This is a genomic window from Qipengyuania flava, assembly GCF_011762005.1.
Classification (GTDB): Bacteria; Pseudomonadota; Alphaproteobacteria; order Sphingomonadales; family Sphingomonadaceae; genus Qipengyuania; species Qipengyuania flava.
The window spans coordinates 393,256-449,781 of the sequence record NZ_JAASQU010000001.1 but is presented as its reverse complement, the minus strand read 5'-3'; the positions used below and the strand labels follow the sequence as shown (position 1 = coordinate 449,781).

Genomic DNA, 56,526 nt, shown 5'->3' with positions numbered 1-56,526 from the left:
GCGAAATAAGGGACAGCGCCGATATGGTCCTCATGAGCATGCGTCAGCACGATGGCCTCGAGTTGATCGCTGCGCTCCTCGATGAATTCGAGATCGGCAAACACCAGGTCGACGCCGGGATATTGGTCGCCCGAGAAGGTCATCCCGAGATCGACCATCAGCCAGCGTCCCTGACACCCGTACAGATTGACGTTCATGCCGATCTCGCCCGATCCACCCAGGGCGAGGAACAGCAATTCGTCTTCGGGGGTCATGTCCTTCTTCACGCCGAACGCCCCGCCAGTATGCCGAGACCGTTCAGCGTCAGATCGGAGTCCACCTGATCGAACAGGTCGGTATGTTCATCGAACAGGACGGCGAGGCCGCCGGTGGCGACTACCGTGGCGGGACGTCCGATTTCCTTTTTCATTCGTGCAATCAATCCTTCGATCAGCGAAACGTAGCCCCAGAACACGCCGATCAGCATCTGGTCTTCGGTGTTGCGGCCGATCACGCTGTCGCTACCGGGCTTCTCGATCGCGATGCGCGGTAGCTTCGCCGTGTTGCCTACCAGCGCATCGAGCGAAAGATTGATCCCGGGCGCGATGATCCCGCCCTTGTAAGCCCCGTTGAAATCGACCACGTCGAATGTCGTTGCGGTGCCGAAATCGATCACGATGAGGTCGCCCTCATATTTCTCGTGTGCCGCGATGGTGTTGAGCGCGCGATCCGCACCAAGCGAGCTGGGTTGTTCGATATCGAGTTCGAAACCCCATTCCGCAGCGCCCTGCCCCGCAATCAGCGGAGTGATGCCGAGATATTTTTCCGACAGGACGGTGAGATTGTGGATCGCGCGCGGTACCACCGAACCGATGATGACCTGATCGATGTCCCCGCTGTCGAACCCCTGGAACTCGGCGAGTTGCAGCAGCCAAACGGCATATTCGTCGCCCGTCCGGCGCGGATCCGAGGCAATCCGCCAGCGGGCCTTTATCTCGCCCTGGTCGATCAGCGCGAAGACGACATTGGTATTTCCGACATCGGCGGCCAGCAGCATGGCTTAGCTCTCCTGGTTCACGAGCATCACATCGCCCGCATGGATGGCACGTGTCGATCCATCCGCCAAGCGTAGCGAGAGCGCCCCGTCGGCACCCAGCCCGTCGAAAGTGCCCTCGATCCGGTCTTCGCCTGGCGGCTGCACCGTCAGCGGCGTGCCGAACGCGTGGGCAACGCTTTCCCAGCGCCGCACCAAGGGTTCAAGCCCGAAGGTCCGCCAGCGTTCGACTTCCCGGTCGAAACACCCGGCGAGAGACCGCGCAAAAGTGTCGCGATCGGGCGTGACACCAATCTCCGCAAGCGCAACCGTCCGTCGATCGGGCAATCGGGGTGCAGCGGCGAGATTCACCCCGATCCCGACGATGATCGCATCACGCTCCCGTTCGAGCAGGATGCCTGCAAGCTTGGCGCCTTCAAGCATCAGGTCGTTAGGCCATTTAAGCCGTAAACGGTGCGGTTCGGCGATGATCGACGAGACCGCCTCATAGACCGCCACCCCAGAAACAAGCGCCAGCGTTGCCGGGGTCGGATCACGCGGGCTGATGCGAACGATCGTCGACCCCATGAAATTTCCGCTGCCATCGAACCAATCGCGACCCTGCCGCCCGCGTCCAGCAAGCTGACGATCGGCGACCAACCAGTGACCTTCGGCCACCGCCTCGCCCGCGCGCAATTGCGCCGCGAGATCGGAATTTGTGGAGCCGGTTTCGGTAACGAAGCGGATCACATTGCCGCGACGAAAGACGCCGCTGCCTGCGCGGTCCATTCACCCAGCGGAACCGTAAGCAGGTAACCGAGCGGCGACATGATCGCGACGCAAATGCCCAGCACGACCCAGTGGCTCACCGGGCTCGTCGCTTCGACTTCACGCGTCGGCTCGTCGAAGAACATCACCTTGATGAACTTGAGATAGTAGAATGCACCGATCACACTGGCGGCGATCCCGATTGCGGCAAGCGCGACCAGATCGGCCTGAACCGCGGCCTGGAAGACCACGAACTTGCCCCAGAAACCGAACAGTGGCGGAATGCCGGCCAGGCTGAACATCAGCGCGAGAAGCGACCAGGCCAGCGCCGGACGCTTGGTCGAAAGGCCCGATATGTCGGCAAAGGTCTCGAGGTTGGTGCCGTCGGGCGCACGCAGCATGAGCAGCGCGGTGAAGCTGCCGATCGTCATCGCGACGTAGATCGCGAGATAGGTCAGTGCACCGGCCACGCCTCCTGGCGTCGCCGCGGCAAGCCCGATCATGATGAACCCGACGTTGTTGATCGACGAATAGGCCAGCAGGCGCTTGAGGTTCTGCTGTCCGATCGCACCCAGCGCCCCGACCACGATCGAGGCAAGCGCAGCAAAGATGACAATCTGCCGCCAGGCATCGGCCTCGCCGCCGAACGGATCCATCGCCATGCGCAGCAGCATGCCCATCGCCGCGACCTTGGGCGCGCTGGCGAAGAAGGCAGTGACTGGAGTGGGCGCGCCTTCATAAACGTCGGGCGTCCACATGTGGAACGGAACCGCGCTGATCTTGAACGCCAGACCGGCGAGCACGAAGACCACGCCGAACAGCGCACCGGTCGAGAAAGAGGCCTCGAATGCCGCGCGAATACCCGCGTAATTCGTCGAACCGGTGAATCCGTAGACGAGGCTGACACCGTAGAGAATGATACCCGATGCCAGCGCGCCGAGGACGAAATACTTCAGGCCCGCCTCGCTGGAGCGTTCGTCATTGCGCAGGAAGCTGGCGAGCACGTAGCTCGACAGGCTCGACATCTCGAGTCCGATGTAGAGCGTCATCAGGTCGGTGGCGGAGACCATCATCCCCATGCCCACCGCGTTGAACAGCATCAGCACGGGATATTCGGCACGATAAGCGTCGATCCGCTCGAAGAAACGCGGCGTGACGATCAGCACGGCCGCTGCCGCAACATAGATGAGCACCTTGGCAAAGCTGCCGAATGCATCGGCACGATAGAGATCGCCGAATGCACGGCCCGCAACCTCGCCCGTGGCGCGATCGAACAGGCCGATGCTGAAGATGGCAGCACCGAACAATGCTGCGACGCTGATGATAGTGACCATCCGCGCCGACTTGTTGCCCTGCCAGCCCGCGACGAGCAGCAAGGCGAGGCCGCACAGCGAAAGGCCGATCTCGGTCGCGGTGAAATAGAAGGAAGTCGCGTAATCCATCATTGCGCTCCTTCTATGCCGTGGGCTTCGCCATGCGCGCCCTCGACATAATTCGCATTATGCTCGCGCGGAGTTCCGACCACATTGTCGGCGTCGAAATCGGGAGCGGCACGCGCAACGCGGGCCTCGAGTGCGGCAATATCCTGACGCATGGGTGCAAGGAAGCTTTCGGGATAGACGCCCATCCACAGCACGGCGGCCGCGATCGGGGCGAGAATGGCCCATTCACGGGCATTGAGATCGGGCATGCGCGCAGCATCTTCGTTGAGCTGTTCGCCGAACGCCACGCGGCGGTAGAGATAGAGCATATAGGCTGCCCCGAGGATGATGCCGGTGGTGCAAACCAGCGTCACCAGCGTCGAAACCTTGTAGATCCCTGCCAGCGCGAGGAATTCGCCCACGAAGTTGCTCGTTCCCGGCAATCCGATCGACGCCATGGTGAACAGCAGGAAAAACAGTGCGTATTTGGGCATGTTGATGCTCAATCCGCCATAACGCGCGATCTCACGGGTATGCAGCCGGTCGTAGATCACCCCGACACACAGGAACAGCGCGCCCGATACGAGGCCATGGCCGAGCATGACCATCATCGCGCCCTCGATACCCTGCACGTTGAAGGCGAAGATGCCGACGGTGACGATCGCCATATGCGCAACCGAGGAATAGGCGATCAGCTTCTTCATGTCGTTCTGCACAAGGGCGACGAGCGAGGTGTAGATCACCGCGACCATCGACAACACGAAAACGAGCCATGCGAATTGCGCGCTTGCCTCGGGAAACATCGGCAGGCTGAAGCGGATGAATCCGTAACCGCCGAGCTTGAGCAGCACGCCTGCAAGGATCACCGAACCAGCAGTGGGCGCCTGCACGTGCGCATCGGGTAGCCAGGTGTGTACCGGCCACATCGGCATCTTCACTGCGAAGCTGGCGAAAAAGGCCAACCACAGCCACGTCTGCGCCGACGGGTCGAAATCGTAGTTGAGGAGCGTCGGGATGTCGGTGGTGCCCGCTTCGTTCACCATCCACATCATTGCGATCAGCATCAGGACCGAGCCGAGCAGCGTGTAGAGGAAGAATTTGTACGAGGCGTAGATCCGGTTGTCGCCGCCCCACACGCCGATGATGAGATACATCGGGATGAGGCCGGCTTCGAAGAAGATGTAGAACAGGAACAAGTCCTGCGCGGCGAACACGCCGATCATCAGCACTTCCATCAGCAGGAAGGCGCTCATGTATTCGCCGACGCGCTTGCTGATCGCTTCCCAGCTCGCGAGGATGCAGATTGGCATCAGGAAAACGCTGAGCATGATCAGCATCAGGGCAATCCCGTCGATCCCCAGTGCATAGCTGAAACCGGCGAAGATTTCGGCGCGCTCGGTAAACTGCCACTGCGCGCCGCCGATGTCGTAATTGACCCACAGGAGGATGCCCAGCACGAGGTCGACCAGCGTGGCGACCAGCGCGACCATGCGCGCACTCTGCGCCCCGAGGAACAGGCAGGCAATGGCACCTGCCAGCGGCACGGCAAGCATCAGCGAGAGGATGGGGAATTCCATCAGAACAGCACCCAGGTGATCGCGGCGACGAGCCCGAGGAGCATCACCAACGCATAGCTATAGAGATAACCGGTCTGGAACTTGCGGGCACCCACGGAGCCCTTCTCGACTACCCAGGCAATGCCATTGGGGCCGAAGCGGTCGATCGTACCGACGTCGCCGATTTTCCAGAACTGGCGGCCGAGCCAGAAGGCCGGCACCACGAAAAGATAGTGATAGAGTTCGTCGAAATACCACTTGTTGTAGAGGAAGCGGTAGATCGGGCCGAGCTGCTCCGCCGTCTTGGCGGGGATGCTGGTGTCTTTGATATAGGCGTACCACGCCACCACCAGGCCGATCACCATCACGATCAGCGCCGCATACTTCACCAGATATGGCACGTTGTGCATCGCGTGGATCAGCGGCTCGTTGTAGAAGATCGAGCTGCCCCAGAATGCCGCATCATCGAGGAAGGTCGGTGCGAAGACCTGCCCGGCCAGAACCGCGCCGATCGACAGGACGCCGAGCGGGATGAGCATGGTCAGCGGGCTCTCATGCGGGTGGTAGCCACCCGTCGTGTCTTCGCCGGCTTCCTCGGGTGTCTTGTGGACCGAGTGCTGGATGTGCTCGCTTTCGATCCAGCGCGGCTTGCCCCAGAAAGTCAGGAACATCAGACGCCAGCTGTAGAAGCTCGTGAGCAGCGCGGCGAAGGTGCCCATCCAGAACGCGAAGTTGCCCAGCTCGGTCCCGCGGCCATAGGCCACTTCGAGGATCGCGTCCTTCGACCAGAAGCCGGCAAAGCCTGCGCCGAGGTGGTAGATGCCCACGCCGGTGATCGCCAGCGTACCCGCCATCATGGCCCAGAAGGTCAGCGGGATGTGTTTCCGCAGTTCGCCGTAATAGCGCATGTCCTGTTCGTGGTGCATCGCGTGGATGACCGACCCCGCACCGAGGAACAGCAGCGCCTTGAAAAAGGCGTGCGTGAAGAGGTGGAACATCGCCGCGCCATAAGCGCCGACGCCCGCAGCGAAGAACATGTAACCGAGCTGCGAACAGGTCGAATAGGCGATGACGCGTTTGATATCCCACTGCGTCGTGCCGACGGTAGCGGCGAAAATGCAGGTGGCCGCACCGATGAAGGTGACGAGGCCCAGCGCAACAGGCGCGGTCTCGAACATCGGCGACAATCGGCAAACCATGAACACGCCCGCGGTGACCATGGTCGCGGCGTGGATGAGCGCCGACACCGGGGTCGGCCCTTCCATCGCGTCGGGCAGCCAGGTGTGCAGGCCTAGCTGCGCGGACTTACCCATGGCGCCGATGAACAGCAGCACACACAGCACGTCCATCGTGTAGACATTGTAACCGAGGAAACCGATGGTCGCCCCGCTCATGCCGGGTGCGGCGGCGAGGATCTCGGTGATGGAGACGGTGTCAAACACCAGATAGGTGCCGAAGATGCCCAGCATGAAGCCGAGGTCACCCACGCGGTTGACCACGAACGCCTTGATCGCAGCGGCGCTTGCCGAAGGCTTGCGGAACCAGAAACCGATCAGCAGGTAGGATGCGAGGCCGACGCCTTCCCAACCGAAGAACATCTGCACGAGGTTGTCCGCCGTCACCAGCATCAGCATGGCAAAAGTGAACAGCGACAGATAGGCGAAGAAGCGCGGCTGGTCCGGGTCCTCGTCCATGTACCCCCAGCTGTAGAGGTGCACGAGCGCGGAGACGGTGTTGATCACCACCAGCATGATCGCGGTCAGCGTGTCGACGCGCAGCGCCCAGTCGAATGCCAGCGAGCCCGACTGGACCCATTTCAGGACCGGCACGACCGTCGGTTCGTAAGTGCCCGCAACGAAGCCGAGGAAAATGGGCCAGCTCAGCGCAGCGCTGACGAACAGCGCGCCCGTGGTGATCGCCTTGGCGAACACGCTGGGAGCAGCCTTGTTGGTCAGGCCGGCAACGAGCGCCGCAAGCAGCGGCAGGAAGACGATAAGGAGTATCGGATGCACCGGAACTTATCCCTTCAGCCGGTCGACGTCGTCGACCGCGATGGTACCGCGGCCGCGGAAATAGATGACGAGAATGGCGAGCCCGACAGCGGCTTCGCCCGCTGCCACGGTCAGCACGAACATCGCGAAAACCTGGCCTACGAGATCGCCGAGAAATGCGCTGAATGCGACCAGTTGCAAGTTCACGCTGAGCAGGATCAGCTCGATCGCCATGAGAATGACGATGATGTTCTTGCGGTTGAGGAAAATGCCCAGCACGCCGAGCACGAACAGGATCGCGCTGACAACGATGTAATGCTCGATCCCGATCACAGGTCGACCCCCCGGCCCACTTCGGGCTGCTTCATGACGGTTGCCTCATCGGGATTGCGGCGCACCTGCCGCGAAATGTCCTGCTGACCGCGCGCGTTTTCGGTGCGACGGTGCGTCAACACGATGGCGCCGACCATCGCGACCAGCAGGATGATACCCGCAGCCTCGAACAGGAAGACGTAATCGCGATAGAGCACCGCACCGATGCTGGCTGTGTTCGACGCGTCGAGCGCCGGCGCCGCAACACCGCTGGCCACGCCCAGTTCGAGCTGCCCGGCCTGGTAGGCGCCGATGCCGAAGATCAGTTCAGCGGCGAGCACCAGCGCGATCGCGATGCCGAGCGGGAAGTTCTTGACGAAACCGGCACGCAGTTCGGCGAAGTCGATGTCGAGCATCATCACCACGAACAGGAACAGCACCGCGACCGCGCCGACGTAAACGATCAACAGCAGCGCAGCGATGAATTCCGCGCCGACGAGAACCATCAGGCCCGCGGCGTTGAAGAAGGCGAGGATCAGCCACAGCACCGAATGCACCGGGTTGCGCGCCATGATGACCATGACGGCGCTGGCGATAACGAGCGCAGCGAAGAGGTAGAAGGCAAGCGTCTGGATCATCGTCGCGGGCCCCTATCGATAGGGCGCATCGGCTTCAAGGTTCGCGGCAATCGCACGCTCCCACTTGTCCCCGTTCGCCAACAGTTTCGCCTTGTCGTAGAGCAGTTCCTCACGCGTTTCCGTGGCGTATTCGAAGTTCGGCCCTTCAACCACCGCATCGACCGGGCAGGCTTCCTGGCAGAAACCGCAATAGATGCATTTGGTCATGTCGATGTCGTAACGCGTGGTGCGGCGGCTGCCGTCCTCGCGTGGTTCGCTCTCGATCGTGATCGCCTGCGCCGGGCACACGGCTTCGCACAGCTTGCACGCGATGCAGCGTTCCTCGCCGTTGGGATAGCGGCGCAGCGCATGCTCGCCGCGGAAGCGGGGCGAGATCGGGTTCTTCTCGAACGGATAGTTGATCGTCACCTTGGGCTTGAAGAAATACTTCAGCGTGAGGGCATGCGCCTTCACGAATTCCCACAGGGTAAACGCCTTGATGGTTTGCGCGATACTCATCCGAAATGTCCCGTGGCCATCAGATAGCCCGAAATGACGACAACGAAGCCAAGGCTGATGGGAAGGAAGACCTTCCAGCCAAGGCGCATCAGCTGGTCGTAGCGATAGCGCGGTACGGTCGCCATGACCCAGCTGAACATGAAGAAGAAGAAGAAGGTCTTGAGCAGCAGCCAGACGATCCCGGGTACGTAATACAGCGGCGCCCAGTCGATCGGCGGCAGCCAGCCACCCCAGAACAGCAGCGCGTTGAGAATGCACATCAGCAGGATGTTGGCATATTCGCCCAGCCAGAAGAGCGCGAAGCTCATTGAGCTGTATTCGGTCTGGTAACCCGCGACGAGTTCGCTCTCCGCCTCGGTGAGGTCGAAGGGCACGCGCTGCGTTTCCGCCAGGCAGGAGATGAAGAACATCACCCACATCGGGAACAGCAGCGGATGAATGCCATAGGCATTGATCACCCCGAGACCGAAGCCTTCCTGGGCACGCACGATGTCGTTCAGGTTGAACGTGCCTGCGAACAGCACGACGCACACCAGGATGAAGCCGATCGAGACTTCGTAGCTGATCATCTGCGCAGCAGCGCGCATGGCGGAGAAGAACGGGTATTTCGAGTTACTCGCCCACCCGCTCATCACCACGCCATAGACCGACAGCGAACTGATCGCGAGAATGTAGAGCAGGCCGATGTTGATGTCCGCCAGCACGGCAGTGGCGCTGAACGGCACCACCGCCCAAGCGGCGAGCGCGACGGTGAAGGTCACGATCGGCGCAAGAATGAAGATGCCCTTGTTGGCAGCGGAGGGAATGATGGTTTCCTGGAGGAAAACCTTCAGACCGTCGGCGAAGCTCTGGAGCAGGCCGAAAGGGCCCACCACATTGGGGCCGCGCCGCAGATTGATCGCGGCCCAGACCTTGCGGTCGACGTAGATCACCATCGCCACGCTCAGCATCAGCGGCAGTGCGATCAGCAGGATGCCCGCGATGGTCGCGAGCCCCCAGGCCCATTCGTAGGTCAGGCCGAGAGACTGGAAGAATTCGGTCATTCCGCGGCCTCCGCAAGCTCGCCGCCGCCGAGCAGTTCGCTCGAGCACTGCTGCATCACCGCGCTGGCGCGGGCGATCGGATTGGTAAGGTAGAAGTCCTTGATCGGATAGGCCGCGATCCGGCCTTCGGCCTTCGCGGCGCTGCCGCCCTTGGGCAGCGCGCCATAGGCAGCGAGACCTTCTTCGCCCAGCGCGGGGACTTCGCGGATCATCGCAGCCTGCAATTCGGCAAAGCTGTCGAAGCCGACCTCGACCTTGAGCGCATCGGCCAGCGCGCGCAGGATCGTCCAGTCCTCGCGTGCGTCACCGGGCGCGAACACGGCTTTTTCGGCGAATTGCACTCGACCTTCGGTGTTGACGTAGGTCCCGTCCTTTTCGGCGAAGCTGGCGGCCGGCAGGATGATGTCCGCAGCATGCGCGCCGCGATCGCCGTGATGGCCGATATAAACCTTGAGCGCATCGGCGAAGGGTTCGAAATCCATTTCGTCGGCACCGAGGCTGAAGACCACCCTGGGCTTGGCAGCAACGATGTCTTTCAGACCGCCCTTCTGCGCGAAACCGAGCATCAGGCCGCCCATGCGAGCCGCGCTGAAATGGAGGACGTTGAAGCCGTTCCAGCCATCCTTCACGAGGCCGTAGCTTTCGGCGAAAGCAAGTCCGGCGCCGAGAGCGCCCTTCGCAAGCGCTGCACCGCCCATGATGATGGCCGGACGTTCCGCGTCCTTGAAGGCTTCGACCACGTGCTTGGGCAGTTCACCCAGCACCGACAGATCGTCGCCGAGGAATTCGGCCGGATAGGTGGTGTCCCACTGAGGACCGACCACGAAGACCCTGGCACCGCGCTTGACCGCCTTGCGAATGCGTACATTCACCAGCGCCGCTTCCCAGCGGATGTGGCTGCCCACGATCATGATCGCATCTGCGGTCTCGATCCCGCCGAAGGTCGAATTGAAATTGACCGCGGCGAGGTTGGACACGTCGTAGTCCATGCCCGTCTGGCGCCCCTCGACCAAGGTCGAGCCGCAGGCCTTGAGCAGCGCCTTGGCCGCGAACATGGTTTCGCAATCAACCATATCGCCGGCGATGGCCGCGATGTCCTTGCCCGGCTTGGCCTTGGCGATGGCCTTGAACGCCTCATCCCAGCTTGCCGGTTGCAGCTTGCCGCGCTTGCGCATGAAGACCTTGTCGAGACGGCGCTTGCTCAGGCCATCGACCTGGTAGCGCGCCTTGTCCGAGATCCATTCCTCGTTGACGTCGTCATTGATGCGCGGAAGCGCGCGCATCACTTCGCGACCGCGGCTGTCGAGGCGGATGTTCGAACCAACCGCATCGGAAACGTCGATGCTGAGCGTCTTCTTCAGCTCCCACGGACGCGCTTCGAAAGCGTAGGGACGCGAGGTGAGAGCACCGACGGGGCACAGATCGATCACATTGGCGGACAGTTCGTGTTCGGCTGCCTGCTCGAGATAGGTGGTGATCTGCATGTCTTCGCCGCGATAGAGCGCGCCGATCTCGTCCACGCCGGCGATCTCTTCCGAGAAGCGCACGCAGCGGGTGCAGTGGATGCAACGGGTCATGACCGTCTTGATCAGCGGCCCCATGTATTTCTCGGTCACCGCGCGCTTGTTCTCTTCATAGCGCGTCGCACCGCGGCCATAGGCGACCGACTGGTCCTGCAAATCGCATTCGCCGCCCTGATCGCAGATCGGGCAGTCAAGCGGGTGGTTGATCAGCAGGAATTCCATCACGCCTTCGCGCGCGGTCTTTACCATCTCGCTGTCGGTCCGGATTTCCTGGCCCTCGGTGGCCGGCAGCGCACAGCTCGCCTGCGGCTTGGGCGGCCCGGGCTTCACTTCGACCAGGCACATGCGGCAATTGCCGGCGATCGACAGCCGCTCGTGATAGCAGAAACGCGGAATTTCCTTGCCCGCCAGCTCGCAGGCCTGCAGGACGGTCGCGCCGTCCGGAACCTCGATTTCCTGTCCGTCTACGGTGACTTTAGGCATCTTTTTCTGCCTTCAATTCCTTTGAATTTTCGACTTCTTTCGCCAAAGCGGCGGTCGAAGTCAGCACTTCGCGCAAAGACGCCCTGGTCAGATTAAGCGACGCACCTTGGTCAACGCAGGAAGGCAATTTCTGCGCCAGTTGCGCGATCGAGGCCTCTTCAGCTGCGCTCCCCGGCACTGTTTCGACGAAACCTGCGATCAGCTCTGGACTGCTGAGTACCAAACAGTCAGCCAGCATCTGCATCATCGTGACGTTCAGTTCTTCGCCGTCCGGTCGAGTAGCCTTCCAGGCATCGAACAACACCTTGCGGAAGGTCTCGGGCGTGAAAGAGATCATGCCCTTGAAGTGATCGTCACATTCCTCGTTCCACGCGAGCGTTTTCAATTGCTCTGTGTACTCGAGCGAGAACTGAGAAAGCGAAAGAAACGCAGAAGCTTCGTTACGCCACTTCGGATGGCCAACGGTGCAGGCAGCCAGACCTTCTAATGATGCAGCGCCCTTGCCCTGAGCCAGTACGGGTGAGGCACAGACTAGATGTCCGGCCACGAATGCAGCCATTGAAAAGGAGGCAAGTCGATTCATTCCGCTGCCTCCGCAAACTTGGCGTTGTGTTCTTCGATCCGGCGCTCGAGCTCGGGGCGGAAATGGCGGATCAGGCCCTGGATCGGCCAGGCCGCCGCGTCGCCCAATGCGCAGATGGTGTGGCCTTCGACCTGCTTGGTGACCTGTTGCAGCATGTCGATTTCCTCGATCGCCGCATCGCCGGTGCGCAGGCGTTCCATCATGCGCCACATCCAGCCCGTGCCTTCGCGGCACGGTGTGCACTGGCCGCAGCTTTCGTGCTTGTAGAAATAGCTTAGGCGACTGATCGCGCGGACGATGTCGGTCGACTTGTCCATCACGATGACGCCCGCCGTGCCGAGGCCCGAGCCCAATTCCTTGAGCCCGTCGAAATCCATCGGCGCGTCCCAGATTTGCGCAGCGGGAACCAGCGGGACCGACGAACCGCCCGGGATCACGGCGAGGAGGTTGTCCTTGCCGCCGATGATGCCGCCGCAATGCTTCTCGATCAGCTCGCTGAACGGGATACTGAGCGCTTCCTCGACCACGCAGGGCTTGTTCACATGGCCACTGATCTGGAACAGCTTGGTGCCCTTGTTGTTCTCGCGTCCGAAGGAGCTGAACCATGAGGCACCACGCCGCAGGATGGTCGGGACGACAGCAATCGATTCCACATTATTGACCGTGGTCGGGCAGCCATAAAGGCCCGCGCCCGCCGGAAACGGCGGCTTGAGGCGTGGCTGGCCCTTCTTGCCCTCGAGGCTTTCGATCATCGCGGTTTCTTCGCCGCAGATGTAGGCGCCGGCCCCGCGGTGCAGGAAGACGTCGAAATCGTAGCCCGACTTGCTGGCGTTCTTGCCGATCAGCCCGGCGTCATAAGCCTCGTCGATCGCCGCCTGCAGCGTCTCGGCCTCGCGAATGTATTCACCGCGGATGTAGATATAGGCGGCGCGCGCGCGCATAGCGTAACCCGCAACCAGCGCGCCTTCGACGAGCTTGTGCGGGTCGTGGCGGATGATCTCGCGGTCCTTGCACGATCCCGGTTCGGATTCGTCGGCATTGATGACGAGGAAGCTCGGACGACCGTCCTTCGATTCCTTCGGCATGAACGACCATTTCAGTCCGGTGGGGAAGCCCGCCCCGCCCCGCCCGCGCAAGCCCGACGCCTTCACTTCCTCGATGATGGCATCATGGCCGCGCGCGATCAGCGACTTGGTATCGTCCCAGTCGCCGCGCTGCTGCGCCGCCTTTAGGCCCCAGTCCTGGAAGCCATAGAGATTGGTAAAGATGCGATCCTTGTCGGCAAGCATCAGAATGCGCCCCCTTGCGAGAGGAAGTAGATTGCGGCGACCGCGATGATCGCGAGCGCGCCGAATTTCACGAGGCCGACCAGCACCTTCCAGGCGACGAAGCCCAGCACCAGTGCAACCAGGATGGTGGCGATGCTCATCACCAATCCTTCCGGTAATCGTGATTAGCGTCGACCATTTCGGGCAGCGAACTCAGTGCATTGGCGGGTTCACTGGTGTGACGTCCCGGCTCCTGCGTGCCCGTCTTGGGTTGCTCGCCCTTGGCCAGCGCATCGAGCACCGCATCGAGCCGCTCGGGCGTGAGGTCCTCGTAATTGTCGTCGTTGATCTGGACCATGGGTGCAGTGGCGCAATTGCCCATGCATTCGACTTCGGTCAGCGTCCACAGCCCGTCCTCGGAGACATGGCCCTTCTTCATGCCACGCTTCTTGCAGGTCTCGAACAGACCGTCCGAACCGCGCAGCATGCAGGGCGTCGTGCCGCAGACCTGCACGTGGTACTTACCCACCGGCTTCATGTTGTACATGAAATAGAAGGTCGCGACCTCGAGCACGCGTATTACCGGCATGTCGAGATAATCGGCGACATATTCGATGACCGGCAGCGGGAGCCAGCCCTGCGTATCGGTCTCTTCACCCACCTGGCGCTGTGCAAGGTCGAGCAGCGGCATCACCGCGGAGCGCTGCCGCCCCTCGGGATAGCGCGCGATGGCCTTGTCCGCGCGGGCGCGGTAGCTTTCGTTGAACTCGAAGCCACCCCAGCGCTCGCGCAGCTCGGGGGTATCGGGTGCGGGAGAACGGTCGGCCATTAGCGGTCACACTCCCCGAATACGACGTCGATAGCGCCGAGAATGGCGGTGGCATCAGGCAGCATGTGGCCCTTCGACATGAAATCCATTGCTTGCAGGTGGCTGAAGGCGGTCGGACGGATCTTGCAGCGATAGGGTTTGTTCGACCCGTCGCTGACCAGATAGACGCCAAATTCGCCCTTGGGGCTTTCGGTCGCCACGTACACTTCCCCTGCGGGCACGTGGAAGCCCTCGGTATAGAGCTTGAAGTGGTGGATCAGCGCTTCCATCGACTGCTTCATCTCGGCACGCTTGGGCGGCGAGACTTTGCGATCATCCGAGCAGATCGGGCCGGACGGCATCTGCGCCAGGCACTGCTTGATGATCTTCGCGCTTTCGTAGACTTCCTTCACGCGCACGACGAAGCGGTCGTAACAATCCGAATTGGTGCCGACGGGAATGTCGAATTCCATCCGCTCGTAGACGTCGTAGGGCTGCGACTTGCGCAAGTCCCACGGGATGCCCGCAGCGCGGATCATCGGGCCGGAGAACCCCCATGCAACCGCATCGTCCTTGCTGACCACGGCGATGTCGACATTGCGCTGCTTGAAAATGCGATTGTCGAGCACGAGGCTCATCGCGTCGCCGAACAGTTCCTGGAGCCGGCCATCAACCCAGTTGCCGATATCGACCAGCAGCTTCTCGGGCACGTCCTGGTGGACGCCGCCGGGGCGGAACCAGGCGCTGTGCATGCGCGCACCCGAAGCCCGTTCGAAGAAGTTCATGCAGTCTTCGCGCAGTTCGAACACCCACAGGTTCGGCGTCATCGCGCCGACGTCCATGACGTGAGCACCGATATTGAGCATGTGGTTGCAGATGCGCGTCAGCTCCGCGAACAGCACGCGCAGATACTGCGCCCGCTCGGGCACTTCGACGTTGAGCAGCTTTTCGATCGCGAGGACATAGCTGTATTCCTGCGCCAGCGGCGAACAGTAGTCGAGCCGGTCGAAATAAGGCAGCGCCTGCAGATAGGTCTTGTGCTCGATCAGCTTTTCGGTGCCGCGGTGGAGCAGCCCGACATGCGGATCGATGCGCTCGATGATCTCTCCGTCGAGTTCCATCACCATGCGCAGCACGCCGTGTGCCGCGGGGTGCTGGGGCCCGAAGTTGATCGTGTAATTGGTGATCACTTCGTCGCCGGTCGTCGGCGACTCTTCCAGATGCATGGCGTGGCTCATGAGCAGATCCAGTTGCCGCTGTAGCTTTGCGTTTTGCCGGCGGCGTCGGTCACGGTGACGTTGGCAGGCCGGCGCTGCGCGTCGCCCGCTGCAGGAGCGACCGAGACGGTAAACCCTTCACCCGCGAAGCTGGTGCCGTTGCGAATGGCATCGAGCCCGCCCGCGGCCGCATCGGCCAGCGTCAGGCTGTCGCCCACGCGGACCACCGCCTTACCCGGGATGGCAGCGTCATTCATCGCCCCGGCGATGATGATTTCATTCTTGCCAACCATCAGCGTGCACCCGCCGTCGCGCGGTCCGAAATCGACACCGCCGATATCGCCGAGCTTCTGCAATTGCGTGAGATCGGCATTGGCGGGCGGCGCCTTGGCAACGGTATTGGGCTTGTCCGGGTCGACCCCGGCGCCAGCGGTCGGTTCGCCATCCTGACCAATGCGGCTGGCGAAATCCTCGGCGCTCTCCTGCGGGGCCTGCTCTGACGAGCACGCTGCAAGCGCCAGCGGTATTGCGAGGAGCAGGAGGCGGTTCATCACTTGGCGTCCTTCGCGGCATCGGCGTCGTCATCCGACGGATCGGGTTCGGTCGCGGCAGCGGTGTCGGTGGTCTTGCCCTCGCGTTCGGGGCGCGCGGGCTGGTCTTCGGTCGGTTCCGGCGCAGGCGCGTCTTCGCCACTGTCCTCCTCGGCAGGCGCTCCGGCGCTCACTTTGTCGGCAGCGTGTTCGTCGGTTTTCTTGCCCGCACCCGTATCCCCGGTCTTCTCGGTGGTCTTGGGCTCGTCGACTGGAGGCGTATCCGCTTTTTCATCACCCGGCAGGACGTAGTCCGCGCCTTCCCACGGGCTCATGAAATCGAACTGGCGCAGGTCCTGCGCAAGCTCGACCGGTTCGTAGACCACGCGCTTCTCGTCTTCCGAATAGCGCAGCTCGTGATAACCGGTGAGCGGGAAATCCTTACGGAAGGGGTGCCCTTCGAAGCCGTAGTCGGTCAGGATCCGGCGCAAGTCGGTATTACCTGCGAACAGCACGCCATACATGTCGAACACTTCGCGCTCGAGCCAGCCCGCATTGGGCCATAGCGTCGTCACGGTGGGAACCGGCGTGTCCTCGCTCGCGGAGCATTTCACCATGATGCGGTTGTTCGTGGTGAGCGACAGCAGCATGTAGACCACTTCGAAACGCTCGGGGCGGCTCGGATAGTCGACCCCGGCGATCTCCATCAGCTGCTGATAGCCGTGATCGTCACGCAGGATGCGCAGGGCATCCTCAATGCTGTCGCGCTTCACGGTGAACAGCAGTTCGCCATGCTCTTCATGCGCCTCGACCAGATGCGCACCCAGCGCCTTGCCGAGCACGTCGCGAAGCCCGTCGATCAGCGTGAACCGGGGGGCGGAATGCAACACTGCCATCGCGCCTTACCTTTCGATCGTACCGGCGCGGCGGATCTTCCGCTGCAATTGCATCACGCCGTAAAGCAGCGCCTCGGCTGTCGGCGGACAGCCCGGCACGTAAATGTCGACCGGCACGATGCGGTCGCAACCGCGAACCACCGAATAGCTGTAGTGATAATAGCCACCGCCATTGGCACAGCTGCCCATCGAGATGACGTATTTGGGCTCCGACATCTGGTCGTAGACCTTACGCAGCGCGGGGGCCATCTTGTTGCACAGCGTACCCGCGACGATCATCACGTCGCTCTGCCGCGGCGAAGCGCGCGGCGCGACACCGAAACGCTCCATGTCGTAGCGCGGCATGTTGACGTGAATCATCTCGACCGCGCAGCAAGCGAGGCCGAAAGTCATCCACCACAGCGAGCCGGTACGCGCCCACTGGAACAGTTCTTCGGTGCTGGTGACGAGGAAACCCTTGTCGTTCACCTCGGTCTGCAGCGCGTTGAAATAATCCGCATCTGGCTGACGCGTCTCGCCGCCTTGTGCGGCGGGCACGCTCTGCGGCGGAGTGATGATGGTTGAAGTGCTCATGCTATTGCCAGTCCAGTGCGCCCATCTTCCATTCGTAAGCCAGGCCGACGGCCAGGATGCCAAGGAAGATCACCATGGCCGACCATCCGGTCCAGCCCGTGTATTCGAGGCTGACTGCCCACGGAAACAGGAAGGACGCCTCGAGGTCGAACAGCAGGAAGCTGATCGCGACGAGATAGAACTTCACGTCGAACTGGCTGCGCGGGTCTTCGAACGCGGGGAAGCCGCATTCATATTCGCTCAGTTTCTCGGCGTCGGGCTTGTGCGCGCCGGTCAGCCGCGAAACGCCCATCGGCAGGAAAACGAAGAGCGCCGACAGCGCGGCAGCCACAAACAGGAAGATCAGGATAGGCAGGTATTGTTCGAGGTCGACCACGAATGATTCCTAGGCGTCGGGCTTGGTTTCGCGCCCGCCTCTAGGCCCCTCACCCAGATGGTGCAAGGGTGCAGAAATGCGAACAATTCGCAACAAATCCGCACCTTGCACCATACCCTTGCGGGCGTGGGTTACTTCATCATGGTTTTGACCGCTTTTTCGGTGGCCGGGCCGTAGGGAGGCTTGAACCCGCCGAGCTTGGCCACGTCGATCTTGGGCTGTGTATAGATGCTGCGCGCGTGGCTGAATTCGCGGAAGCCTTCAACGCCGTGATAGCTGCCCATCCCGCTGGGACCGACACCGCCGAAGGGCAGGTCCTCCATCGAAACGTGGAAGATCACGTCGTTGACGGTCACGCCGCCGCTGATCGTCTTGGTCAGCACCTTCTCGCGCTCGTCCGCATTCTGGCCGAAATAATAGAGCCCGAGCGGACGATCGTGCCCGTTCACGTATTCGATCGCCTCGTCGATATGGCCATAGGTCTTCACCGGCAGGATCGGACCGAAGATCTCCTCCTGCATCGCCTTCATGTCGTCGGTGACGTTCTTGAGAATGGTCAGCGGCATCTTGCGGGCGTTGGTGTTGGAAAAATCCTCATTGCCCGGATTGACCTCGATCACCTCGGCGCCCTTGTCGCGCGCATCGGCGACCAGATCCTGCAAGCGATCGAAATGGCGATCGGTGACGACGCTGGCGTAGTCCTCGTTGTCGAGCAGCGTTGGATACATGTTGGCGGTGCCCTGCCACACCCCATGGATCGCCTCGTCCTGCTTGCTTTCGGGGACATAGAGGTAATCGGGCGCGAGGCAGATCTGGCCCGCATTCAGCATCTTGCCCAGCGCGATACGTTCGCCCGCCTTGGCGAAATCGGCGCTCTCGCCGAGGAACACCGGGCTTTTGCCGCCCAGCTCTAGCGTGACGGGGACGAGGTTCTTCGAAGCCGATTCCATCACCTTGCGCCCGGTGGCGGTCGAGCCGGTGAAGATCAGATGGTCGAAAGGCAGTTCACTGAACGCCGCCGCGACTTCGGGGCCGCCGGTGAAAACGGCGCATTCGTCGGGGGTGAAGTATTCCTCGACCAGTTCCTTGGTCAGCAGGCTGGTCTTCTCGGTGAATTCGCTCGGCTTGATCATCGCGCGATTGCCCGCGGCGAAAATCTGCATAAGCGGGCCGAAGCTGAGATTGACGGGGAAGTTCCACGGGCTGAGGATACCGACCACGCCCTTGGGTTCGTAGCGCACTTCGGCCTTCGCGCCGAGCAGCCCCAGCGGGAACTGGACATGGCGCTTTTCGGGGCGCGACCACTTGTCCATGTGTTTGAGACAATATTTGCCGAAATTCACCGTGCCCGCGATGTCGGTGATCATCGACTGGTGCGGAGAACGATTGCCGAAATCGGCGGCCATCACCTTGCACAGATCGTCGGCATGATCGGTGAGCAGCTTTATCGCGCGCTGGATGCGGTCTTTGCGCAGTGCCATCGGCTCGGGGCGCATCTGGTGGTGTGCGGCGCGCTGCTTGCGCAAAACGGCTTCCATTTCGCTTGTCCGGTCGTCCGCCATTGCTCTCTCCGTTTGATATTGCTGCATCGCAGCACTAGGTTGTGGGCCACCAGATAGGTCGCCATTGGCAACCGATATTCCAGAACCGAAGGACATACACAAGCATGACCCAGTTCAGCGCATCCGATCCCGTCGTCATCCTGTCTTACGCCCGCACTCCGATGGGCGGCATGCAGGGCGCGCTCGCCGATGTCTCGGCCACCGATCTCGGGGCCACGGCAGTGAAGGCCGCGGTCGAGCGCTCGGGCGTGCCGGTAGACAGTTTCGATCGCACCTACATGGGCTGCGTGCTGCCGGCGGGTCTGGGCCAGGCGCCGGCGCGTCAGGCGTCGATCAAGGCGGGTCTGCCGAAATCCGTGCAGGCGACTACGGTCAACAAGGTTTGCGGCAGCGGCATGCAGACGGTCATCATGGGCGCCGAGGCGCTCGCCAGCGGAACGGTGGACTACGTCGTCGCGGGCGGGATGGAGAGCATGACCAACGCGCCATATCTTCTCAAGAAGCACCGCAGCGGCGCGCGGCTTGGGCACGACACCACCTATGACCACATGTTCCTCGATGGGCTGGAGGATGCCTACGAAGAAGGCCGCGCGATGGGCACCTTCGCGCAGGACACCGCCAATGAGTACCAGCTCACCCGCGAGCAGATGGATGAATACTCAATCGAATCGCTGCGCCGCGCGAATGCCGCGATCGAGAGCGGTGCCTTTGCCGACGAAGTCGTCCCGGTCACCGTCTCGACCCGCAAGGGCGACATGACGGTCGAACATGACGAGCAACCCGGCAAGGGGCGGCCCGACAAGATCCCGCAGCTGCGCCCGGCCTTCGCCAAGGACGGCACGATCACCGCAGCGACCTCCTCCTCCATATCGGACGGTGCGGCGGCCGTCGTGCTGAGCCGCGAAAGCGTTGCCAAGGCGAACGGCCAGCAGCCGGTTGCCAAGATCGTCGCCATGGCAGCACATGCACAGGAACCCGCGCAATTCACCGTGGCACCGATCGGCGCGATCGAGAAGGTCCTCGACAAGGCCGGCTGGAGCGCGGACGAAGTCGAACTGTGGGAAGTCAATGAGGCCTTCGCCTGCGTCGCCATGTTCGCCATGCGCGACCTCGGCATTCCGCACGACAAGATCAACGTGAACGGCGGCGGGACCGCGCTGGGCCACCCCATCGGCGCCAGCGGAACGCGTATCATCGTCACGCTGCTCAACGCATTGAAGCAGCAGGGCAAGACACGCGGCGTCGCCTCACTCTGCATCGGCGGCGGCGAAGCCACTGCCGTGGCCGTCGAACTCGTCTAGACTTGAGATGAAAATGCGGACACTTCCTTGCCACAAACGGATGGAAGTTCAGGAGGCAGGGAAGTGTCCATGAAGAAATTCGTCATCTTCGCAACCTGCGTTGCCCTCGCCGGCTGCGGTTCGAGCGAGGTCGAGGCGCCCGAAGCAGAAGCCGAGAATGCCGAAGCGCAGGAGTTCACGCTCGACAGTACCGCAATGGGCAACATTGCGGGAACCTATGAGGTCAAGCTCGCCGACGGCAGCGTGACCCTGCAGACGATCAACCCCGACGGTACCTATGTCGACACGACAGCCGACGGGACCCGCACGGGTGGCGGAACATGGCGTGCCACCGCAGAAGGTGCGATGTGCTTCGACCCCGAGGGCGACGAAGGCGAGGAGTGCTTCGCTGGCGGCGCGCCCGGCGAGGACGGAGCCTTCGAATTGCAGGGCGAAGACGGGACGGTGCAGTCCAGCGTCCGCAAGGTCGATCCACAAGAGGATGAGGCCGAGACAGGGACTGAAACCGCCACGGCGCAAGTTACGGATGGCGGGTAACCGGACACTCCATTCCCCTGATCCGCCGCTGATCTCAGGGCTCCCCCACACCCCACAGCCGTGTTTCCGCGACATACCCATAGCGCTTGCCGACCACGAATTCGCACCAGCCCGCGTCGCAATCGCCAAGCATGCCTACCACGCCCGGCTCGAGCCGCCATTTGAGCGTGTCGTCGGCGCTGTCGCCCGCGCGCATGTCAGCCAACCCTTCGCCGATGACCATGGCCCCGCGCTCGGGGCTCAACAGGCGCGCGACCACCCATCCGCGCGCGCCGTCGGGATCCTCGATCAACCGCCAGCCTTCCATCACCCGCACCACCTTCACCGGCAGACCGGGACGGCGGTAGACCCAGTCGATCTTGTAATCCGCGCTCGGCCCGACGCGCATGTTGAGCACTGTCGCGCGGATGCTGGCCCAATAGGGTGTCTCGCGTTCTTGCGCGCGCGCCGGAACGGCAGCTGTGGCAAGCATCAGGAAGGGAATGAAAAGTCGTGCGAACATTGATGCCGATTCGGCCATTGAGGACGAACAGTCAACGTCCTTGAAGCAGGCTCCCACGCCGAATCCTTGACCACGCCCCCGCCCGCGTCCTAGCGCTGCAGACGAAATGCAAAGCGCCGATATCCGCCCCGCCAAGCGCCTGGAGCGCACCCCGCGTGTCTTCGTGACTCGCCACCTGATGCCCTCGGTCGAAGACCGGATGCGCGAGCTGTTCGACGTTTGTCTCAATCAAAGCGACACCCCCCTGACCCGCGCGCAATTGATCGCGGCGATGCAGGATTGCGACGTGCTGGTTCCCACGGTAACCGACCGGATAGACGCCGAGATGATCGCGCAAGCTGGCGAAAATCTGGGTCTGATCGCCAATTTCGGTGCCGGGACGGAGCATCTCGATCTCGATGCCGCCGCCGCGCGCCACATCCTCGTCACCAATACGCCGGGTGTCTTCACCGATGATACGGCTGACCTTGCAATGGCGGGGATCATCGGGGTGCCGCGGCGAATTCGCGAAGGCGTCGAATTGATCCGGAGCCGCCAATGGACAGGCTGGACCCCGACAGCGCTGCTCGGAACCAAGCTGGCGGGCAAGGTGCTGGGGATCGTCGGCATGGGCCGTATAGGCCAGGCCGTGGCACACCGCGCGCGCGCCTTCGGTCTCGAAATCGCCTATCACAACCGCAAGCGGCTGCCCGAGGCGGTCGAACGAATGTTTCAGGCTCGCTGGGTCGAAACTCTCGACGATCTGATGGGCGAAGCCGACATCCTTAGTCTGCACTGCCCCGCGGGACCCGGCACACACCACATGATCGATGCGCGGCGGATCGGCCTGATGAAGGACGGGGCCAGCCTCATCAACACCGCGCGCGGCGATCTGGTCGAGCAGGAGGCGCTCGTCGCCGCGCTCGAGAGCGGCAAGCTCGCTGGCGCGGGCCTCGACGTTTATCCCGACGAGCCCAATGTCGATCCACGATTGATCCGCCATCCCAATGTGATGACCCTGCCACACATCGGCAGTGCAACGCGCGAGGGCCGCGAAGAGAGCGGGCTCAAGGTCATCGCCAACATCCGCATGTGGGTCGACGGGCATCGACCGCCCGACCAGGTCCTCACCGGTCTTTGAGCGCCTCCATCTCTGCTAGCCGCGCGGCGCGTGCCGACGCCTATAGATTGTCCTGCTGCGGCATGCCGAGAACGTGGAACCCGCCATCGACACGCAGCACTTCGCCCGTGGTGCAAGCGCCTGCGTCGGAGCAAAGATAGACGGCCGTACCGCCGACGGCCTCGAGGGTAGCATTGGCGCGCAGCGGCGCGTTGCTCTCGGTATGCTTGTAAGTCCGGCGCGCGCCACCGATGGCCGAACCGGCGAGCGTCTTCATCGGGCCGGGGCTGATCGCATTGACGCGGATACCCTCGGGACCGAGGTCGTTGGCAAGATAACGCACCGCCGCTTCGAGCGCGGCCTTGGCGACCCCCATCACATTGTAGTTCGGAGTGACGCGGGTCGAACCCATGTAGCTCAGCGTCAGCAAGGTTCCGCCATGCTCGACCATCATCGGATGCGCACGACGCGCGACTTCGATGAAGCTGTAGGCGGAGATATCCATCGAGTTCTTGAAGTTCTCGCGCGAGGTATTGAGAATTCGCCCGGTCAGCTCGGACTTGTCCGAATAGGCAATCGCGTGGACGAGGAAGTCGATCCGGCCCCAGCGTTCCTGCAGGGTGGCAAAGGCGGCGTCGAGCGAGGCATCGTCGGTAACATCGACATCGACCATAAGATCGGAACCCACGCTCTGCGCGAGCGGCTCGAGTCGCTTGCCGAAGGCGTCGCCCTGATAGGTGAAGGCGAGTTCGGCCCCCGCCTCCGCACACGCCTTGGCGATGCCCCACGCGATCGAGCGTTCGTTAGCCACGCCCATCACGAGCCCGCGCTTTCCTGCCAGCACACCCATCGTCACATCACCTTACCCATGGGCGCGCCGAGACGCGCCGCGCCTTATCCGTGAAACTTCGACAGCACCATCGACCCATTGGTCCCGCCGAACCCGAAGGAATTGGTCATCACCGAATCGAGACCGGCATTCTCGACCAGCTCGGTGGCGATTTCGTCCGGCTTGAGTGCAGGATCCAGCGTCTCGACATTGATCGACGGGATGATGAAATCATGCTCCAGCGCGAGCAGGCAGTAGACCGCCTCCTGCGCACCGGTGGCTCCCTGGCTGTGCCCGGTCATCGACTTGGTCGAGCTGACCGGCGGCGTGCTGCCTTCGCCGAAGACCCGGCGCACCGCCTCAATCTCGCCCACGTCGCCTACCGGCGTCGAAGTGCCATGCGCATTGATGTAGCTGACCTTGCGATCGGCACCCAGCGTGCGCAGCGCGCCGCGCATGGCGCGTTCGCCGCCCTCGCCCGACGGTGCGACCATGTCGGCACCGTCCGAAGTCGCGCTGAAACCGGTGACCTCGGCATAGATCTTCGCACCGCGCGCCTGCGCATGTTCGAGGCTCTCGAGCACCAGGATGGCACCGCCACCGCCGATAACGAAGCCGTCGCGATCGGCATCGAACGCGCGCGAGGCACGCTCAGGCGTGTCGTTATACTTGCTCGACATCGCGCCCATGGCGTCGAACAGGCAGGACAGCGTCCAGTCGAGTTCTTCGCCGCCACCGCCGAACATCACGTCCTGGTTCCCCAGTGCGATCTGCTGCGCGGCCATACCGATGCAATGCAGCGAGGTCGAGCAGGCCGAGGTGATGGAAAAGTTCATGCCCTTGATCTGATAGGCCGTCGCGAGATTGGCGCTGACCGTGGAGGACATCGTCTTGGGCACGGCGAAAGGCCCGATACGCTTGGTGTTGCCGGTCTTGAGCACGGTCTGGTGCGCTGCCAGCATGGCCGAAGTCGAGGGGCCGCCCGAACCGGCGATGACCCCGGTCATCGGGTTGATGACGTCTTTTTCTTCGAGCCCGGCGTCGGCGATCGCCTGCGCCATCGCAATATGCGCATAGGCGGCGCCCGGTCCCATGAAGCGCAAGGTGCGCTTGTCGACATGGTCCGCGACGTTCAGGTCTACCGCGCCTGCGATCTGCGAGCGGAAGCCGTGTTCGGCCATGTCTTCGTTGAAAGTGATGCCCGACTTGCCCGCTTTGAGCGAGGCCAGAACTTCGGCTGCATTGTTGCCGATCGAGGAGACGACCCCCAATCCTGTTACGACGACGCGACGCATGGCTATCCTCTCACGCCTCTGACAAGGCGACTTTCATATCTTTGACTTGGTAGATGACTTCGCCATCGGCTTCGACACGACCGTCGGCTACGCCCATGGTTAGCCGACGGGTCTGCACCGCTTTGGTGAAGTCCACGTAATAGGTCAGCATCTTGCGGTCGGGCCGTACCATGCCGGTCAGCTTGACCTCGCCGACGCCGAGCGCATAGCCGCGCCCCTGCCACCCGCGCCAACCGAGATTGAACCCGGTAAGCTGCCACAGCCCGTCGAGGCCCAGACAGCCTGGCATGATCGGATTACCGGGGAAATGACAGTCGAAGAACCACAGGTCGGGCTTGATGTCGAACTCGGCGACGACATGGCCCTTGCCATGCTCCCCGCCATCACCAGAAATATCGGTGATCCGATCCATCATCAGCATGGGCGGTTCGGGCAATTGGGCATTGCCGGGGCCGAACAATTCACCGCGCGCGCATTTCAGCAGGTCTTCGCGGTCGAAACGGGTTGGGAAGTCAGTCATCCCCGGCGGCACTCCTCAGTTCTTATGGCCTTGTACTTGCCGCAGCGCCTAGCATCCTGGACTGGTAAGGAAAAGGGCCGATGGCCATCGGGAGTGAAACTGCCGCAGGCTCAAGAACCGCCAATATAACAATAACTTATATCATAAATTTGCTTCAGCGGCGAATGTTCCGACCGCAATAGCTACAGACCGACCCGTCAAATGTTGGGGCAAGCCTCGATGGCAGCGGGTTCTGCCCGCGCTCCGCCACGCTCGAACCGCGCGAAATAGCCGCGAAAGTCGGGCCGCTCGACGAACTCGACGAGTTTGAGCCCGACCTGGTCGAACTCGCAGAACAACAGCTTGGGCGGGATGCCATGGCGGTCGGTCGGCCGATCGACATCGACCACAATGACCTGCCCGTCTTCGCGCAGCGACGGCCACATCCGCCACAGGAACTCGTAGGGGCTTTCGATCTCGTGATACATATGGACCATGAAGATCCGGTCGAAGCTGCCGTCGGGGAGCTTGGGATTCGCCATTTCGCCAAGCCGGATCGAAACGTTCTCGAGCCGCTGACGTTCGATGCGTCGCCCAAGCCGGCTGAGCGCTTCGCGATCGATATCCTGTGCCAACACGCGGCCGTCGTCGCCCACGCGTTCGGCAAGACGCACGGTGTAATATCCATTACCAGCACCAATATCGGCAACCGTCATGCCGGGCTCGATATCGGCGAGATCCATGACCGTCTGCGCCTCGCCGCGGCTGTCTCGCTGATCTTCGGTCGAGTACTGGTTGGAGCCGATCTGCGACACCGGCCGATCGGGCGCGGGGAAACCCGCCTCGGTCGCAGCGGGCTCATCGCAGGCAATCACCGCAAGCGCGAGCAGGCCGATGGCAGCAATCCGTGTCATGATGCGCCTATGCCGATCCGTCAGGGGATGGGCAATGCCCGCATGCCGCCGATAAACACGTCGAAGGGAAGATCGCCCTGACGCCAGGGCGACTGGCGTCCCGATGTGCGCTCGTTCACCGCGACGGCAGTCTTGCGGAAAGTCTCGTCCAGCGACTGGCGGCGGCGGATCTCGCGAGCAAATTCGATCGCGAACGGACTGCCCTTGCCCGCCGTCGCCCCGTCTTCGGCAACATTGCCCGGTTCGGTCGAGAAGAACACCACCGCCGAAAGCCCGCGCAGGCTGCCGACCTGCGCCAGCCCGCGGTTCGAAAACACGATATCGTCGAGCGTCACCGTATCGAGCGCGCGCTGCGCCCCTTCGACCGCCACGATCTCCATTTCGGTGGAGCGATCCGCCTCGATCAGCGGATTGTTGCGGCATGCGTCAACGACGAACACCACACCGCGCGCTTCGCCGGTCAACCGCCGCAGCATTGCGTCGAGCCCGATCAGCGAATGCCCATCGGCAGCAAGCAGGTAATTCGCCCCGTCGATCTGGAACCCGTGCCCCGCGAAATAGACGAAGGCTATGTCGTCGCCGCTGAGCGAGGCCGCGAAATCCTCGAAAGCGGTTCCCCAGCGCGCCGCATCGGGCTCCTCGACCAGCTCGATCTCGTCGACCGTGGTCCGGCGCAGCGCGGCTGCGATCATACGCCCGTCGGCGACCGGGCTGTCCAATTGCAACCGGCTGTCGGCCGCCTCGGCATAATCGGTCGCAAGCAGCAGTGCTTTCACGTCGGCGCGGGCCGGTGTGACGGCCGCAAGCAGCGCACAGGCCAATAGCGCGATGCGCGAAAGCAGAGCAGAAATCCGCCTCATGTCCACCTCACAATCTGAGCGACACGCCGAGGTTCACCCCGTGGTTTACCCGCGAATCGCCGAAATCGAAATCGCCCGACAGCGGGAAGAACATGATCGCGCGATAGCGGATGTCAGTGCGATGCTGTCGGTGAGGATGAACTGCGCGCCGACCGCGAAATCGGGACCGATACTGGTTTCGGCTGCATCACGGCGCTCTTCCACGCCCAGGGTTTCCTCGTCGAACCCAAGGAAGCGCGTCTCGAAGGTGCTCGCGGGTTGGTGGCTGGCGTGGACCATGCCGTTGAAGAATGCGACGGCATGCGCGTTGAAGGGGAGGAAGGCGGCAACCCCTGCCCGGCCGCTGAACGTCTCGAGCGAACGTTCGGTTGCGATCCGATCCGGACGCCCGAGTGCATCGATGTTCCGGGTCGGCGCATCCTCGCCGAGAACATCCGCGACGAACTGGCGGACTTCGTCGTTCTGCTGGATAACCAGCGTCCCCGTACCGGTCACTGCGAGACGTTCGTAGCGTGCGCCTGCAGGAATCGCGAAGTTCTCGCTGACCCGTCTTTGCCAGGTCAGCTCCAAATCGAGCCGGTCGACTTCCTCGGCGGTCACGGTCTGAATTATCGACAGTTCGGTGAATTGCACGTCGGCGACCGACAGCGTTACATAGCGCGAAGAGACCAGCTCGGTGCCCGCTTCGCCCGATCCATACATGGCAGTGACCGTAAAGCGGTCGCGGTCCCCGCCGAAATTGACCATTTCGCCGACCATGGCGAAGCCGACCTGGTCCGAATTGGAAGCCGAGCCATTGTCCTGCACTTCAACGGTCAGATCGTCGAACCCGCTTGCCTCGCGCAACTGGCCGGTGAGGTCCGCATCGATCACCTGCAGGGCGTCACGCAGCCCGTCGAGATCCGAAGCGCGCAAGTTGGAATTGTCGAAATAATAGGACACGCTGGGACCGATGACGACATCGGCTTGCGCCGGCGTGGCAAGCGCTGTCGCCAACACGGCCCCGGCCATCACATAACTGCGTTGCAAACCAGTTTCTCCCCCGTGCGACCCGGGTCGACGGGAGCTGTAGGCCAGCACCCCGTCGGGCGCAATTAGCGAGCGGGACCGTCTCCTTCGTCGTCAGAGGCGCAACGACAGACCCAGATTGACACCGTGATTGACCCGCGCGTCGCTGAAGCTCTCCGCCTCCGACAGCGGGAAGAACAGCACCGCGCGATACCGCAGGTCGAGCGCCAGATTCTGCGAAAGGATGAACTGCGCCCCAACCGAGACGTCGGGACCGAAGCTCAATTCACCCTCGTCGCGGCTGGCGACGCGATCGCTGAACACTCCGGCGGGGTCGATGACCTGCGTGACAACGTCGTAGTCGGGTCGGTAGCTGGCTTGGAGCATGCCGTTGAAAAATGCCACCGCACTGTCGCCGACGGGGACGAAGGCGGTGACCCCGCCCCTCGCACTGAACGTTTCGATCGTTCCGTCCTGTTGCACTCCGGCGGTCACCGGAGGTATCGAGGGCACGCCTGCCGGTGGCGGGTCGCCCGCAGCGGCCGCACGCGCCAAAGCAATAACGTTAGGAATCGCGGCGGATTGGACGATCCGCAGATCGCCCGTGAAACTGCTCTCGAGCCGTTCATACCGCAGACCGGCGAGCAGAGCGAAACTTTCGCTCTGCCTTCGCTGCCATGTCAATTCGACATCCAGCCTGTCGGTATTGCTTACCGCCTTGGCATCGAAATTGAGCAGGTCGACGAACTGGCTATCCCCAAGCGTCAACGTTCGCGACACCGCGGCGGATAACGCCACATCACCCTCGCCACTGCCATACATGGCGGTCAGCGTGAACCGATCGCGATCGTCACCGAAATTGACCATCGCGCCGACCATCGGATAACCGATCTGGTCGGCGAGCACGCCTTCGCTTTCACCGATCGAAGCCAGTTCGGGTTCCACCCCGAAGGCCGTTCGCAGGACTGCGATATCGGCGGGCGCGAGCGCGTCACCTTCTTCGAGACCCGCATCGATCCCGGTCGTACGCAAATTCGAATTGTCGAAATAATAGGACACGCGCGGACCGATGACCACATCGGCGCGGGCCGGAGTTGCAGCTGCCGCGGCCAGTACCGCGAGACTGGCCAGGGCAAGCTGTTTGCGCATCCTATTCGGTATCCTCCACCTCGACCTTTTCGCCGGTCACGCGTTGCGCCAGCGCGGCCGAGATGAACGGATCAAGCGCGCCGTCGAGCACGTCGTCGGGTGTAGGCGACTGCACGCCGGTGCGCAAATCCTTCACCATCTGGTACGGCTGGAGCACGTAGGAACGGATCTGGTGGCCCCAGCCAATCTCGCTTTTTTCCTGATACTCGCCGCTCGCAGCCGCTTCGCGCTCGGCCATTTCGCGTTCGAACAGCCGCGCCTTGAGCATGTTCATCGCGGTTGCGCGGTTCTTGTGCTGACTGCGATCGTTCTGGCTGGCGACGACGATGCCGGTGGGCTGGTGAGTGATGCGTACCGCGGAGTCGGTAGTGTTGACGTGCTGGCCGCCCGCGCCGCTGGCGCGATAGGTGTCTATCTTGAGGTCTGACGGATTGATCTCGATGTCGATATCGTCGTCGATAACCGGATAGACCCAGACCGAGCTGAAACTGGTGTGGCGGCGCGCCGAACTGTCGTAGGGACTGATCCGTACGAGCCGATGCACGCCGCTTTCGGTCTTGGCATAACCGTAGGCGTTTTCGCCCTTGATCAGAAGGGTGGCGCTCTTGATGCCCGCTTGGTCGCCCGCGGCATATTCGACCGTTTCGACCTTGTAGCCGCGGCGTTCGGCCCAGCGTGCATACATGCGCAACAGCATGTCGGCCCAGTCCTGGCTTTCGGTGCCACCCGCACCGGCATTGATCTGCAGATAGGTATCGTACCCATCGGCCTCGCCCGACAGGAGCGCCTGCACCTTGTCGCGATCCGCGCGATCGGCAAGTCCCGCGAGAGTATCGAGGCCCTCGCGCTCGACATCGGCATCGCCCTCGGCCTCGCCCATCTCGACGAACTCCACCGCATCGGCCATCTCGCTTTCGATTTCGCGCACGGTGTTGATCGCGGTTTCGAGACGCTTCTGTTCCTGCGTGATCGCCTGCGCCTGCTTCGGATCGTCCCACAGCGTGGGGTCTTGGACGCGCGCGTCGAGCTCGTCGAGCCGACGCAGCGCCTGTTCCCAGTCGAGCGACTGGCGCACCAGCGCAAGTGCGGCTTCGATACGGTCGATATGGGCCTGCCCTTCGGCACGCATAGGAAATTCCTTCGGATTTGCTTGGCTTCGCCCCTAATATCTGCAGGGCGATTGTAAAGGGTCGCACCGCGGGCACGAACTCGAGGGAAGCGCCCGCCAGGCGCGCGCGTCAGTAAATGCCGCCCTGGTCCTCGACGAAGTCGTTTGGCTGGTCGCCACGATCGCTGTCCTGCGCCGCCTGTGCGCCCGCCCGGCCGCGACGGATCAGTTCGAGAATCTCGTTCCGCTTGGCCGCGATCTCGTCCGAGCGTGTCGCACGCGGCGGTTCGGTATCAGGCTTGAAGGCCTCCCAAATGATCGTGGCGGTCGGCTCGTCCGAAGGCGTACCCTCAAACACACGCTTGCCGCTGCGGCGGTCGATCTTGACCATCCGTACGCCGGGCGGAGCGACGAAGTCTTCCGCTTCCCAGCGATCCTTTGTCGCGTCGATGAAGCGCTTCATGATCGTCGCGGCGGTGTTGCCGCCCTGCACCCACCCGCCGAGATTGCGCGGCTGGTCGAAGCCGACATACATGCCGGCGATGATCTCGGGCGAACCACCGACGAACCATGCATTGGTCGGACCGTTGGTCGTCCCGGTCTTGCCGAACAGCGGCAGGTCGAGGCTGCGCAAGCGGGTAGCCGTGCCGCGTGTGACCACGCCCTGAAGCATGTGGACCATCTGGAACGCCGTGCGCGGATCGATCACCTGACGGCCGGACACGTCGAACCGCGGCATCGGCTGCCCGTCCCATTCGGGCATGTTGCAACTCGAACAGTCGCGCGTGTCGGTGCGGAAGATCACCTTGCCGTCGCGGTCCTGGACGTAATCGATCACCGAGCCGGGATTCTGACGCCCCCAGTTCGCCAGCGCTGCATAGGCATTGACCATCCGCGCGACGGTGGTCTCGCCCGCACCCAGCGCGAAGGCATAATACGGTTCGTAGGACCCGATGCCGACGCGCTCGATCGTCTTGGTCACATTGTCCATGCCGGCATCGTCGGCAATGTGGACGGTCATCAGGTTGCGGCTCTGCTCAAGCCCCCAGCGCAGCGTGTGCACGCCGCCGCCGCCGCCGCCGAAGTTGCGGAAGCATTTCTCACCCAGGCTGGCGCCCTGCCAGACGCAGAAAGTCTGGTCGGGCACTTGCGAAGCGGGCGTCATGCCCTGCTCTAGCGCGGCAGCATAGACGAAGGGTTTGATTGTCGATCCGGGCTGGCGCATCGCCTGCGTGGCCCGATTGAAACTGCCGAGCCGGCTGTCGAATCCCCCTTGCATGGCAAGGATCCGGCCGGTCTGCGGCGCCTCGGCGAGGAAGGCGCCCGAGACTTCCGGCACACCGCGAATGGCGTAACCCTGACCCGACCGCGCGGCGGCGACGACATCGCCCGGCGCGAGCGAGGCGGGCCCGCCCGAAAGCGCGAATTCCTCGCCGTCGGAGAAACCGATACGACCTGGCGCGGTGACGACGCCGATGCGCCAGTCGCGATAGCTGATCGACAGATTCGACGAGGCGAGCTGCGAAGTCAGATCGCCATTGTCGGGATTGAGCGTGGCAAGCGGGCCGGTGAAGCCGCGATTGCCGTGGTAGCTGATCAGTTGCGCTCGCAAGGCATCGCGCGCAGCTTCCTGCAGTTCTATGTCGAGCGAGGTGCGCACCCAAAGGCCGCCGGAATAGACGCTGTTGCGTCCATCGTCGGCCGTCTCGCCGAACTTGTCGATAAGCTGGCGGCGCACCTCCTCGAGAAAGTATCCGGCATCGGCGGAGCGTGTGCTGCGCTGTTCGACCAGGCCGAGGTCCATCGCCTTCGCGGCTTCGCCCTCGGTTGCCGTGATAAAATCGTTGGCGACCATCTGGTCGAGCACGAAATTGCGCCTCGCAATGGCGAGGTCGTGGTAGCGCTCACGGCCATAGCGCTCGGGCGCCTTCGGCAAGATCGCAAGGAAGGCCATTTCGTGCAGGTCGAGGTCGCCCACATCCTTGTCGAAATAGGCCCGCGATGCCGCCTGGACGCCGAAACTGCGGCGGCCCAGCGGGATTTCGTTGAGATAGAGCTCGAGAATTTCCTGCTTGGTCAGCACGCTTTCGATGCGCGTGGCGAGGATCATTTCTTTGAGCTTGCGCGTGACCGAATATTCGTCCCCCAGCAGCAGGTTCTTGGCAACCTGCTGCGTGATCGTCGAGCCGCCGACCGCTCGCTCGCCCGACGCGAACTTGGTTGCATAATCGATCACCGCATTGGCGGTGCCGGTGATGTCGACCCCGCCGTGACTGAAGAAGGTCTTGTCTTCGGCCGAGAGGAAGGACTCGATCAGTCGCTCGGGAAAATCGACATATTGCAGCTGGATACGCCGTTCGCGCGCATAGGTGCTAACGATTTCGCCGTCGATACCGCGCACCACCGTCGGCAACGGTGTCTCATATTCGAGCAGCGATTCGGCATCGGGCAGATTGCGACCCAGCGTCGCCCATGCGAGCAGCAGCATGACCAACGCGAACCCGCCGAAATAGCTGGCGATGCGAAGGCCGCGACTGTGCGACCAATTGTCGCTGAACCACGCGATCAGCCGCTTGGGATCGCGGCTGATGCGGTAGCGGAAATACTGGAGGGCGGGCTGGTCGGACATGATCTTGTCAGCGCCTCTAGCACGGCCATTCTGCAATTCGCCAGAACGAACAGCGCGCTTGCCTCAGCTTTCTTGCTGGCGGGCAAAATAGACACGGATTGCGCGCGCCATCACCTCGGCGAAGCGCGCCTGGCCTTCGGCGGATGCAAGCCGGGCCGCATCGTCTTCATTGGTGATGAAACCGCTCTCGAAAAGGACCGAGGGAACATCGGGCGCTCGCAGCACCTTCAAGGCGGCTGAACGGCGCGGCTGTGGATGGAAGCGGATTGCCCCCTCCCCCTCGCGCCGGATCAGCCGCGCGAAGGCATCCGACTGGTCCTGCGTGCGCCGCTGCGACAACTCCACCAGAATGGTGCTCACCGCATCGCTCTGCCCGCCGACATCCACGCCGTTCAGTCGGTCGCTCGCGTTCTCGCGTTCGGCAAAGCGTGCCGCGGCCTCGCTCGAAGCCTGGTTCGACAGCGTATAAATGCTCGCCCCGGTCACCTCTGCCGCGTCGCCGGCACTATCGGCATGGATCGACAGGAACAGGTCGGCATCTAGGCGGCGCGCGATATCGACTCGTTCGGCATGGACGAGATAGCGATCGTCGTCGCGGGTCAGTGCAACACGCACCTGGCCATCATCTTCGAGCCGGTCGCGCAGTGCGCGCGCCAGTGCAAGAACGATCGCCTTTTCCTGGTAGCCCTGGCCCGAAGCACCCGGATCATGGCCGCCGTGGCCCGGGTCGATTACCACCAGCGGCAATCCCTCGCGCCCAGCGATCTCGGGCAATGCAGATGGCGCATCGACCTCGGGCAATTCGACGCGCAGCACGTATCCCCTGCCCAATTCGGGCACGGGGATACGCTGCGCAAACACCACCAGCAGCGCGACCAGCACAAGCGGTGCGAGCACCAGCAGCAGAATATGAGTGCGGATCGACATTGTCCGTATGGTTACGGCTTTGTTGTCGCGTGACGCAATATGGTTGCCGTGCGAAACCCACGGTGCTAGCGATCGTTCATCGGTTTCCGGTGCCTCCGATCGGCGCGAACATTCCGCGACGAAGAGGGTCATCGAGAATTTCCGTTATTTATCCGGTCGTTGCGGCATATCCGTTGCGACCCAAGGCAATACAGGTTGATGCCGGACATGGCCCGTTACTCCCCGACAATCGCAGCACAGGCACCTGCCTGTGTCGCCATGTCGGGTCGGACAGCGCAGAAACAGCGCGCGGCCGCTCCCGCAGTCACGAATACCCGGCCTGCTGCAGACGCAGGACTAGGCCGGTTCGCAAAAACCGCGATGCCCGCACAGGGCCGCGGACTTTCCAACATCATATGCCGCGCGCCTGCAGGTTCACCCCTGCCCCGTCGCGGCTGGAGACATATACATGGCAACGCGCATGCTAATCGATGCGCGCCACCAGGAAGAAACCCGGGTGGCGGTGCTCAAGGGCAACCGGATTGAGGAATTCGATTTCGAATCTGCCGATCACAAGCAGATCAAGGGCAATATCTATCTCGCTAAAGTAACCCGCGTCGAACCGTCGCTGCAGGCGGCCTTCGTAGATTTCGGCGGCAATCGGCACGGTTTCCTCGCCTTCAGCGAGATCCATCCCGATTATTACCAGATTCCCAAGGAAGACCGCGAAGCGTTGCTCGAGGCGGAAGCCGAAGCCGCCGAGGAAGAAGCGCGGTTGCGCGACGAGGAAGAAGACCGCGGCGAGATGCCCGGCGACGAATACGATGCGGACGACGAGAGTTCGGAGGCGCTGGCCGAGGATCTCGCCGAAGATGGCCTCGAGGAAGTCGACACGTCCGACAAGGACGATGTCGCCACGATCGAGGAAGGCCAGCTCGATCGCGACGACGATGACGATGACGATTCCGAGGACGACGCCGAAAACGGCGACGGCGACGAGAAATCGCGCGGTCGTGGCCGGGGCAAGCGCGGTCGTGGCCGCCGCCAGGGCACGGGCCGCGCGCGGACCAAGGAAGTCGACGAAGCGCGCGCCAAGCGCATGGCTCTGCGTCGCCGCTACAAGATCCAGGACGTCATCCAGCGCCGACAGGTATTGCTGGTTCAGGTCGTCAAGGAAGAGCGCGGCAACAAGGGCGCCGCGCTGACCACCTATCTCAGCCTCGCCGGGCGCTACACCGTGCTGATGCCCAATTCGAGCCACGGCGGCGGCATCTCGCGCAAGATTTCCAGCGCCTCGGACCGCAAGCGTCTCAAGCAGGTCGTCAGCGACCTCAGCCTGCCGCGGACCATGGGCCTCATCGTGCGCACGGCGGGCCTTTCGCGCACCAAACCCGAGATCAAGCGCGATTTCGATTATCTTGCCCGCCTGTGGGACGAAATCCGCGAACGCACGCTGTCCTCCAGCGCGCCCGCACTGATCCATTCGGACAGCGACCTCATCAAACGCGCGATCCGCGACATCTACAATCGCGAGATCGAGGAAGTCGTGGTCGAGGGCGAGGACGGCTACAAGTCGGCCAAGCAGTTCATGAAGCTGCTGATGCCCAGCCACGCGCGGCGGGTTAAGCAGTATTCGGACCCGGTGCCGCTGTTCCAGCGCTATGGCGCGGAAGACCAGCTCAAGGCGATGTACGATCCCGTGGTCCAGCTCAAATCGGGTGGCTATCTGGTGATCAACCCGACCGAGGCCCTGGTCTCGATCGACATTAACTCGGGGCGCTCCACCAAGGAGCACAATATCGAGCAAACCGCGCTGCACACCAATCTCGAAGCCGCGCGCGAGATCGCCCGCCAGTTGCGCCTGCGCGACATGGCCGGTCTCGTGGTGATCGACTTCATCGACCAGGAGCACCACTCCAACACGCGCAAGGTCGAGAAGGCGATGAAGGAAGCGCTCAAGAACGATCGTGCGCGCATCCAGGTCGGTCGTATCTCCAGCTTCGGCCTGATGGAAATGAGCCGGCAGCGACTGCGCACTGGCGTGCTCGAGGCCACGACGCGCGAATGCCCGCATTGCGACGGCACCGGACTGGTGCGCACCGCGTCGAGCGCAGGTCTCTCGGCGCTCCGCCTGATCGAGGACGAAGCGGCCAAGGGCAAGGGTTCGGTAATCCGCCTTGCAGCGAGCACAGAAGCGGCGGTTTATCTGCTCAACGAAAAGCGTGCCGAGCTGATGGAAATCGAGCAGCGCTACCATGTGACCGTCGAAGTCGTCCCCGAAGGCGAGGACGAAGGCGCAAAGATGACGGTGTCGAGCCACGGGCCGAAGCCCAAGGACGCGCCGCGCTTCGACCCGATCGTCGATGACGAGATCGAAGACGAAGTGGTCGATGAGAGCGACGACGAGGACAGCGACGACGGGGACGATGATCGCCCGCGCAAGAAGCGCCGCCGCCGTCGTGGTGGTCGCGGACGCAACAAGTCGCGTGATCGCAACGACGAACTGGACGGCGACGACAGCGACGATTCGGACGATAACGCGGAAGCGGATCAGGGTGAGAGCGGCGAAGGCGACGAAGATGACGATCGTTCGAAGAAGCGCCGTCGTCGCGGCGGCCGCCGCCGCGGCGGTCGCGGACGCGGTCGCCGTTCGGACGAGGTGAACGCCGAGGACGCCGAACAGCTCGAACAGGTTTCCGAAGCGGTGGTCGAGGATATGGCGGTTGTCGCCGGCCCGGAGGATTCGCCCGAAACCGCCGAAGCGGCGGCTGACAGCGAAGAAAAGCCCAAGCCGAAGAAGCGCGCTCCGCGTAAGAAGAAAGCCGTGGCTGACGGTGAAGCTGCTACGGATATCCCGGCAGACGGCGAGACCGAAGAAAAGCCCAAACCAAAGAAGCGTGCGCCTCGCAAGAAGAAGAGCGAAGCGGAATCGGGCGGTGACAGCGATGCGCCCAGTGTAGACGCAGAGGCCGAAGCCAAGCCCGCTCCCAAGAAACGCGCGCCTCGCAAGAAGAAAGCCGATGCCGAAACGGTAAGCGACAGTCCTGCGGAACCGAAAGCTGCGCCGGAAGCTCCGGAAGAAACGCCGGTTGCCGCAGGACCCGCCCCCGCACCTGCGGTGGAAGAGAGCGCGGAAACGCCTGCCGAAGCGCCCAAGCCAAAGCGCGGCTGGTGGCAGCGCACTTTCGGCGACGAATAGGCGAAACTACAGCGAGGGTCGGCTGGTCCATCGGGGCCGGCCGACCCTCAGGCCTTGCGGGCCGCGCCCCATTCCATCCAGCCCATAATCTTGGGAGCCTGTCTGAGATAGGCCTGCCCCAGCGGTTCGACAGCGAAGCCCGCCGCGCGCAGAGCGGCGCCGACGGGTCGGGTCAGATGGCAACCGCCCGCCAGCGGCTTCCACACCGGTTCGATCCTTTCCTGCCAGCGGGCGACTGCCTGATCGGGTGCGCGGCCATGTTCGAGAAACAGCAGGCGCCCACCCGGGGCCAGCACGCGGCGGACCTCGGCAAGCACGCGTTCGGGATCCTCGACGGAACACAGCGTGTAAGTGCAGACCACCGTGTCGAACGATCCCGTGGCGAACGGCAGATCTTCGGCCACCCCTGCCCTTATGTCCACGTCCCATCCATGCGCCGATGCGCGCGCGCGGGCGCCTTCGAGCAGTTTCTCATGCGGGTCGATCCCGGCGAAAGCGCTAATCCGTCCAGCTTCGTAGAATTGCTGGTTGAGCCCACCGCCGCAACCAAGTTCGAGCACCCTTCCCCTTGCCAGCGGTACGATTTCGCGGCGGCGACGCTCGATCCCTTCCTGGCCGCAAGCGCAAGTAATCAGTCGCGGCATCACATGCGCATCATACCAGCGCTTCAATCCCATCGCGAACTCCCTCGCGGTCGCAGATTATGCCGAGGCTATCGCTTTTCGCCCCCACGGCAAGCACAAATTCCGTGACCGGAATACAGACCGGGCGTAAGGGCGCGCGCATGAGCGAAACCATCGATCTGTTCACGATTCCCGAGACCGATAAGGCGCGGCTGAACATTCTGTTTTTGGCCAAACATGCCGCTGCAGGCGGAGCGTTGCACGGCGAAGACGGCAATCATGCGGTCTATCACCACGAAGTGCTGACCACACTGCGCGAGATCGGTCTCAACGTCACCCCGCAAAGCGACTTCAGCGCGCTCTACGACAAGACCGATTTCGACTTCGTCTTCACCCTGCTCAACCGCGCAGGCTTCCCGATGAGCGAAATGCTCGGCCCCTTGCTCGCACAGCGGATCGGTCTGCCCGCCCTGGGTGCCTCACCGATCCTGCGCGGCCTGTCGGACGACAAGCATCTGATGAAGACCGTTGCGGTGGCGCGGGGCGTGCCCGTGGCGCCGTGGCTGATCGCGCGGCGCGGCTGCCTCTACATTCCCTATCCCGATTTCGCCTTCGAACGGCTGGTGGTCAAACCCAACGCTTCCTCGGCCAGCTGGGGCGTGACCATGCCGACCGACTGGGACCAGGCGCTGCGCGACATCGCGAAGCTGCATGCCGAAGGCCACGACGTCATCGTCGAACGCTACGAGGGCGCCTATGACGTTGTCGTGCCCGTACTCGGTGGAGACGACCCGATCCTGCTGTCGACCATGCGCTTCGAAATGCCCGGCGACGAGGGCAATTTCCGTTCTTACGAGGAAAAGCGCGGGCTGAGCGAAGGACCCAAAGAGCGACTGGTCGCGATGCGCAATCCGGTGATGACGCGCAAGATCCGCGAATTCACGCGCGCCATGCTGCCCGAGTTGTGGCCGTTCGATTATGGCCGGTTCGAATTCCGCTATACGCCCACGACCGGCGAAGTCCTGTTCATGGAAGTGAACCTGTCGTGCAACCTGTGGTCCAAGAAGACCGTCTCGGGCGCCGCGCAACTTGCCGGACTGACGCATCAGCAATTGCTCGAACATATCGCCGCTTACAGCATGGACCGGCAGGGCGTCATCAAGGCCGAGCGAACGCCATTCGCACCGACCGTCATGCCGGAAGAAGTCGGCGGCGAGATGATCGAGGTCTGATACCGCGTTGCACTCCGCCGAGTTCGCCTATTACGCCAAGAAGGCGTTCGCGCTGTTCCCCGGAGGGGCCGACGCAACAAGCGCCCCGGTTTTCGCTGCCCATTACGCGCGCCGCCGTCGCAACCGCTCGCTGGCGCGAGAAGCGCTCGACCGGGTCATCGCGCGCGCTTTCTTCGCATGGCTACCCTCGAGGACCCGTGCTGTCGCGCGAAAGTACGGCATGGACGCGCAGTGGGAACGGCAAGCGTTGGCAATCGCGCGGGCACGCTTTGTCGATCCCAATGACATCGCGCTGTTCCGGATCGAGCGGGCCGAAGAGCTTGATCACTATATCCGGCGGTTCGAAGATGCCGGGTTCAACAAGATTATCAACCAGAAAGGGTGGAGCCGTGCCTGCGCGCTGGTCGACAAGGCAGCGTTCTATCGCCGCTGCGCCACGCATGGATTGCCCCACCCGGAAGTGCACGCGGTTTACAACCGCGATGTACATGATTTCCGCCCTGCCCGGCGACATCCGCTGATTGCCAAGCCCACCCATGGCGAAGGCGGCCGAGGTGTCGCGCTGCTCCCGCCTGCCGTGTCCGAAATCGCCGACCAGGCCGCCTTTGCCCAAGCGATCGCGCCCTATGTCGATAAGCGGCAGGTGTGGGTGATCCAGCACGCACTGCGCAACCACGCAGCGCTGACGGACTATGCAATGGACGCTCTGGCGACTGCACGGCTCACCACCATGCGGAATGAGACTGGCGAGCCCGAACTGGTCAGCAGCGTGCTGCGCGTGCCTTCGCTGCGCGGCCCGGTGATCGACAACATGAAGGCTGGCGGGCTGATCATGCCGGTCGATCTGGAAACCGGGCGCGCGGATATCGCCTGCAAGGGCTATGGCGGCGGCGATTACCACTGCCACCCGGTCAGCTGTGCGGCTTTCAGCGATCTGCAACTGCCCGACTGGAAGGCTGCCGTCGCGCTTGCTTGCCGCGCGCACAGCACAGCGTTCCCCGAATACACGCTTATCGGTTGGGATATCGGCTTCACGCCCGACGGGCCAATGGTGGTCGAGGGCAATGCCAAGCCGGGGGTGCTGATGCCACAGCGCAGTGGACGCAAAGGTCTGGCAGGCCAGCGCTATGGCGAACTGCTCGCTTTCAATCTTGAGCGCGCCGAACGCGAACAGACGGACGAGCCGGCCCGCTAGGCGGGAACGGCCTCGCCTTTCCAGTCGAACACGCCGCCGCTGTCCGCCACCGCCAGTCCCTCGATGACGTTCAGCAGGTTGTCGGCGGCATCGGCGGGACGGGTCAGTTGCCCCGCGGGCAGATTGGCTTGGAAGGGTTCAGAGAGCGCCGAATCCACCGTGCCCGGATGCAGGCCTGCGACGATCGCCTGCCTGTGCGTCCGCCCCAGCTCGATCGCGAAGTTCTTGAGCAGCATGTTGAGGGCGGTCTTGCTGGCGCGATAGCTGTGCCAGCCACCGAGGCGGTTGTCGGTTATCGAGCCGACGCGCGCCGACAGCGCCGCGAAGACGCAACGCCGGTCGCGCGGCAGAAGCGGGAGCATGTGCTTCGCCACCAGAGCAGGACCAATCGTGTTCAGCCGGAAGGCGTCTTCCATCGCGTCCGCATCGATTTGCCGGTAACTGCGTTCGGGCCCGGTCCCATCCGCCAGTGTCAGCACACCGCTGGCGACGATGACGAGATCGGGAGGCGTATCGGCCATGGCCGCCGCCGCTGCCGCGATCGTGTCCTCGCGCGCCAGATCGAAGGCAAACGCGTGACAGCGCGGATCGGGAGACAGGCCTGCGCGGCTGCCCGCCCATACTTCGACATCGCGATCGGCGAGCGCCGAGCACAGCGCGGCCCCGATTCCGCCGCTGGAACCGAACAGCGCGGCACGCCGAAAACTGTTTCCGCTATCCATCTTGCCTCATTAGACCCGCGAAGGCACTCGCAGGTTCCCCGGCATTTCCTTCGGTTTGCGAAGGTTTCGCAGCGGGACAGGTTTTCGTGCTGGCGTGGCTCGGCTGTGTTCCATCCCGTCGCAACGGCATTGCAGGATTTGCGTCACACTCGGCCTTGCGCGCATCGCGCGAGCCGCTAGATGGGTTTCGCAAAGCAACAGGACCGATAGCGTAATGGCGACCTTCACCCTTCCCAAGAATTCGAAGATCACCGGCAAGAGCCGTACCCACAAGGCCGAGGGCGGTTCGCGCATCCGCAAATTCAAGATCTATCGCTACGATCCCGATAGCGGCGAGAACCCGCGTTACGATACGTTCGAGCTCGATCTCGACGATTGCGGCCCGATGGTCCTGGATGCACTGTTCAAAATCAAGAACGAAATCGATCCCACGCTCACCTTCCGCCGTTCGTGCCGCGAAGGGATCTGCGGTTCGTGCTCGATGAATCTCAACGGCAAGAACGGTCTCGCCTGCACCACCGCAATCGAGGATCTCAAGGGTGAAATCCGCATCACTCCGCTGCCGAGCATGGACGTGATCAAGGACCTCGTGCCCGACTTCACGCATTTCTATGCGCAATACGCCAGCATCCGTCCCTGGTTGCAGACCGTCTCGACCACGCCGAGCGGCAAGGAACGGCTGCAGTCGCCCGAACAGCGCGAGCAACTCGACGGCCTCTACGAATGTATCCTGTGCGCCTGCTGCTCGACCGCCTGCCCCAGCTATTGGTGGAATTCGGACAAGTTCCTGGGCCCCGCGATCCTGCTGCAGGCCTATCGCTGGCTGGCCGACAGCCGCGACGAAATGACCGGTGAACGGCTCGACCAGTTGGAAGACCCCTTCCGCCTCTATCGCTGCCACACCATCATGAACTGTGCGAATGTCTGCCCGAAGGGCCTCAGCCCAGCCAAGGCAATCGCCGAAACCAAGAAGATGATCGCCGAACGCGCGATCTAAAGACCTGTCTAGTGGCGCTGCGCGACGACGTTTTCGACCATGGCCCCGACCCGGATAATCCGGGCTGGCGCCATTGGAATCTCAAGGACGAAACGCTGTTCAACGGCGCGGTGATGGGCAAGCTCATCACCCGCGTCGACGATGACGGGAAGGCGCGGCTGCGCATGTTCCCCGAACGGCGCCACCAGAACCTGCAGGGCATCATCCACGGCGCGGTGACGCTGTCGCTGATCGACATTTCGCTGTTCACCACCATGCACAATATCGGCAGCGGCAATGCCGGCCCGTCGGTGACGGTCGAACTGTCGACGCAGTTCGTGGGCGGCGGCAAGCCCGACATGCCGCTCGACGCGGTATGCGAGATCGTCCGCGAAACGGGTAGTATGGTGTTCGTGCGCGGCACGGTGGTTCAGGAAGACCATGCGGTCGCCAGCTTCTCGGGCATCGTCAAGAAGATCAAGCCCCGCGCCGCCGCGTGACCGGAATGCTCGCCCGCTACGAGCGGCTCGTCTCGGCGGGCGAATTGCAGGCCGATCCCGACCAGCGCCGTGCCGCCCAGCGGCTCGACCGGCTGCAGAAGGACCTCGAGGCGGATAGCTCGGGCGGGCTTTTGGCGCAGCTGTTTAAGCCGAAGAAGGCACGGCCCGAAGGCGTCTACATGTGGGGCGGCGTCGGGCGCGGCAAGTCGATGCTGATGGACCTGTTCGTCGAGACGCTGGGGATCGCCGAGAAACGCCGCGCGCATTTCCACGAGTTCATGCTCGAGGTCGACCGGCGGATGCGCGAGCGGCGGGAAAGCGATCCCGGCGATCCCACCGGCAAGGTCGCGCGCGATATCGCAGCCGATGTGCGCTGCCTCGCCTTCGACGAGATGGTGGTGAACAACACCGCCGACGCGGCGATCATGGCGCGGCTGTTCACTGCGCTGATTCGTGATGAGGGCGTGACCGTGGTCACCACCAGCAACCGCCCACCGCATGATCTCTACAAGGACGGGCTCAACCGATCTCTGTTCCTCCCGTTCATCGATCTCGTCGAAGCCGAGATGGACGTGCTGCCGCTCAATGGCCCGACCGATTATCGGCTCGACCGGCTGGGCGATATCGCGACCTGGCACGCCCCGTTGGGCGACAGGGCAACCGCGCAGGTGCGCGAGGCGTTCTTCCGCCTCACCGATTACGCGCCCGAGGATGCGGCGCATGTTCCCAGCGCCGAACTGGAACTGGGCGGCGGGCGAACGATCCACGTGCCCAAGAGTCTCAAGGGCGTGGGCGTGTTCAGCTTCAAGCGGCTGTGTGGCGAAAACCGTGGTGCAGCGGATTATCTCGCGATCGCGCATGCCTATCACACGGTGATCGTGGTCGGCGTCCCCGCCATGTCGCCCGACAACCGCAACGAGGCGATCCGCTTCACCAAGCTCATCGACGCACTCTACGAGAACGGCGTCAAGCTGTTCGTCACCGCGGCGGCCGAACCCGAGGACCTCTACACCGCCGGCGACGGCGCGTTCGAGTTCGAGCGGACGGTCAGCCGCCTCAAGGAAATGCAGAGCGCCGATTACATGGCGCGGGGTCACGGCGCCGCCTAGCTGGGCCGCAGGGCAGTCACATCGGTGTTTCTTGACGGGCTTGGAGCCGCCCCCACATCGCCTGAATACCGGCGTCAACACCCCGCCGATGTGAGAATGGACCATGATCGATATCCGACCCTTCGCCACGCTTGGCCATGCCGACCACGGCTGGCTCGACGCGCGGCACCACTTCAGCTTCGCCAATTACCACGACCCCGAGCGAATGGGCTGGGGCAGCATCCGCGTGTGGAACGACGACACCATCGCGGCGCAGAGCGGTTTCCCGCCGCACCCGCACCGCGACATGGAAATCGTCACCTTCGTGCGCAGCGGCGCGATCAGCCACCGCGACAGCCTCGGCAACGAGGGCCGGACCGTGGCGGGCGACGTGCAGGTGATGAGCGCGGGCACGGGAATCACCCATGCCGAATACAATCTCGAGGACGAGCAGACCACGCTGTTCCAGATCTGGATCATTCCTGACCGGACGGGCGACAAACCCGGATGGGGGCAGCGCGCCTTTCCCAAGGCCACGCGCGAAGGCGGTTTCGAAGTGCTCGCTAGCGGCACGCCTGATGTCGACGACGCACTGCCTATCCGCACCGACGCCAAGGTCGCGGCAACCACGCTCTCGACCGGTCAGACGGCGGTCTGGACCACTTCGCCCGACCGTCACCAATATCTCGTCGCGCCGACGGGCCGCGTCCGCGTGAACGGGGTCGAGGCACGGCCGCGCGACGGGATCGCGGTGACCGGCGAAAGCGAGATCTCGGTCGAAGCTCTCGACGATGCCGAGGTCGTGCTGGTCGACGCGCGCTAGGCGCTCGGCTTCAGCTGTCGCAGCGAACGATCGAGCATCAGCAGCTGCCAAAGCACACGTCCGTGATCGCTGCGACCGGAAATGTGGTCGTCCGCAAGGCGCCTCAGGACCTTGCGGGCGAACCATCCGCTACCCACCAGCACCTCGCTTGCGGCGACAGCGCGGGCTTCGGAAGCAAGCGGTCCGCGCAGCCATTGCGACACGGGCGTCACGAAACCCTGCTTCGAACGATAGAGGATGTCGTCGGGCAGGTATCGCTGCATCGTATGCTTGACCAGCCATTTGCCCGTGGTCCCGCGCAGGCGTTGGCGATGCGAAAGCCGTGCTCCGAATTCGACGAGCCGATGGTCGAGCAACGGCTCGCGCGCCTCCAGACCAACCGCCATGCTGGTACGGTCGGTCTTGGTCAGGATGTCTCCGGGTAGCCAGAACTTCAGATCGGCATATTGCGCCCGGTCCAAGCCGCTACGCGCGGGGGCATCGCGCATAAGTTTCTCGAACGGTTGCTCTGCCCGGTAGTCGCCCCGTTCGCGCAGCAGCGTCGCACCATAGAGCCGCTGGCGCTGCTCGGGGGAGAGGATCGACAGCGCCCGCGCATAGCCCGCCTCGCCATTCTCGGCGAGCGACAGCAAGGTGGATTTCGCACGCAGCGGGCGCGGTGCCCAGTCGGCCTTCGGCCAGATTCGCCCAAGCGCGCCGAACACCGGCTGGCGCAGCGCCGCGGGCAGCACCGAACGGGCCTGTTCCTCGCGCGCATGGAACAGTTGGCGGCGATATCCGGCAAAAGCCTCGTCGGCGCCGTCGCCCGACAGCGCCACGGTCACATGCTCGCGCGCAAGTTCGCATACCCGCAGCGTCGGCAAGGCGCTGGCATCGGCAAAGGGCTCGTCGAAGATTGCCGCAATACGGTCTATCTCGCCGAACTGGTCGGCCGAGACGATACGTTCGTGATGGTCGGTGTCGAACTGCCCGGCAACCTGCCGCGCGTATTGCGTTTCATCGACGCTCGCGACATCGAAACCGATCGAGCAACTGGTCACCGGCACTGTGCTGGCCTCGCTCATCAGCGCAACGACCGAGGAACTGTCGACGCCGCCCGAGAGAAAGGCACCGAGCGGCACGTCGGCGACCATCCTGCTGGTCACGCCTTCGCGCATCAGGTGCAGGAGCTGCGCGGAAAGATCCTGCGTGCTCCCCTTCTCGCGCCGCTCGAAGCTGATGTCCCACCATTGCTGTGGCGGACCCGGTTGGCGTCCGTGTTCGAGCAGCATGAAATGCCCGGCGGGGAGTTTATCGACGCCCTGCAGGATCGAACGATGATCGGGAACATATCCCCATGTCATGTAGTCTTCGATCGCGAGTGGATCGATTGTCCGGCGTAGCAGGGGATTGGCGAGCAGGCCTTTCAGTTCGCTGGCGAAGGCCAGTGCACCGCCCTCGATCCGCGCGAGGTAGAGTGGTTTCACGCCGAACCGGTCGCGCGCGAGGAAAAGCCTGCGTGCCGCGCAGTCGTAGAGCGCAAAGGCGAACATGCCGTCGAACCGGCGCAGGCAGTCGGGGCCCCATTTCTGCCAGGCTGCAAGGATGACCTCTGTATCCCCATCGGTGCGGAAAACCGCCCCGCCCTGCTCGAGCTCGCGCCGCAATTCGCGATAGTTGTAGATCTCGCCGTTGAAGACGATGACCGCGCGTTCGTCGGCAGAGTGCATCGGCTGCGGCGAACCCGCCAGATCGATGATCGACAGCCGCCGGTGCCCCAACCCGATACCCGGGGCGGTCCAGACGCCGCTGCCGTCAGGCCCGCGATGCGCGATGGCATCGGTCATCCGTTCGACCCGCTTCGGGTCGACCGGCTTCACCGTCTCGTAATGGAAAATCCCGGCGATCCCGCACATGAGCCGTTGCCTAGACCAACTGCGCAAACACGGCAAAGAAACCCGCAGCCAGCAGCGTCGCAATCCCGATAATTACCGGGGCAGGTGCACGTCCTTCCCATTGTTGCACCCAGCGCATTGCCGCAATCTCATCTGCGCTCCAGCCGGCCTCCTCGGGCTCGCGCTCGAACCACCGCCAGGCCACCCCCAGAACCAGTGCCAGCACCAGCGCGAAGAAGAACCAGCCATAGACGATATGGTCGAACCCGCCCGCGGCTTCGGCGCCGACATATTGGGCGATGAAGATCGTCGCCCAGGCGCGGATACCATTGGCGATGACCGGAACAACGACGCAGGCGAAGAGAAACCACGCCCGGCGATGCCAACTCGAAAAACAGGTATGCGCGACGAGGATGCCGAGCGCGACCATGGCGATCAGGAATTTCACTCCCGAGCATTCCTCCGCAACGATGAACAGTCCTGCGGGTGTATCGATAAGGATACCGTCGGCGACCATCTCGATACCGCTCCACCGGGTCATCGCGGTGGCAATTTCGGCAGTGATCATCTGCAGCGGGGGAATGATCTCGTCGCCGAACGGAACGAGCACGAGGCCATAGGCAAGCGGAAACGCCAAGACGATCCCCGCGCGTAGGCCCAGCAAAGCGAGCACGGCGCCTTGCAGCGCGACCACCGCCCCGCCCTGCGCGATGGTATTGATCTCCAGCGCCCGCCCCAGTGCCCAGCATGACAGGCCGAGCAATGTCCAAACCACACCGGGCCACCAGCCGCGCAGCCCCGCACGCGCGATTTCCTCTCGCCGGATCCATGCGACCCAACCGATGATCGGTGGGACCAGCAGGATATGGCTGTAGGTGTCGATATTCCACCACTGGTGCGCCATCGCGCGCCATTCGGCAAATGTCAGCGCGAACAGCGCAATCGCGGCCACGCCCAGCCACATCAGGGACGCAGGACGTCGTTCTACCGGGTTCTCAGGCGGCATCGCAGGCGTCCCGTGGCTGGTCGAGCACGGCGCCGAGTTGATCGGCGACAGCCTCCCAACCCATATGCTCGACCACGAAACGGCGCGCGGCCGCACCCATGGTTTCGGCCATGACAGGGTCGGCGACCAGAGCATCGATCCGTGCGACAATTGCTTCGGGATCGGCCGGGGCGATAGCGAAGTGGTTGCCGTCCTCGGCGTCGATGCCGGTAGCCGCGCCGGAGGTGAGGACCACGGGGCGGGCCATCGCCATTGCTTCGAGAACCTTGTTCTGCACGCCGCGCGCGATCAGCAACGGCGCGACCACGATGTCAGCGGACTTTAGGAACGGTCGCACATCGGGCACCTCGCCCCATATCCGCGCGCCATGGTCACCGTGCTTCTCTCTCAGGCCGCGGCTTGGCGACCGTCCCACGACATGGAACCGCGCCCGCGCATGCGCACGGCGCAAGCGCGGCATGATTTCCTCGATCATCCAGAGCGCCGCCGCGATATTCGGCGCGTAATCCATCTGCCCGGTGAACACGATCTGGGGGCCATCGCCCTCCTCCAGATCGGCCTGCCTTGCCACAAGCGCAGGATCGAAAAAGTCCGCATCGATGCCATTGCCAAGGGCTCGCAGCCGCGCAGAGCCGGAATGGCGGAGGCGTGACGCAAAAAGCTGCGCTTCCGCTTCGCTGATCAACAGCGTTGTGTCCGCCCGCGCGGCGAGGCGTTCCTCTTCCAGTGCGAGCAGCCGCGCCTCGCGCCGGTTGAGCCATCTGCGGTTCCCGGCATCGGCATAGGCATCGAACTTGGCGCTATCGACGTCGCACAAATCGACGATCACCCTCCCCACGAAATTCGGGGGTACATATTGGCCCATCTGGCCCGAAAACACGAAGATCGTATCGATCGGGTGGTTGCCGAGCGTTTTTGCTACATAGCGGTGCATGGCGGCGTGATCGAACGCGCTGAGGCTGACCGGGCGGCGTTGCCATAGCGCTTCGAGCCCGGCGAGCGGGAGCGGCTTGCTCCGCCGGACAAGCGCATGCGTGCGCGCCAATTCGGCCAGTGCGGGCTTCTGCGCCATGTCCGCCGCGCTCTCGGCAAAAGTGCCGACATGGACCGGCCCCCGCCGGGCCAGAGCCCTGAGCAGGTGGTGCGAGCGGATCTTGTCGCCGCGATCGGGCGGAAAGGGCACGCGGTGCCCGAGGAACAATGTCTCGCCCATCAAGCCAGTCCGCGTGCGATCCACGGTCCCAGCCCATTGGCTACCGGCATCGGCAGCCGCTTCCACAAGGCGATTTTTGCCGAATAGCTTTCGTCGGTCGGATCGATGTTGCGTCCCCGCCGCGCGTCCGCAGACCAGGTGTAATAGGTCAGCGGTTCGGGCTCGAAGCCCCAGTTCTTCTTGAAAGCGAACGGGCCGCTACCGGTTTTCGAGCGACCGAAATCGAACCGCGTGCATCCTTTGCGTCGCGCGTGACCCATGAGTTCGTAATACATCCGTTCATTGGCACGCAACGCTCTTGCACCCCAGGTGCCGCCGCCCCAGAACGGCATGACCGCGCCCGCGTGATAGAGCGAGAGGACGCTCGATACCGGTGTATCGCCCTCCCACACGGTAAGGATGTCGGCAGCTTCGCCGAACAGGTCGAGCACCGCATCGAACAGGCTGCGCGGAAATACCGGCGTTCCGAGATTGCGGACGCTTTCGGCATAGACCGCGTAATGCGCCATCCGGTCACGCTCCGCCGCGCCCACAGTGGTCGCGAGGTCGTTCTTCAGCCCCTTGCGCACCTCGGCCCTCGCCTTGCGCGGGATGGCGAGCAATTGCGCCTCGTCATCGTCGGCTAGCGGTCCCGCGAAATTGGCGTGCTTACCTGTAACCACATTCCAGTCGTGTGGTGCGGCACCACCGCGCAATTCGATATCGGGGATCGAGAGCCGCTGCGCCAATTCCTCCGCGGCATGGCACAACCGTTCGCCATCGCGTGCATCGGCGGCCAGCGCTCCGCCGCCAATGCCGAAACCACTCGATACCAGCGCACGCCCGAACAGTGGAGAATGCACTCCAGTCAACGGCAGCCAGCCGCACAGGCTCGTCCCGCGCTCGAGCACGAGACCGAGCGCATCGTTGCCCGTGCCACGCGCGATGGCCTGCAGCCACAGCGGACGGTGGAAGACGCTGCCGTCCAGCTCTTCGACGAATGCCTCGACCCGCGCAATGTCCCGCGGGTCGTCGAAATCAACCTGCCTGACAGTGTCGGCGTGGCGCAGCGGCGCGTTCATGCCGCCCAATCCAGGCTCCGCGGCTTCTCGCGCGCCGCCAGCGCATCCATCCGGCCCCAGGCGAAGTCGCCGAGCAGGTCGGACAGTTTACCCGCCATGCGCGAAAGATTGGTGTAATGCCGCAATCTGGAACGCAGCGGCGCGCCCGCAACCCGGGGCTGGCCGGGGTCGACTTCCCATGGGTGGAAATAGAACACCGACGGGCGTCCCTCGGCGTTGACCTGCCTGATCGCCCAGCGGCTGAACCCGTAAGGCAGCACGCGGAAGAACCCGCCGCCGCCAGCCGCCAGCCGCTTGCCGCGTAGGATCGCGGTGGTCACGGGGATCTCGACCAGCTCGCTACCCGGGACCGGGTCGAAGGCGAAACGCGGTGCATCGCGCCAGCCGTAATGGTCGTGAACGATGGGAGCGACCGAGGACGAATAGGCATAGCCATGCTCGGCCAATACTTCATGTGCCCAGCGGTTGCGGGCATCGATCGAGAAGCTCGGCGCACGATAACCGGTTATCGCCTGGCCCGCGGCGTCTTCGAGGATCGCGCGCGATTTTGCGAGATCTTCGGCAAACTCCGTCTGCGACAGCGTGAAGACACGCGCATGGTCGTAACCGTGGCTGGCGAGCTCATGCCCGCGATCTACGATCGCCCGCATCGCGGCACGATTGCGCTCGGCAATCCAGCCCAGCGTGAAAAAGGTCGCCTTCACCCCGGCTTCGTCGAACAGGTCGAGGATCCGCGCGACATTGTCGCCTACGCGCAATTCGAGACCGTCCCAGTCCTCGCGTGCGATCGTGTGCTCGAACGCGCCGACCTGGAACCAGTCTTCGACATCGACCGAGAGGCCGTTGACGATCGTCATGCCGTGCAACGCTCCCTTCCTGCGATCACGCCGCTTCGCGCGACCCCTGCGATTCGAAATAGTCGATCATCATGCCCAGCGCATTGCGGAGCGAGCTTTCCTGCTCGTCGAGCCGGGATTCGATCGCCGCGAGGCGCGCTCCGATGTCTTCGGGGATATCGGCCGTGGCGCGCTGCTTGCCCAGTCGGTCGATCTCGCTACGCATCGCCATCAGGTGCTTGTCACGCTCGGCAAATGCCGCCTCGATCGCCTCGATCTGGTGATCGAGCAGGCCCTTGTCGCGCACGTCCGCCGCCACGGCAGGGTTGGCAGTGGCCTGCGTCGCCAGCGTGGCATCCGCCTGTCGCGCTTCGTCCTTGGCCCGCGCGATGGCGTCGACTGCTGGACCTTCGCGGTCGGGGCGAACCTTGCTGGTCGCTTCTTCGACCGGGGCGGCGTCGCCCGACATTTCCTCGATCACTGCTTCGAGCATGTCCGTTTCGAGCACTGCCTGCTCCTCAACCGCGCCGAGCAGCAAAAGCCGTGTCATCACCTGGTTGATCTTGCGCGGAATGCCGCCGGTGGCCTTGTGCAGCTTGACCCAGATGCCCGAATCGATTTCCGGATTGCCGTTCCAGCCCACGTGGTTGAGCCGGTGCATGACATAGGGTTCGATCTCGCCCGGTTGCATCGGTTCGAGATGATGCGCCGCGATTACGCGCTGGCGAAGCTGTTCGAGCTCGTCCGAATGCGCGAGCAATTGCTTGAACTCGGGCTGGCCGAGCAGCAGCGTCTGCAACAGCGGATGCGAACCGAGCTGGAAGTTGGACAGCATGCGCAGCTCTTCGAGCGCGCCGATCGAGAGGTTCTGAGCCTCGTCGACGATCAGCAACGTGCGACGGCCGTTGCGCGCTTCCTCGTGCAGGAACAGTTCGATCGCCGCGAGATCGGCGGCCTTGTCCCCACCCGCGACATCGAGCCCGAAGCTGCGCGCGGCAACGTGGATCATCTCTTCGCCGTCGAGCGCGCTGGTGACCACTTCGCCCACGGTTAGGCGTTCGTCGTCGAGCTTCTGCTTCAGGTGCGCGACCAGCGTCGACTTGCCCGAGCCGACCTCGCCGGTAATCACGATGAAGCCTTCGCCCTGGTTCAAACCATAGCCGAGATAGCTCAGCGCCTTCTTGTGCGTAACGCTCTCGAAGTAGAACGCCGGGTCGGGCGTAAGCTGGAAGGGCCGCTCGCTGAAGCCGTAGAATTCTTCGTACATCTGCGGGATCCTATCAGAAATCGTAGCGCAGGCCGAGCAGGGCCGATGCGGTGGTGAAATTGTCGGGCGCGATGTCGCTGTCGAGCATCGAGATGGCCACGGCGGCGCGTGCCGACAGATTGCGGAACACCTGCTCGCTGTAGCTCGCCGAGCCGCCGATCGCACTCACGTCGCCCACGCCGGCGCTGCCGCTGTTGAACCAGTTGGCATAGCTGTTGACCGAGAAATTGCCGCGCTGGCCGACCGGGCCAGAAAGCCCCGCGGTCACGTAATAGCTCTCGTCGACCAGCCCATCGGCCAGTTCGAGCACGGTACCCGGGGCACCGATGAACTTGCGCCGGTCGTAGCCCGCACCGATTCCGGCGGTCATCCGACCGATCTGGCGCGAATAGCTGGCCACCACGCCGCGGCCGCGGAACACCGAGGAACGCAACGATCCAAGCAGACCATCGAGGCAGCCGCTGCCATCGAGCGTGCTGACGCACCCCGTCAGTTCGCCCGTCACCGGGTCGCGCGTCACGTCGAAATCGGTCGGCAAGGCGGCAAGCGAATTGTTCAACCGACCACCGAATCCCTGGATCCCGTCATACACGCCGATCTGCAGATTGCTGCGGCTGCTCGGGCGCCAGCTGAAGCTGCCGTAGAAGGTCTCGCTGTCATAGCGGTGGCCGAAATGCGCCTCGAGCTGGGTCCGGCTGCTGGGCGTCCAGACAACGCCGACGTCCCAGATCAGCCCGCTCGCCTCATAGGCGATAATGCGCGGACTGGCTTTGTCGGTGATATAGCGGCCATTGTCGCCGATAATCGGATTGCCTTCGGCGTCGCGCACTGCATCACGGCTCGACACTTCGACATCCTCCACCCCTGCGCCCGCAACAAAGGCCAGCGTGGGGGTGATCGGCACGGTTACATCGCCGCGCACATAGGCATCGCGCACCCGCTGATCGAGGTTCGAGATGTCTTCCTGATAGTAGCCCGCGCCCACGCCCAGACCGACCGGCAGAGGCTGTCCGGGGCGCGTACCTGCACGGACAGTAGCGCTGTGACTGACGCTTTCGTCGAACAGATCCGCCGGGGTGCCTGCCGCACTGACGAAGTCGGGTCCGTCGACGCGCGTGTAACCGATCCGGTAATTCGCGCTCACATCGACATCGCCCATGCGCGTCTGGAGATTGGGTCCGGCATAAGCCGAATAGGTCTGTGTAGAGACATTGTCGTCGACGATCGGATTGATCACCGAGCGCCCCTGCGCGTCGACCCGCGTGCTGCTGGCCAGGGCGCCCGCCTCGACGGTGAGGACACGCGGCACGATCGAGGCGTAACCGCGAGCGATCCCGGTGATGGTGTCCGAATCCGCGGCATCGGACTGGTGCGCGAAATTGCGCTCGTAGCGGACCGACAGGCTGCCGCCGTTGTTGCGGCCCGCGACCGAGGCGTCGACACCCGCGGCAAGCTGCGTATAGGTGACCACGTCGCTGCCGGGCGAGATTTGCCAGCTCGCGATCGAATTGGCCTCGATATAGGGATCGATGCGCAACCTTCCGCGGCTACCCGTCGAAGACCCCTCTGCCTCGCTGCCCGAAGGTTCGGCATCGGCACCCTGGTAGCTTTGCGCCTGGAGGGGCGCGCCCTGGACCAGAACGAGCGCCATAGCGGCGCCGGCCAGGCGGGTCGGAATGTAAGGCTTAGCCATTGGTCTACTCCCCATATCCGTAATAGGTGCCGAAGCGGCGCCCGCTGGGGCTGAAAGTCGCATCGTTCAGCAGCAGGCGAATGTCGGGGCAGGCCGACAGCAAGTCGATCGCATCCTCCAGTGCCGCGCGGCCGGTCATGTCCGCACGCGCCACGAGCAGCGCCTGTCCGGCGTGCTTGGCAAGTTCGGCCGCGGGCGTCGCTGCTAGCGCGGGCGGGCTGTCGAAAATCACGATCCGGTTGCGCGCACCGCGGGTCAGCTTATCGAGCACCTGCTGTGTACGCTGACTGGCAAGATATTCGCTGTCGCGCCCGGTACGTTCACCTGCGGGCAGCAGGTAGAGACCCGGAACGTCGGTGCCGAGCACGAAATCCTCGACTCGGGCGCGCTCGTCGGCAAGCACATCCATGAACCCCTTGGTTTCGTCGAGTCCGAGCTTGCCCATGATCGAAGGCTTGCCGAAATCGGCATCGATCAGCAGCACTTCCATCTCGCGTTCGCCGGCTAAGGCGATGGCGAGATTGAGCGCGCAGAAGGTCTTGCCTTCATTGGGATGGGGCGAGCACACGAGCACACGCCGCGCAGCCTGGCTGCCTTCGCGGCGCATCGTCGCCAGCACCTGCCGTTTTACGATCCGAAATTCTTCCAGCAGCGTCGACGCGCCGCCGTCGGGATCAATCAGGCCCTGTTCGCGCAGATGCTTGCGGTCGATCGACTGCTTGCCGCCGCCGAAAACGATCTCCGGCTGTGCGGGTTCGGTATCAGCTGCGGGCACCGGCGCGGGTCCGGTGGAAACGGATGCGCCTTCAGGCAGGGTTGCTGGTGCTGCGGGCGCCGGCGTCGATGTCGGTGACACACGCGTATCGCGGCGGCGCGGGGCGAATTTCTTCGCCTTGTCGTCTGCGAGCTTGTCGGGAACGGCGGCGGGTTTGAGCCGGTCGAGACCGAAGGCTCCGCTGGCACGCTCGAACAGCGAGCCGCGCTTGGTGTTTTCGCCATCGTCGTTCGAAGGCTTGAGATTGGCGGGCTTGTTCACGGACATATTCCCCTCAGGCCACCGAGCCGACCTGGACGATTTCGACCACCAGCAGCAGGAAGCATACCGCCCCGAGGCCGCCGACACCGCCAAAGAACTGCTTCATGCGGCGCTTTTCATGCGCTCGCGCGGCTTCGGTCACCGACCGCGAAATCGTCCCGATGACCGGCATATCGAGCGCCCGCTCGAGCCGTTCGGCCGTGGTGAAGCTCGACTTGAGCTGGCCCATAACGAAGGCGACCCCCGCCCCGGCACCGAGACCCACGATCAGCACGCCCAGAAGCAGCAATGGCCGGTTGGGCGCGGCGGGCGCGCGCGGCGCGGTAGGCGGATCGATCACCTCGAACTGGAACGCACTGCGCTCGGTCTCGACCTGCCCGCGCAGCCGCATTTCCTCGCGGTCCTTGAGCAGCTCGTCATACTTGTCCTTGAGCACTTCGTAATCGCGGCTGATCCGATTGGCTTCGGCCGCCACTGCGGGCTCATCCGCCTGCGCCGCGATCAGCGCGGAGATATCCGACTGCAGCGCCGCCTTGCGCGCCTGCAGGGCTTGGACATTGGCCTGCCGTTCGGCGCGGATCGACATGAGCGAGGTATAGGCGGGATTGGGGGCGCCGCTGGCCCCGGCGGGCTCGTTGGCCGCCTGTTCGCGGAGCGATTCGACTTGCCGGCGCTGTGCCTGCACATCGGGATGGCTGTCGGTCAGCCCGCGGGCGCGCATCGCGGCAAGCTGCGACTGCGCCTGGATGAGCGCGCCGCGCGCACCGCCACTCTCGGCTGTCATGATGCTCCGCGGCGTACTGGCAAGTTGCCCATTGATCGCCGCCAGCGCGCTTTGCGCCGCCGCGATGTCGGCATCGATCCCGCGCATCTCGGTGCGCATCGTCTGCAACCGGCCGGTCACCGTGCCGGTCCCGCCGATGAGATCGGGATGCTGCGCCTCGAAATTGAGCCTGCGCTGCTCGGCCGCTTCGAGCTCGCTCTTGCGCTCGTCGAGCTGCTGGTCGAGAAACGCGATCGTATCCGCCACGTCGCCGCGGTTGCCGGCGATGTTCGATTCGCGGAAGATGTCGATCAGGTTCTGGACGACGTCCTTGGCAAGCGCCGCATTCTCCGCATCGCTCAGGTTCGACTTGCCGACCGTTGCGGTGATCTCGAACAGATTGTCCTGCTCGCTCTCCACAAGAATATTCTCGGTCAGCGATTGCACCGCACTTTGCATTTCGCTGTCGGTGGCGACCTTGTCGCCCAGCTTGGTGCTGCGCACGACGCGCTCGAGATTGACCGCGCTCACCAGCGTCTGGCGGACCTTGGTGATCGCCTGCTGGCCATCGCCGGAAATCTCGAGCTGTTCGGACAGGACATCTTCGAGCTCGACATAGATGCGCGCGCGGCTTTCATAGCTATTGGGGATGAAGGCCACCGCCAGCCAGCCGAGGATGCACACGCCCCAGGCCACCGCCAGCGCGAGCCAGCGGCGGTTCCACACCGTGTGCAGCGCGCTGCGCAATTCGTCGAAGACTTCCTGCATGCCCCCGCAGCCCCCTAGAACGCGCTTTCGGGAATGATGATCACGTCACCCGGCTGCAGCAACACATTGGCCTTGCTGTCACCGCGCTTGAGCAGATCGGTCAGCCGCAGCGCGTATTCGCGCTGGCGTCCGAGTTGCTTGTCGAACCGGATCAGCTTGGCGCGGTTGCCCGCTGCGAATTCGGATAGCCCACCGACCGCGATCATCGCGTCGAGCACGGTCATGTTCGCGCGATAAGGCAGCGAGGCAGGTTGTTCGGTCGCACCGACGATGCGGATTTGCTGGCTGAAGGTCCCCGCGAACTCGTTGACTATGACCGAGACCAGCGGGTCCTCGATATATTGGCTGAGCTGCAGGCGGATGTCCTCCTCCAGCATCGACGGGGTCTTGCCCACGGCAGGCATATCCTTGACCAGCGGGATCGTGATCCGGCCATCGGGGCGCACCTGGATCTTTTCCGCGCCGAGCTCGGGATTGCGCCAGACGTGGATCGTCAGCTCGTCGAGCGGACCGATGACATACTCCTCGCCCGGCCCTTCCTGCATGGCGACGAAGGTCGCGGGCGGGAGCTCGGTCCCACCGCTTGCGCAGCCCGCCAGCACCAGCAGGGGCGCGGCGCATCCGGCGAACAGCATGGAAGATCGGTTGAAACGCATCTGTCTATCCTGGCATTTTTCCGGGGCTGACCCGGCCGCAGCATGCGCCCGAAAACCCCCGTTTGGCCCGACTATTGGCCGGGAAAGGTGAATATACCGTTAGCCATGGCCCCGATAAGCCTCGGAAACCACGGGATTCGGGGAACTTAGCCCAGCCCGCTCATACAAGCATTTCGGCTGCCGGACCCTGTCCCAAAAAGGCACTGGGCGAAGCGCTTGCCCCATAGGCTCCGGCGCAGAAGACGGCGACCAGATCGCCCACCTCGGCGCGCGGCAGATACGCCTTGTCGGCCAGCCGGTC

General features: G+C 63.4%; 55 protein-coding genes (2 of these 55 cut by a window edge). 10 read left to right on the top strand and 45 right to left on the bottom strand.

The features are described 5' to 3' along the window. From FHS69_RS02220 to FHS69_RS02120, 21 genes are all read right to left on the bottom strand, one after another. A protein-coding gene (locus FHS69_RS02220; RefSeq protein WP_166777035.1) for a ribonuclease J crosses the window boundary here: on the bottom strand, positions 1-254 show its 5' portion. Its footprint begins 1,384 nt before the window's first position; the window shows 254 of its 1,638 coding nt (coding positions 1-254); the start codon lies at positions 252-254; its stop codon lies beyond the left edge, outside the window. A gap of 8 nt (positions 255-262) precedes the next feature. Further along, complete coding sequence (locus FHS69_RS02215) at positions 263-1,036, bottom strand: type III pantothenate kinase (RefSeq protein WP_067466505.1); 774 nt, start codon at positions 1,034-1,036, stop codon at positions 263-265. Positions 1,037-1,039: 3 nt separating this feature from the next. After that, entirely contained in the window at positions 1,040-1,762 is a 723-nt protein-coding gene (locus FHS69_RS02210) for a biotin--[acetyl-CoA-carboxylase] ligase (protein ID WP_166777034.1), read from the bottom strand. Further along, positions 1,759-3,222, bottom strand: a complete 1,464-nt coding sequence (gene nuoN / locus FHS69_RS02205; protein ID WP_166776193.1) for an NADH-quinone oxidoreductase subunit NuoN — start codon at positions 3,220-3,222, stop codon at positions 1,759-1,761. Before nuoN ends, FHS69_RS02210 begins: the two co-directional genes overlap by 4 nt. Further along, complete coding sequence (locus FHS69_RS02200; RefSeq protein WP_208380057.1) at positions 3,222-4,778, bottom strand: NADH-quinone oxidoreductase subunit M; 1,557 nt, start codon at positions 4,776-4,778, stop codon at positions 3,222-3,224. Before FHS69_RS02200 ends, nuoN begins: the two co-directional genes overlap by 1 nt. Beyond that, on the bottom strand, positions 4,778-6,769 hold the full coding sequence (gene nuoL, locus FHS69_RS02195) for an NADH-quinone oxidoreductase subunit L (RefSeq protein ID WP_166776191.1): 1,992 nt from the start codon (positions 6,767-6,769) through the stop codon (positions 4,778-4,780). Before nuoL ends, FHS69_RS02200 begins: the two co-directional genes overlap by 1 nt. 6 nt (positions 6,770-6,775) lie before the next feature. Then, entirely contained in the window at positions 6,776-7,081 is a 306-nt protein-coding gene (gene nuoK / locus FHS69_RS02190) for an NADH-quinone oxidoreductase subunit NuoK (protein ID WP_067466492.1), read from the bottom strand. Beyond that, entirely contained in the window at positions 7,078-7,698 is a 621-nt protein-coding gene (locus FHS69_RS02185; protein ID WP_067466489.1) for an NADH-quinone oxidoreductase subunit J, read from the bottom strand. The genes nuoK and FHS69_RS02185 overlap by 4 nt, the downstream gene beginning before the upstream one ends. 12 nt (positions 7,699-7,710) lie before the next feature. Continuing rightward, entirely contained in the window at positions 7,711-8,196 is a 486-nt protein-coding gene (gene nuoI / locus FHS69_RS02180) for an NADH-quinone oxidoreductase subunit NuoI (protein WP_050601230.1), read from the bottom strand. Next, positions 8,193-9,239 carry an NADH-quinone oxidoreductase subunit NuoH gene (gene nuoH / locus FHS69_RS02175; RefSeq protein ID WP_067506916.1) on the bottom strand — a complete coding sequence of 349 codons (1,047 nt, stop codon included), beginning with the start codon at positions 9,237-9,239 and terminating at the stop codon, positions 8,193-8,195. The genes nuoI and nuoH overlap by 4 nt, the downstream gene beginning before the upstream one ends. Beyond that, positions 9,236-11,245 carry an NADH-quinone oxidoreductase subunit NuoG gene (gene nuoG, locus FHS69_RS02170; RefSeq protein WP_166776189.1) on the bottom strand — a complete coding sequence of 670 codons (2,010 nt, stop codon included), beginning with the start codon at positions 11,243-11,245 and terminating at the stop codon, positions 9,236-9,238. The genes nuoH and nuoG overlap by 4 nt, the downstream gene beginning before the upstream one ends. Continuing rightward, on the bottom strand, positions 11,238-11,828 hold the full coding sequence (locus tag FHS69_RS02165) for a hypothetical protein (RefSeq protein ID WP_166776187.1): 591 nt from the start codon (positions 11,826-11,828) through the stop codon (positions 11,238-11,240). The genes nuoG and FHS69_RS02165 overlap by 8 nt, the downstream gene beginning before the upstream one ends. Then, positions 11,825-13,117, bottom strand: a complete 1,293-nt coding sequence (gene nuoF / locus FHS69_RS02160; RefSeq protein ID WP_166776185.1) for an NADH-quinone oxidoreductase subunit NuoF — start codon at positions 13,115-13,117, stop codon at positions 11,825-11,827. Before nuoF ends, FHS69_RS02165 begins: the two co-directional genes overlap by 4 nt. Further along, a complete protein-coding gene (locus FHS69_RS02155; RefSeq protein WP_166775613.1) occupies positions 13,117-13,257 on the bottom strand; it encodes a hypothetical protein in 141 nt (46 codons plus the stop codon). The genes nuoF and FHS69_RS02155 overlap by 1 nt, the downstream gene beginning before the upstream one ends. Then, a complete protein-coding gene (locus FHS69_RS02150; RefSeq protein WP_067506909.1) occupies positions 13,257-13,925 on the bottom strand; it encodes a complex I 24 kDa subunit family protein in 669 nt (222 codons plus the stop codon). The genes FHS69_RS02155 and FHS69_RS02150 overlap by 1 nt, the downstream gene beginning before the upstream one ends. Beyond that, positions 13,925-15,142: an NADH-quinone oxidoreductase subunit D gene (locus FHS69_RS02145; RefSeq protein ID WP_166776183.1), complete on the bottom strand. Its 1,218-nt coding sequence runs from the start codon at positions 15,140-15,142 to the stop codon at positions 13,925-13,927. The genes FHS69_RS02150 and FHS69_RS02145 overlap by 1 nt, the downstream gene beginning before the upstream one ends. Then, positions 15,139-15,672, bottom strand: coding sequence for a hypothetical protein (locus tag FHS69_RS02140; protein WP_067676533.1), 534 nt, complete (start codon positions 15,670-15,672; stop codon positions 15,139-15,141). The genes FHS69_RS02145 and FHS69_RS02140 overlap by 4 nt, the downstream gene beginning before the upstream one ends. Then, on the bottom strand, positions 15,672-16,547 hold the full coding sequence (locus tag FHS69_RS02135; protein ID WP_208380056.1) for an NADH-quinone oxidoreductase subunit C: 876 nt from the start codon (positions 16,545-16,547) through the stop codon (positions 15,672-15,674). The genes FHS69_RS02140 and FHS69_RS02135 overlap by 1 nt, the downstream gene beginning before the upstream one ends. A gap of 6 nt (positions 16,548-16,553) precedes the next feature. Beyond that, positions 16,554-17,120, bottom strand: a complete 567-nt coding sequence (locus tag FHS69_RS02130) for a NuoB/complex I 20 kDa subunit family protein (protein WP_067506902.1) — start codon at positions 17,118-17,120, stop codon at positions 16,554-16,556. Position 17,121: 1 nt separating this feature from the next. Further along, entirely contained in the window at positions 17,122-17,496 is a 375-nt protein-coding gene (ndhC, locus tag FHS69_RS02125; protein ID WP_067466461.1) for an NADH-quinone oxidoreductase subunit A, read from the bottom strand. A 131-nt stretch (positions 17,497-17,627) separates the two neighbouring features. Next, complete coding sequence (locus FHS69_RS02120) at positions 17,628-19,058, bottom strand: coniferyl aldehyde dehydrogenase (RefSeq protein WP_166776181.1); 1,431 nt, start codon at positions 19,056-19,058, stop codon at positions 17,628-17,630. Positions 19,059-19,162: 104 nt separating this feature from the next. On the opposite strand from FHS69_RS02120, the gene FHS69_RS02115 reads away from it, so the two are divergent. Then, on the top strand, positions 19,163-20,359 hold the full coding sequence (locus FHS69_RS02115; protein ID WP_166776179.1) for a thiolase family protein: 1,197 nt from the start codon (positions 19,163-19,165) through the stop codon (positions 20,357-20,359). 69 nt (positions 20,360-20,428) lie between these two features. Next, positions 20,429-20,896 carry a hypothetical protein gene (locus FHS69_RS02110; RefSeq protein ID WP_166776177.1) on the top strand — a complete coding sequence of 156 codons (468 nt, stop codon included), beginning with the start codon at positions 20,429-20,431 and terminating at the stop codon, positions 20,894-20,896. A 34-nt stretch (positions 20,897-20,930) separates the two neighbouring features. Here the strand turns inward: FHS69_RS02110 and FHS69_RS02105 are convergent, their stop codons facing one another. Then, entirely contained in the window at positions 20,931-21,398 is a 468-nt protein-coding gene (locus FHS69_RS02105) for an SH3 domain-containing protein (protein ID WP_166776175.1), read from the bottom strand. A 106-nt stretch (positions 21,399-21,504) separates the two neighbouring features. Here FHS69_RS02105 and FHS69_RS02100 point away from each other — a divergent pair, with 106 nt between their 5' ends. Beyond that, positions 21,505-22,518 (top strand): 2-hydroxyacid dehydrogenase, encoded by a 1,014-nt coding sequence (locus FHS69_RS02100; RefSeq protein ID WP_166776174.1) that lies wholly within the window; start codon positions 21,505-21,507, stop codon positions 22,516-22,518. 40 nt (positions 22,519-22,558) lie between these two features. On the opposite strand, the gene FHS69_RS02095 is transcribed toward FHS69_RS02100, so the two are convergent. The 10 genes from FHS69_RS02095 to FHS69_RS02050 form a co-directional block, all read right to left on the bottom strand. After that, positions 22,559-23,347 carry an enoyl-ACP reductase FabI gene (locus FHS69_RS02095; RefSeq protein ID WP_166776171.1) on the bottom strand — a complete coding sequence of 263 codons (789 nt, stop codon included), beginning with the start codon at positions 23,345-23,347 and terminating at the stop codon, positions 22,559-22,561. Between the two features lie 44 nt (positions 23,348-23,391). Further along, positions 23,392-24,621, bottom strand: a complete 1,230-nt coding sequence (locus tag FHS69_RS02090; RefSeq protein ID WP_166776169.1) for a beta-ketoacyl-ACP synthase II — start codon at positions 24,619-24,621, stop codon at positions 23,392-23,394. A gap of 10 nt (positions 24,622-24,631) precedes the next feature. Next, complete coding sequence (gene fabA / locus FHS69_RS02085; RefSeq protein ID WP_067506891.1) at positions 24,632-25,141, bottom strand: bifunctional 3-hydroxydecanoyl-ACP dehydratase/trans-2-decenoyl-ACP isomerase; 510 nt, start codon at positions 25,139-25,141, stop codon at positions 24,632-24,634. 197 nt (positions 25,142-25,338) lie between these two features. After that, a complete protein-coding gene (locus FHS69_RS02080; RefSeq protein WP_166776167.1) occupies positions 25,339-26,034 on the bottom strand; it encodes a class I SAM-dependent methyltransferase in 696 nt (231 codons plus the stop codon). Positions 26,035-26,054: 20 nt separating this feature from the next. After that, entirely contained in the window at positions 26,055-26,894 is an 840-nt protein-coding gene (locus FHS69_RS02075; RefSeq protein ID WP_166776165.1) for a caspase family protein, read from the bottom strand. 45 nt (positions 26,895-26,939) lie between these two features. After that, a complete protein-coding gene (locus FHS69_RS02070) occupies positions 26,940-27,905 on the bottom strand; it encodes a hypothetical protein (protein WP_166776163.1) in 966 nt (321 codons plus the stop codon). A gap of 111 nt (positions 27,906-28,016) precedes the next feature. Beyond that, on the bottom strand, positions 28,017-29,051 hold the full coding sequence (locus FHS69_RS02065) for a hypothetical protein (protein ID WP_166776161.1): 1,035 nt from the start codon (positions 29,049-29,051) through the stop codon (positions 28,017-28,019). 1 nt (position 29,052) lies between these two features. Continuing rightward, the gene (gene prfB, locus FHS69_RS02060; RefSeq protein ID WP_067466424.1) at positions 29,053-30,180 is read right to left on the bottom strand and encodes a peptide chain release factor 2; all 1,128 of its coding nucleotides are present in this window, start codon (positions 30,178-30,180) and stop codon (positions 29,053-29,055) included. Positions 30,181-30,289: 109 nt separating this feature from the next. Then, entirely contained in the window at positions 30,290-32,788 is a 2,499-nt protein-coding gene (locus FHS69_RS02055; RefSeq protein WP_166776159.1) for a penicillin-binding protein 1A, read from the bottom strand. Positions 32,789-32,851: 63 nt separating this feature from the next. Then, positions 32,852-33,715: an N-acetylmuramoyl-L-alanine amidase family protein gene (locus FHS69_RS02050; protein ID WP_067676655.1), complete on the bottom strand. Its 864-nt coding sequence runs from the start codon at positions 33,713-33,715 to the stop codon at positions 32,852-32,854. Between the two features lie 448 nt (positions 33,716-34,163). Between FHS69_RS02050 and FHS69_RS02045 the strand changes: the two genes are divergently transcribed. After that, entirely contained in the window at positions 34,164-36,893 is a 2,730-nt protein-coding gene (locus tag FHS69_RS02045; protein WP_166776157.1) for an Rne/Rng family ribonuclease, read from the top strand. Positions 36,894-36,940: 47 nt separating this feature from the next. Here the strand turns inward: FHS69_RS02045 and FHS69_RS02040 are convergent, their stop codons facing one another. Then, positions 36,941-37,570: a class I SAM-dependent methyltransferase gene (locus FHS69_RS02040; RefSeq protein ID WP_166776155.1), complete on the bottom strand. Its 630-nt coding sequence runs from the start codon at positions 37,568-37,570 to the stop codon at positions 36,941-36,943. A 107-nt stretch (positions 37,571-37,677) separates the two neighbouring features. Here FHS69_RS02040 and FHS69_RS02035 point away from each other — a divergent pair, with 107 nt between their 5' ends. Next, positions 37,678-38,748, top strand: a complete 1,071-nt coding sequence (locus FHS69_RS02035; RefSeq protein WP_067506938.1) for a D-alanine--D-alanine ligase family protein — start codon at positions 37,678-37,680, stop codon at positions 38,746-38,748. A gap of 7 nt (positions 38,749-38,755) precedes the next feature. Further along, complete coding sequence (locus tag FHS69_RS02030) at positions 38,756-39,943, top strand: sugar-transfer associated ATP-grasp domain-containing protein (RefSeq protein ID WP_166776154.1); 1,188 nt, start codon at positions 38,756-38,758, stop codon at positions 39,941-39,943. Here the strand turns inward: FHS69_RS02030 and FHS69_RS02025 are convergent. Next, entirely contained in the window at positions 39,940-40,665 is a 726-nt protein-coding gene (locus tag FHS69_RS02025; protein ID WP_166776151.1) for an SDR family NAD(P)-dependent oxidoreductase, read from the bottom strand. The two genes, FHS69_RS02030 and FHS69_RS02025, sit on opposite strands and share 4 nt — an antisense overlap. Before the next feature lie 214 nt (positions 40,666-40,879). On the opposite strand from FHS69_RS02025, the gene FHS69_RS02020 reads away from it, so the two are divergent. The 4 genes from FHS69_RS02020 to FHS69_RS02005 all read left to right on the top strand — a co-directional run bounded on the left by FHS69_RS02020 (position 40,880) and on the right by FHS69_RS02005 (position 44,052). Continuing rightward, complete coding sequence (locus FHS69_RS02020; RefSeq protein ID WP_067466409.1) at positions 40,880-41,662, top strand: succinate dehydrogenase iron-sulfur subunit; 783 nt, start codon at positions 40,880-40,882, stop codon at positions 41,660-41,662. An 11-nt stretch (positions 41,663-41,673) separates the two neighbouring features. After that, a complete protein-coding gene (locus FHS69_RS02015) occupies positions 41,674-42,141 on the top strand; it encodes a hotdog domain-containing protein (protein WP_166776149.1) in 468 nt (155 codons plus the stop codon). After that, on the top strand, positions 42,138-43,250 hold the full coding sequence (gene zapE / locus FHS69_RS02010; RefSeq protein ID WP_166776147.1) for a cell division protein ZapE: 1,113 nt from the start codon (positions 42,138-42,140) through the stop codon (positions 43,248-43,250). Before FHS69_RS02015 ends, zapE begins: the two co-directional genes overlap by 4 nt. A 103-nt stretch (positions 43,251-43,353) precedes the next feature. After that, positions 43,354-44,052, top strand: a complete 699-nt coding sequence (locus tag FHS69_RS02005; protein WP_166776145.1) for a pirin family protein — start codon at positions 43,354-43,356, stop codon at positions 44,050-44,052. Here the strand turns inward: FHS69_RS02005 and FHS69_RS02000 are convergent. From FHS69_RS02000 to FHS69_RS01950, 11 genes are all read right to left on the bottom strand, one after another. Then, entirely contained in the window at positions 44,049-45,947 is a 1,899-nt protein-coding gene (locus FHS69_RS02000; protein WP_166776143.1) for an XrtA/PEP-CTERM system amidotransferase, read from the bottom strand. The genes FHS69_RS02005 and FHS69_RS02000 overlap by 4 nt on opposite strands. A gap of 10 nt (positions 45,948-45,957) precedes the next feature. Further along, positions 45,958-46,932: an exosortase A gene (xrtA, locus tag FHS69_RS01995; RefSeq protein WP_166776141.1), complete on the bottom strand. Its 975-nt coding sequence runs from the start codon at positions 46,930-46,932 to the stop codon at positions 45,958-45,960. Further along, a complete protein-coding gene (locus FHS69_RS01990; RefSeq protein WP_166776139.1) occupies positions 46,922-48,145 on the bottom strand; it encodes a TIGR03087 family PEP-CTERM/XrtA system glycosyltransferase in 1,224 nt (407 codons plus the stop codon). The genes xrtA and FHS69_RS01990 overlap by 11 nt, the downstream gene beginning before the upstream one ends. After that, entirely contained in the window at positions 48,145-49,206 is a 1,062-nt protein-coding gene (locus tag FHS69_RS01985; RefSeq protein WP_166776137.1) for a FemAB family XrtA/PEP-CTERM system-associated protein, read from the bottom strand. Before FHS69_RS01985 ends, FHS69_RS01990 begins: the two co-directional genes overlap by 1 nt. Then, positions 49,203-50,063 carry an XrtA system polysaccharide deacetylase gene (locus FHS69_RS01980; protein ID WP_166776135.1) on the bottom strand — a complete coding sequence of 287 codons (861 nt, stop codon included), beginning with the start codon at positions 50,061-50,063 and terminating at the stop codon, positions 49,203-49,205. The genes FHS69_RS01985 and FHS69_RS01980 overlap by 4 nt, the downstream gene beginning before the upstream one ends. A 25-nt stretch (positions 50,064-50,088) precedes the next feature. Then, on the bottom strand, positions 50,089-51,309 hold the full coding sequence (locus FHS69_RS01975; protein WP_166776133.1) for an XrtA/PEP-CTERM system-associated ATPase: 1,221 nt from the start codon (positions 51,307-51,309) through the stop codon (positions 50,089-50,091). 13 nt (positions 51,310-51,322) lie between these two features. After that, positions 51,323-53,002, bottom strand: coding sequence for a porin family protein (locus FHS69_RS01970; protein ID WP_166776131.1), 1,680 nt, complete (start codon positions 53,000-53,002; stop codon positions 51,323-51,325). Positions 53,003-53,006: 4 nt separating this feature from the next. Then, positions 53,007-54,044 carry an AAA family ATPase gene (locus FHS69_RS01965; protein ID WP_166776129.1) on the bottom strand — a complete coding sequence of 346 codons (1,038 nt, stop codon included), beginning with the start codon at positions 54,042-54,044 and terminating at the stop codon, positions 53,007-53,009. Between the two features lie 7 nt (positions 54,045-54,051). Then, positions 54,052-55,569, bottom strand: a complete 1,518-nt coding sequence (locus FHS69_RS01960; protein WP_166776127.1) for an XrtA system polysaccharide chain length determinant — start codon at positions 55,567-55,569, stop codon at positions 54,052-54,054. Between the two features lie 14 nt (positions 55,570-55,583). Continuing rightward, positions 55,584-56,225, bottom strand: a complete 642-nt coding sequence (locus FHS69_RS01955) for an XrtA/PEP-CTERM system exopolysaccharide export protein (protein WP_067466375.1) — start codon at positions 56,223-56,225, stop codon at positions 55,584-55,586. 160 nt (positions 56,226-56,385) lie between these two features. Then, a protein-coding gene (locus FHS69_RS01950) for a pyridoxal-dependent decarboxylase, exosortase A system-associated (RefSeq protein ID WP_166776125.1) crosses the window boundary here: on the bottom strand, positions 56,386-56,526 show its end. The gene runs 1,086 nt beyond the window's last position; the window shows 141 of its 1,227 coding nt (coding positions 1,087-1,227); its start codon lies beyond the right edge, outside the window — the gene reads right to left on this strand; its stop codon occupies positions 56,386-56,388.

Bases quoted from the DNA above. Each gene is read 5' to 3' on its own strand.
- FHS69_RS02040 (WP_166776155.1), bottom strand. From the start codon at position 37,570: ATGGGATTGAAGCGCTGGTATGATGCGCATGTGATGCCGCGACTGATT.
- FHS69_RS02145 (WP_166776183.1), bottom strand. From the start codon at position 15,142: ATGAGCCACGCCATGCATCTGGAAGAGTCGCCGACGACCGGCGACGAA.
- FHS69_RS02055 (WP_166776159.1), bottom strand. From the start codon at position 32,788: ATGTCCGACCAGCCCGCCCTCCAGTATTTCCGCTACCGCATCAGCCGC.
- FHS69_RS02100 (WP_166776174.1), top strand. From the start codon at position 21,505: ATGCAAAGCGCCGATATCCGCCCCGCCAAGCGCCTGGAGCGCACCCCG.
- FHS69_RS02130 (WP_067506902.1), bottom strand. From the start codon at position 17,120: ATGAGCACTTCAACCATCATCACTCCGCCGCAGAGCGTGCCCGCCGCA.
- FHS69_RS02075 (WP_166776165.1), bottom strand. From the start codon at position 26,894: ATGAGGCGGATTTCTGCTCTGCTTTCGCGCATCGCGCTATTGGCCTGT.
- FHS69_RS02135 (WP_208380056.1), bottom strand. From the start codon at position 16,547: ATGGCAGTGTTGCATTCCGCCCCCCGGTTCACGCTGATCGACGGGCTT.
- FHS69_RS02115 (WP_166776179.1), top strand. From the start codon at position 19,163: ATGACCCAGTTCAGCGCATCCGATCCCGTCGTCATCCTGTCTTACGCC.
- nuoF (WP_166776185.1), bottom strand. From the start codon at position 13,117: ATGCTTGCCGACAAGGATCGCATCTTTACCAATCTCTATGGCTTCCAG.
- FHS69_RS02200 (WP_208380057.1), bottom strand. From the start codon at position 4,778: ATGGAATTCCCCATCCTCTCGCTGATGCTTGCCGTGCCGCTGGCAGGT.
- FHS69_RS02020 (WP_067466409.1), top strand. From the start codon at position 40,880: ATGGCGACCTTCACCCTTCCCAAGAATTCGAAGATCACCGGCAAGAGC.
- FHS69_RS01955 (WP_067466375.1), bottom strand. From the start codon at position 56,225: ATGCGTTTCAACCGATCTTCCATGCTGTTCGCCGGATGCGCCGCGCCC.
- FHS69_RS02035 (WP_067506938.1), top strand. From the start codon at position 37,678: ATGAGCGAAACCATCGATCTGTTCACGATTCCCGAGACCGATAAGGCG.
- FHS69_RS02065 (WP_166776161.1), bottom strand. From the start codon at position 29,051: ATGCGCAAACAGCTTGCCCTGGCCAGTCTCGCGGTACTGGCCGCGGCA.
- FHS69_RS02000 (WP_166776143.1), bottom strand. From the start codon at position 45,947: ATGTGCGGGATCGCCGGGATTTTCCATTACGAGACGGTGAAGCCGGTC.
- FHS69_RS01960 (WP_166776127.1), bottom strand. From the start codon at position 55,569: ATGCAGGAAGTCTTCGACGAATTGCGCAGCGCGCTGCACACGGTGTGG.
- FHS69_RS02025 (WP_166776151.1), bottom strand. From the start codon at position 40,665: ATGGATAGCGGAAACAGTTTTCGGCGTGCCGCGCTGTTCGGTTCCAGC.
- FHS69_RS02005 (WP_166776145.1), top strand. From the start codon at position 43,354: ATGATCGATATCCGACCCTTCGCCACGCTTGGCCATGCCGACCACGGC.
- FHS69_RS02140 (WP_067676533.1), bottom strand. From the start codon at position 15,672: ATGAACCGCCTCCTGCTCCTCGCAATACCGCTGGCGCTTGCAGCGTGC.
- FHS69_RS01965 (WP_166776129.1), bottom strand. From the start codon at position 54,044: ATGTCCGTGAACAAGCCCGCCAATCTCAAGCCTTCGAACGACGATGGC.
- FHS69_RS02045 (WP_166776157.1), top strand. From the start codon at position 34,164: ATGGCAACGCGCATGCTAATCGATGCGCGCCACCAGGAAGAAACCCGG.
- FHS69_RS02080 (WP_166776167.1), bottom strand. From the start codon at position 26,034: ATGACACGGATTGCTGCCATCGGCCTGCTCGCGCTTGCGGTGATTGCC.
- FHS69_RS02095 (WP_166776171.1), bottom strand. From the start codon at position 23,347: ATGGGTGTGCTGGCAGGAAAGCGCGGGCTCGTGATGGGCGTGGCTAAC.
- FHS69_RS02090 (WP_166776169.1), bottom strand. From the start codon at position 24,621: ATGCGTCGCGTCGTCGTAACAGGATTGGGGGTCGTCTCCTCGATCGGC.
- FHS69_RS01980 (WP_166776135.1), bottom strand. From the start codon at position 50,063: ATGACGATCGTCAACGGCCTCTCGGTCGATGTCGAAGACTGGTTCCAG.
- FHS69_RS01990 (WP_166776139.1), bottom strand. From the start codon at position 48,145: ATGGGCGAGACATTGTTCCTCGGGCACCGCGTGCCCTTTCCGCCCGAT.
- FHS69_RS02155 (WP_166775613.1), bottom strand. From the start codon at position 13,257: ATGAGCATCGCCACCATCCTGGTTGCACTGGTGCTGGGCTTCGTCGCC.
- FHS69_RS02165 (WP_166776187.1), bottom strand. From the start codon at position 11,828: ATGAATCGACTTGCCTCCTTTTCAATGGCTGCATTCGTGGCCGGACAT.
- FHS69_RS02050 (WP_067676655.1), bottom strand. From the start codon at position 33,715: ATGTCGATCCGCACTCATATTCTGCTGCTGGTGCTCGCACCGCTTGTG.
- FHS69_RS02120 (WP_166776181.1), bottom strand. From the start codon at position 19,058: ATGGCGGACGACCGGACAAGCGAAATGGAAGCCGTTTTGCGCAAGCAG.
- xrtA (WP_166776141.1), bottom strand. From the start codon at position 46,932: ATGCCGCCTGAGAACCCGGTAGAACGACGTCCTGCGTCCCTGATGTGG.
- FHS69_RS02110 (WP_166776177.1), top strand. From the start codon at position 20,429: ATGAAGAAATTCGTCATCTTCGCAACCTGCGTTGCCCTCGCCGGCTGC.
- nuoN (WP_166776193.1), bottom strand. From the start codon at position 3,222: ATGGATTACGCGACTTCCTTCTATTTCACCGCGACCGAGATCGGCCTT.
- fabA (WP_067506891.1), bottom strand. From the start codon at position 25,141: ATGACTGACTTCCCAACCCGTTTCGACCGCGAAGACCTGCTGAAATGC.
- FHS69_RS02070 (WP_166776163.1), bottom strand. From the start codon at position 27,905: ATGGCCGGGGCCGTGTTGGCGACAGCGCTTGCCACGCCGGCGCAAGCC.
- FHS69_RS01985 (WP_166776137.1), bottom strand. From the start codon at position 49,206: ATGAACGCGCCGCTGCGCCACGCCGACACTGTCAGGCAGGTTGATTTC.
- FHS69_RS02105 (WP_166776175.1), bottom strand. From the start codon at position 21,398: ATGTTCGCACGACTTTTCATTCCCTTCCTGATGCTTGCCACAGCTGCC.
- nuoH (WP_067506916.1), bottom strand. From the start codon at position 9,239: ATGACCGAATTCTTCCAGTCTCTCGGCCTGACCTACGAATGGGCCTGG.
- FHS69_RS02150 (WP_067506909.1), bottom strand. From the start codon at position 13,925: ATGGCCGACCGTTCTCCCGCACCCGATACCCCCGAGCTGCGCGAGCGC.
- FHS69_RS01970 (WP_166776131.1), bottom strand. From the start codon at position 53,002: ATGGCTAAGCCTTACATTCCGACCCGCCTGGCCGGCGCCGCTATGGCG.
- FHS69_RS01975 (WP_166776133.1), bottom strand. From the start codon at position 51,309: ATGTACGAAGAATTCTACGGCTTCAGCGAGCGGCCCTTCCAGCTTACG.
- prfB (WP_067466424.1), bottom strand. From the start codon at position 30,180: ATGCGTGCCGAAGGGCAGGCCCATATCGACCGTATCGAAGCCGCACTT.
- nuoG (WP_166776189.1), bottom strand. From the start codon at position 11,245: ATGCCTAAAGTCACCGTAGACGGACAGGAAATCGAGGTTCCGGACGGC.
- nuoI (WP_050601230.1), bottom strand. From the start codon at position 8,196: ATGAGTATCGCGCAAACCATCAAGGCGTTTACCCTGTGGGAATTCGTG.
- FHS69_RS02185 (WP_067466489.1), bottom strand. From the start codon at position 7,698: ATGATCCAGACGCTTGCCTTCTACCTCTTCGCTGCGCTCGTTATCGCC.
- FHS69_RS02215 (WP_067466505.1), bottom strand. From the start codon at position 1,036: ATGCTGCTGGCCGCCGATGTCGGAAATACCAATGTCGTCTTCGCGCTG.